Source organism: Pseudorhodoplanes sinuspersici, from assembly GCF_002119765.1.
Classification (GTDB): domain Bacteria; phylum Pseudomonadota; class Alphaproteobacteria; order Rhizobiales; family Xanthobacteraceae; genus Pseudorhodoplanes; species Pseudorhodoplanes sinuspersici.
Genome location: NZ_CP021112.1, coordinates 3,797,366 through 3,854,660 on the forward strand (window position 1 = coordinate 3,797,366; position 57,295 = coordinate 3,854,660).

Annotated in this window: 54 protein-coding genes (1 of these 54 only partly in view); 25 read left to right on the forward strand and 29 right to left on the reverse strand. The window is 60.7% G+C overall.

All coding sequences use genetic code 11. The features are described from left to right. Positions 1-211: 211 nt before the first annotated feature. Together CAK95_RS18425 and CAK95_RS18430 are read left to right on the forward strand one after the other, a co-directional pair. On the forward strand, positions 212-1,150 hold the full coding sequence (locus CAK95_RS18425; RefSeq protein WP_086089235.1) for an alpha/beta fold hydrolase: 939 nt from the start codon (positions 212-214) through the stop codon (positions 1,148-1,150). A gap of 14 nt (positions 1,151-1,164) precedes the next feature. Continuing rightward, positions 1,165-2,139 carry a Bug family tripartite tricarboxylate transporter substrate binding protein gene (locus CAK95_RS18430; protein ID WP_198343737.1) on the forward strand — a complete coding sequence of 325 codons (975 nt, stop codon included), beginning with the start codon at positions 1,165-1,167 and terminating at the stop codon, positions 2,137-2,139. Positions 2,140-2,266: 127 nt separating this feature from the next. Here the strand turns inward: CAK95_RS18430 and CAK95_RS18435 are convergent, their stop codons facing one another. From CAK95_RS18435 to CAK95_RS18465, 7 genes are all read right to left on the reverse strand, one after another. Continuing rightward, on the reverse strand, positions 2,267-3,229 hold the full coding sequence (locus CAK95_RS18435) for a TAXI family TRAP transporter solute-binding subunit (protein WP_086089236.1): 963 nt from the start codon (positions 3,227-3,229) through the stop codon (positions 2,267-2,269). 76 nt (positions 3,230-3,305) lie between these two features. Then, a complete protein-coding gene (locus CAK95_RS18440) occupies positions 3,306-4,481 on the reverse strand; it encodes an ABC transporter substrate-binding protein (RefSeq protein ID WP_086089237.1) in 1,176 nt (391 codons plus the stop codon). A gap of 357 nt (positions 4,482-4,838) precedes the next feature. Beyond that, positions 4,839-6,005 (reverse strand): cobalamin-independent methionine synthase II family protein, encoded by a 1,167-nt coding sequence (locus CAK95_RS18445; RefSeq protein ID WP_086089238.1) that lies wholly within the window; start codon positions 6,003-6,005, stop codon positions 4,839-4,841. Positions 6,006-6,056: 51 nt separating this feature from the next. Beyond that, positions 6,057-6,764, reverse strand: coding sequence for a TetR/AcrR family transcriptional regulator (locus CAK95_RS18450; protein WP_086089239.1), 708 nt, complete (start codon positions 6,762-6,764; stop codon positions 6,057-6,059). A 628-nt stretch (positions 6,765-7,392) separates the two neighbouring features. Then, entirely contained in the window at positions 7,393-8,391 is a 999-nt protein-coding gene (locus CAK95_RS18455) for an ABC transporter substrate-binding protein (protein WP_086089240.1), read from the reverse strand. Positions 8,392-8,656: 265 nt separating this feature from the next. Continuing rightward, positions 8,657-9,736 (reverse strand): LLM class flavin-dependent oxidoreductase, encoded by a 1,080-nt coding sequence (locus CAK95_RS18460; RefSeq protein ID WP_086089241.1) that lies wholly within the window; start codon positions 9,734-9,736, stop codon positions 8,657-8,659. Positions 9,737-9,795: 59 nt separating this feature from the next. Then, positions 9,796-10,314 (reverse strand): flavin reductase family protein, encoded by a 519-nt coding sequence (locus CAK95_RS18465; protein WP_198343738.1) that lies wholly within the window; start codon positions 10,312-10,314, stop codon positions 9,796-9,798. 270 nt (positions 10,315-10,584) lie between these two features. Between CAK95_RS18465 and CAK95_RS18470 the strand changes: the two genes are divergently transcribed. Continuing rightward, positions 10,585-11,085, forward strand: a complete 501-nt coding sequence (locus CAK95_RS18470; protein WP_086089243.1) for a MarR family winged helix-turn-helix transcriptional regulator — start codon at positions 10,585-10,587, stop codon at positions 11,083-11,085. Positions 11,086-11,183: 98 nt separating this feature from the next. Beyond that, the gene (locus tag CAK95_RS18475; RefSeq protein ID WP_086089244.1) at positions 11,184-11,921 is read left to right on the forward strand and encodes a CBS domain-containing protein; all 738 of its coding nucleotides are present in this window, start codon (positions 11,184-11,186) and stop codon (positions 11,919-11,921) included. A 73-nt stretch (positions 11,922-11,994) separates the two neighbouring features. On the opposite strand, the gene CAK95_RS18480 is transcribed toward CAK95_RS18475, so the two are convergent. From CAK95_RS18480 to CAK95_RS18495, 4 genes are all read right to left on the reverse strand, one after another. After that, positions 11,995-12,462: a DoxX family protein gene (locus tag CAK95_RS18480; protein WP_086089245.1), complete on the reverse strand. Its 468-nt coding sequence runs from the start codon at positions 12,460-12,462 to the stop codon at positions 11,995-11,997. After that, on the reverse strand, positions 12,459-13,232 hold the full coding sequence (locus CAK95_RS18485) for an HvfC/BufC N-terminal domain-containing protein (RefSeq protein ID WP_086089246.1): 774 nt from the start codon (positions 13,230-13,232) through the stop codon (positions 12,459-12,461). Before CAK95_RS18485 ends, CAK95_RS18480 begins: the two co-directional genes overlap by 4 nt. Before the next feature lies 1 nt (position 13,233). After that, on the reverse strand, positions 13,234-14,088 hold the full coding sequence (bufB, locus tag CAK95_RS18490; RefSeq protein WP_086089247.1) for an MNIO family bufferin maturase: 855 nt from the start codon (positions 14,086-14,088) through the stop codon (positions 13,234-13,236). Positions 14,089-14,165: 77 nt separating this feature from the next. Continuing rightward, positions 14,166-14,456 (reverse strand): BufA1 family periplasmic bufferin-type metallophore, encoded by a 291-nt coding sequence (locus CAK95_RS18495; RefSeq protein ID WP_086089248.1) that lies wholly within the window; start codon positions 14,454-14,456, stop codon positions 14,166-14,168. 226 nt (positions 14,457-14,682) lie between these two features. On the opposite strand from CAK95_RS18495, the gene CAK95_RS18500 reads away from it, so the two are divergent. Both CAK95_RS18500 and CAK95_RS18505 read left to right on the forward strand, forming a co-directional pair. Continuing rightward, complete coding sequence (locus CAK95_RS18500; RefSeq protein ID WP_183044150.1) at positions 14,683-15,228, forward strand: sigma-70 family RNA polymerase sigma factor; 546 nt, start codon at positions 14,683-14,685, stop codon at positions 15,226-15,228. After that, complete coding sequence (locus tag CAK95_RS18505; RefSeq protein ID WP_086089250.1) at positions 15,225-15,863, forward strand: NrsF family protein; 639 nt, start codon at positions 15,225-15,227, stop codon at positions 15,861-15,863. Before CAK95_RS18500 ends, CAK95_RS18505 begins: the two co-directional genes overlap by 4 nt. 33 nt (positions 15,864-15,896) lie before the next feature. Here the strand turns inward: CAK95_RS18505 and CAK95_RS18510 are convergent, their stop codons facing one another. After that, complete coding sequence (locus tag CAK95_RS18510) at positions 15,897-16,091, reverse strand: hypothetical protein (RefSeq protein WP_086089251.1); 195 nt, start codon at positions 16,089-16,091, stop codon at positions 15,897-15,899. Positions 16,092-16,285: 194 nt separating this feature from the next. On the opposite strand from CAK95_RS18510, the gene CAK95_RS18515 reads away from it, so the two are divergent. Both CAK95_RS18515 and CAK95_RS18520 read left to right on the forward strand, forming a co-directional pair. Then, positions 16,286-17,278 (forward strand): alpha/beta hydrolase, encoded by a 993-nt coding sequence (locus tag CAK95_RS18515; RefSeq protein ID WP_086089252.1) that lies wholly within the window; start codon positions 16,286-16,288, stop codon positions 17,276-17,278. Between the two features lie 148 nt (positions 17,279-17,426). Beyond that, a complete protein-coding gene (locus tag CAK95_RS18520; RefSeq protein WP_086089253.1) occupies positions 17,427-18,383 on the forward strand; it encodes a sensor histidine kinase in 957 nt (318 codons plus the stop codon). 140 nt (positions 18,384-18,523) lie between these two features. Here the strand turns inward: CAK95_RS18520 and CAK95_RS18525 are convergent, their stop codons facing one another. Then, positions 18,524-19,015: a YciE/YciF ferroxidase family protein gene (locus tag CAK95_RS18525; protein ID WP_086089254.1), complete on the reverse strand. Its 492-nt coding sequence runs from the start codon at positions 19,013-19,015 to the stop codon at positions 18,524-18,526. A 301-nt stretch (positions 19,016-19,316) separates the two neighbouring features. Here CAK95_RS18525 and CAK95_RS29640 point away from each other — a divergent pair, with 301 nt between their 5' ends. Further along, entirely contained in the window at positions 19,317-19,484 is a 168-nt protein-coding gene (locus tag CAK95_RS29640; RefSeq protein WP_183044151.1) for a hypothetical protein, read from the forward strand. 62 nt (positions 19,485-19,546) lie between these two features. On the opposite strand, the gene CAK95_RS18530 is transcribed toward CAK95_RS29640, so the two are convergent. The 6 genes from CAK95_RS18530 to CAK95_RS18555 form a co-directional block, all read right to left on the reverse strand. Next, complete coding sequence (locus CAK95_RS18530) at positions 19,547-21,328, reverse strand: SLC13 family permease (RefSeq protein WP_086089255.1); 1,782 nt, start codon at positions 21,326-21,328, stop codon at positions 19,547-19,549. A 210-nt stretch (positions 21,329-21,538) separates the two neighbouring features. Then, positions 21,539-22,855, reverse strand: coding sequence for a TRAP transporter large permease (locus CAK95_RS18535; RefSeq protein WP_198343739.1), 1,317 nt, complete (start codon positions 22,853-22,855; stop codon positions 21,539-21,541). Next, positions 22,852-23,388 (reverse strand): TRAP transporter small permease, encoded by a 537-nt coding sequence (locus CAK95_RS18540; RefSeq protein ID WP_086089256.1) that lies wholly within the window; start codon positions 23,386-23,388, stop codon positions 22,852-22,854. The genes CAK95_RS18535 and CAK95_RS18540 overlap by 4 nt, the downstream gene beginning before the upstream one ends. 181 nt (positions 23,389-23,569) lie before the next feature. Beyond that, positions 23,570-24,700 (reverse strand): C4-dicarboxylate TRAP transporter substrate-binding protein, encoded by a 1,131-nt coding sequence (locus CAK95_RS18545; protein ID WP_157699675.1) that lies wholly within the window; start codon positions 24,698-24,700, stop codon positions 23,570-23,572. Positions 24,701-24,941: 241 nt separating this feature from the next. Beyond that, positions 24,942-26,141, reverse strand: coding sequence for an FAD-dependent oxidoreductase (locus tag CAK95_RS18550; RefSeq protein ID WP_086089258.1), 1,200 nt, complete (start codon positions 26,139-26,141; stop codon positions 24,942-24,944). Next, entirely contained in the window at positions 26,138-27,247 is a 1,110-nt protein-coding gene (locus tag CAK95_RS18555; RefSeq protein WP_086089259.1) for a 5-methyltetrahydropteroyltriglutamate--homocysteine S-methyltransferase, read from the reverse strand. The genes CAK95_RS18550 and CAK95_RS18555 overlap by 4 nt, the downstream gene beginning before the upstream one ends. 147 nt (positions 27,248-27,394) lie before the next feature. Here CAK95_RS18555 and CAK95_RS18560 point away from each other — a divergent pair, with 147 nt between their 5' ends. From CAK95_RS18560 to CAK95_RS18570, 3 genes are all read left to right on the forward strand, one after another. Further along, positions 27,395-28,105, forward strand: coding sequence for an alpha/beta fold hydrolase (locus tag CAK95_RS18560; RefSeq protein WP_280949823.1), 711 nt, complete (start codon positions 27,395-27,397; stop codon positions 28,103-28,105). 113 nt (positions 28,106-28,218) lie between these two features. Further along, on the forward strand, positions 28,219-30,561 hold the full coding sequence (locus CAK95_RS18565; protein WP_086089261.1) for a xanthine dehydrogenase family protein molybdopterin-binding subunit: 2,343 nt from the start codon (positions 28,219-28,221) through the stop codon (positions 30,559-30,561). Then, entirely contained in the window at positions 30,558-30,959 is a 402-nt protein-coding gene (locus tag CAK95_RS18570) for a hypothetical protein (RefSeq protein ID WP_086091507.1), read from the forward strand. Before CAK95_RS18565 ends, CAK95_RS18570 begins: the two co-directional genes overlap by 4 nt. A gap of 85 nt (positions 30,960-31,044) precedes the next feature. Here CAK95_RS18570 and CAK95_RS18575 read toward each other — a convergent pair whose 3' ends face one another. From CAK95_RS18575 to CAK95_RS18605, 7 genes are all read right to left on the reverse strand, one after another. After that, positions 31,045-31,767, reverse strand: a complete 723-nt coding sequence (locus tag CAK95_RS18575; RefSeq protein WP_147413444.1) for a hypothetical protein — start codon at positions 31,765-31,767, stop codon at positions 31,045-31,047. Positions 31,768-32,073: 306 nt separating this feature from the next. Then, positions 32,074-33,303 (reverse strand): pyridoxal-phosphate-dependent aminotransferase family protein, encoded by a 1,230-nt coding sequence (locus CAK95_RS18580; protein ID WP_086089263.1) that lies wholly within the window; start codon positions 33,301-33,303, stop codon positions 32,074-32,076. Between the two features lie 97 nt (positions 33,304-33,400). Continuing rightward, positions 33,401-34,816, reverse strand: a complete 1,416-nt coding sequence (gene hydA, locus CAK95_RS18585; protein WP_086089264.1) for a dihydropyrimidinase — start codon at positions 34,814-34,816, stop codon at positions 33,401-33,403. 124 nt (positions 34,817-34,940) lie between these two features. After that, complete coding sequence (locus CAK95_RS18590) at positions 34,941-35,699, reverse strand: lytic transglycosylase domain-containing protein (protein WP_245303452.1); 759 nt, start codon at positions 35,697-35,699, stop codon at positions 34,941-34,943. Between the two features lie 453 nt (positions 35,700-36,152). Then, positions 36,153-39,245 (reverse strand): bifunctional diguanylate cyclase/phosphodiesterase, encoded by a 3,093-nt coding sequence (locus tag CAK95_RS18595; protein ID WP_183044152.1) that lies wholly within the window; start codon positions 39,243-39,245, stop codon positions 36,153-36,155. 309 nt (positions 39,246-39,554) lie between these two features. Continuing rightward, entirely contained in the window at positions 39,555-40,184 is a 630-nt protein-coding gene (locus tag CAK95_RS18600; RefSeq protein ID WP_086089267.1) for a glutathione S-transferase family protein, read from the reverse strand. A gap of 8 nt (positions 40,185-40,192) precedes the next feature. Continuing rightward, positions 40,193-41,227 (reverse strand): c-type cytochrome, encoded by a 1,035-nt coding sequence (locus CAK95_RS18605; protein WP_086089268.1) that lies wholly within the window; start codon positions 41,225-41,227, stop codon positions 40,193-40,195. Positions 41,228-41,404: 177 nt separating this feature from the next. On the opposite strand from CAK95_RS18605, the gene CAK95_RS18610 reads away from it, so the two are divergent. Further along, entirely contained in the window at positions 41,405-41,767 is a 363-nt protein-coding gene (locus tag CAK95_RS18610) for an SPW repeat protein (RefSeq protein WP_086089269.1), read from the forward strand. 60 nt (positions 41,768-41,827) lie between these two features. On the opposite strand, the gene uraD is transcribed toward CAK95_RS18610, so the two are convergent. Next, the gene (gene uraD, locus CAK95_RS18615; protein ID WP_086089270.1) at positions 41,828-42,712 is read right to left on the reverse strand and encodes a 2-oxo-4-hydroxy-4-carboxy-5-ureidoimidazoline decarboxylase; all 885 of its coding nucleotides are present in this window, start codon (positions 42,710-42,712) and stop codon (positions 41,828-41,830) included. 197 nt (positions 42,713-42,909) lie between these two features. Between uraD and CAK95_RS18620 the strand changes: the two genes are divergently transcribed. From CAK95_RS18620 to CAK95_RS18670, 11 genes are all read left to right on the forward strand, one after another. Continuing rightward, a complete protein-coding gene (locus tag CAK95_RS18620; RefSeq protein WP_086089271.1) occupies positions 42,910-43,470 on the forward strand; it encodes a sigma-70 family RNA polymerase sigma factor in 561 nt (186 codons plus the stop codon). After that, a complete protein-coding gene (locus CAK95_RS18625) occupies positions 43,467-44,138 on the forward strand; it encodes a zf-HC2 domain-containing protein (RefSeq protein WP_086089272.1) in 672 nt (223 codons plus the stop codon). Before CAK95_RS18620 ends, CAK95_RS18625 begins: the two co-directional genes overlap by 4 nt. Before the next feature lie 82 nt (positions 44,139-44,220). Further along, positions 44,221-45,678 (forward strand): S8 family serine peptidase, encoded by a 1,458-nt coding sequence (locus CAK95_RS18630; RefSeq protein WP_086089273.1) that lies wholly within the window; start codon positions 44,221-44,223, stop codon positions 45,676-45,678. Positions 45,679-45,696: 18 nt separating this feature from the next. Beyond that, positions 45,697-46,278 carry a thermonuclease family protein gene (locus CAK95_RS18635; protein ID WP_086089274.1) on the forward strand — a complete coding sequence of 194 codons (582 nt, stop codon included), beginning with the start codon at positions 45,697-45,699 and terminating at the stop codon, positions 46,276-46,278. A gap of 689 nt (positions 46,279-46,967) precedes the next feature. Then, entirely contained in the window at positions 46,968-49,364 is a 2,397-nt protein-coding gene (locus CAK95_RS18640; protein WP_086091508.1) for a DUF4384 domain-containing protein, read from the forward strand. A gap of 175 nt (positions 49,365-49,539) precedes the next feature. Then, on the forward strand, positions 49,540-50,295 hold the full coding sequence (locus CAK95_RS18645) for an ABC transporter ATP-binding protein (RefSeq protein ID WP_086089275.1): 756 nt from the start codon (positions 49,540-49,542) through the stop codon (positions 50,293-50,295). Next, positions 50,288-51,004, forward strand: coding sequence for an ABC transporter ATP-binding protein (locus CAK95_RS18650; RefSeq protein WP_086089276.1), 717 nt, complete (start codon positions 50,288-50,290; stop codon positions 51,002-51,004). Before CAK95_RS18645 ends, CAK95_RS18650 begins: the two co-directional genes overlap by 8 nt. 43 nt (positions 51,005-51,047) lie before the next feature. Beyond that, positions 51,048-52,256, forward strand: a complete 1,209-nt coding sequence (locus tag CAK95_RS18655; RefSeq protein WP_086091509.1) for an ABC transporter substrate-binding protein — start codon at positions 51,048-51,050, stop codon at positions 52,254-52,256. 207 nt (positions 52,257-52,463) lie between these two features. Next, positions 52,464-53,351 carry a branched-chain amino acid ABC transporter permease gene (locus CAK95_RS18660; protein ID WP_086089277.1) on the forward strand — a complete coding sequence of 296 codons (888 nt, stop codon included), beginning with the start codon at positions 52,464-52,466 and terminating at the stop codon, positions 53,349-53,351. Positions 53,352-53,381: 30 nt separating this feature from the next. Beyond that, positions 53,382-54,404: a branched-chain amino acid ABC transporter permease gene (locus CAK95_RS18665; protein WP_245303877.1), complete on the forward strand. Its 1,023-nt coding sequence runs from the start codon at positions 53,382-53,384 to the stop codon at positions 54,402-54,404. A gap of 13 nt (positions 54,405-54,417) precedes the next feature. Next, complete coding sequence (locus CAK95_RS18670) at positions 54,418-55,518, forward strand: NADH:flavin oxidoreductase/NADH oxidase (protein WP_086089279.1); 1,101 nt, start codon at positions 54,418-54,420, stop codon at positions 55,516-55,518. 38 nt (positions 55,519-55,556) lie between these two features. On the opposite strand, the gene CAK95_RS18675 is transcribed toward CAK95_RS18670, so the two are convergent. Beyond that, on the reverse strand, positions 55,557-56,090 hold the full coding sequence (locus CAK95_RS18675; protein ID WP_086089280.1) for a Spy/CpxP family protein refolding chaperone: 534 nt from the start codon (positions 56,088-56,090) through the stop codon (positions 55,557-55,559). A 341-nt stretch (positions 56,091-56,431) separates the two neighbouring features. On the opposite strand from CAK95_RS18675, the gene CAK95_RS18680 reads away from it, so the two are divergent. After that, entirely contained in the window at positions 56,432-57,274 is an 843-nt protein-coding gene (locus tag CAK95_RS18680; RefSeq protein ID WP_086089281.1) for an EamA family transporter, read from the forward strand. Here the strand turns inward: CAK95_RS18680 and CAK95_RS18685 are convergent. Continuing rightward, on the reverse strand, positions 57,234-57,295 hold the 3' end of the coding sequence (locus CAK95_RS18685; RefSeq protein ID WP_086089282.1) for a TIGR04283 family arsenosugar biosynthesis glycosyltransferase. It continues 709 nt past the right edge of the window; the window shows 62 of its 771 coding nt (coding positions 710-771); its start codon lies off the right edge, out of view; it ends in the stop codon at positions 57,234-57,236. The genes CAK95_RS18680 and CAK95_RS18685 overlap by 41 nt on opposite strands.

Here is a 57,295-nt window from a genome sequence, read left to right on the forward strand (position 1 = left end):
TTGGCCTGCGGCGTTCGCGGACATCATTGAACCGGCCGCGGCCGAATGCGCTGGACTCCGCCACAAGCGCAAGGCCCCCCGATAGCCATGCAAGCCCGGTACCTGCCGCCCGCAGATGCGCAGGATTAAAGCTCTGTAGCGCCTGTCCCTGTTCGGTTTATGCTCCCCGGCAGGGCCGGTAAGTGCGCCGGGAATTCCGAAGGAGCCTTTGATGTCCCCTCGACCTGCTTTGGCTGTTCTTGCATTTGCCGCTCTTGCCGCCACACTGGCTGTTTCGCTTGCCACCCCCGCCGCCGCCCAGATGAAATCCGAAATCCCGCCGCTGCCGGATATCCAGTTCGCCGAGATCCCGGCCGCCTCACGCGCCGAATATCAAGGCGACCGCTTCAGCTATATGGAGGCCGGCCGGGCCGATGCGCCGGTGGTGCTGCTGTTGCACGGCGTCGGCGCCAATTCCATGCATTGGCGTTACCAGCTCGCCGGCCTGTCCGACCGCTACCGCGTGATCGCCTGGAACGCGCCAGGCTACATGCTGTCCGACGCTTTCATGAAGGAAACACCGGACTGCAAGGATTACGCGGAAGCCATTGCCGATTTTCTCGCCGCGCTGAAGATCGAGCGCGCCTATGTGGTCGGCAATTCGTTCGGCAGCCGGGTCGCGCAATGCTTTGCGATTTACTATCCGGATCGCGTGCTCCGGCTGGCGATGACCGGCACCGGTGTCGGTCCGAAAGATATGCCGGAGGAGCAGAAGGCGAAGATCATCGCCACGCGCGAGGCGCAGGTCGCCAAGGGCATCTATGGTTTCGGTGCGCGTGTCACCGCCCTGCTGGGTCCCAATCCATCGCCGGAACTGGTGACGGAAGTGCAGCGCGTGCTGCGCGCGACGCAGCCGCGCGGTTTCATGCACGGCGTCAAGCTCGGTATGGCCAACGGCTATAGCCCGGAGGAGGTCGGCGCCAAGGCGACGATGCCGGTGCTGATGATTCAGGGCCGCACCGACAAGGTCAATCCCGGCGACGTGAATGCCGCTGTGCTGATCAAGCATCTGAAGAACGGCAAACTCGAATGGCTGGAGAATTATGGCCATCTGCCGGAAGTCGAAGCGCCGGACACCGTCAACAAGATGCTGCGCGACTTTTTCGGATGAGGATCGTTCGATTGATGTTGGCCCAATGCAGAGCCATTGCCGTCTTCGCAGTCTTGTCGATTGCGGGGCACGCGGCGGCTGCGCAAGACCTTTATCCGTCGCGGCCGATCACCATGATCGTGCCGTTCGCGGCCGGCGGTTCGACCGATGTGATCGCCCGTGTGGTCGCCGAGGCGATGCGCGATGTGCTGGAGCAACCGATCGTCATCGAGAATCGTGGCGGTGCGGGCGGCTCGATCGGCACGGCCGCGATCGCACAGGCCGCGCCCGACGGCTATACCATCGGCATGGGCACGGCATCGACGCTGGCGATCAATCCGGCCGCCTACAAAAGCCTGCCTTATAACATCGTCCGCGATCTCAAACCGGTCGGGCTGATTGCATCGGTGCCGAACGTGATCACGGTCAATCCGTCCGTTCGCGCGAAGTCGGTGGCCGAGCTTGTCGCACTTGCGAAATTGCAACCCGGCAAAATGACGTATGGGTCGGCCGGCAACGGCTCGGTCAGCCATCTGATGGGCGAGCAATTCAAGGTGGCGACCGGCACCGACATTGTGCATGTGCCGTATCGCGGTGTCGGCCCGGCTTTGAACGACGCCGTGGCCGGGCAGATCTTCATCCTGTTCGACAATCTGCCGACCTCGCTGCCGCTCATTCAGGCCGACAAACTGCGGGCGCTGGCGGTGTCGTCTCCGACGCGGCTCGAGGATTTGCCCGACATTCCGACCTTTGCGGAACTGAACCTGGACGGCCTCGACTGGATGGCGTTTTTCGGCATCGTCGCGCCGGCCAGGACACCGCAATCGATCATCGAGCGTCTCAATGCGGCCTTGGCGCAGGCGCTGACCAGCACGCAGGTTGCCGAGATCCTGGCGAAGCAGCATGCCTTTCCGCAGCCGGGGCCACCGGGCGAATTCGCCGCGCTGATCGACCGCGAATTCACGCGCATGAAGCGTGCGGTGACGGCGGCGAAGATCGAGGTGCCGTAGCTTGTCGGGCTTCAACACATTCTCCGCTCATTCCCGCGAATGCGGGAATCCAGCCTTGTGTTCTTGAAGATGAAAGGCTGGGTTCCCGCTTTCGCGGGGACGAACGGTGGATGACTATAGCGCGCTGTTATTGCAGCGCCTTCGCTTCGATCTTCTTGTCGGCGAAATATTTCAGCGCGCCGGGGTGATACGGGATGTCGTATGTCTTGTAGAGGCCGGCGGCCGAGAACTCGCGCAAGGCCGGCTGCACCGAGACGAGATCGGCCTTGTTGGCGTCCATGGCCTCGATCATCTTGTAGACCACGTCATCCTTCACCTTGGCGCTGGTGAACAACATGTTGTCCCAGGTGTAGACGCCCATCGGCTTGTCGACGCCGATGAAGAAGGGCCCGGGCGTGGCCTGGCTGAGATAGCCGGGCGCGAAGATCTTGCGCGCGGCCGGCATCCCTGATTCCGGAATTTCGACGACGCGGATGCCGCCGACCGTCACATCGGTTTCGCGGACCTTCGGCGCGCCGAACGCAAAGAAGAATGTATCGGACGAGCCGGCGGTGAAATCGTCGGCGCCGCGGATCACGTTCGGCACCAGCACGGGATTGATGTCTTTTTCAGTCAGGCCACCGGTGGCGAGCATCGCCCGCGAGATCGGATCGAGCGTGCGCTGCGCCGAAAAGCCCCAGACCACTTTCTTGCCCTTGAGGTCGGCCATCGATTTGACCGGACTGTCCTTGCGCACGAAGAAGGCGGCGCGCAGCGGATGGATCGCGCCGATCAGCCGCAGGTCACCCGGCTTCTTGCCGTCGCCGGTCGCGGCCAGCACCTCGGCGAGATTGGCGATGCCAAGCTCTGCCTCATTGCGGGCCACCAGCGGGATCAGAACCGATTCACCCGCGGTCGGCTGCACCAGCACGTTGAGGCCGGCCTTTTCCTTCAGCACCTTGGCGATGGCAGAGCCGGTCGTGTGGTTGAGTGTGCCGGGCTGCATGGTGGCGAGCCCGAAGGTCTGGGCCGTGGCAGGCGTAATTATGGCAGGCGCCGTCACCAGCGTCGCGGCCAGAAGCGCGGCCGCGACCGTAGAAAGTCGTGTCATTGTCTTCCTCCCTTTTATCGTTACGGAAGACAGAGCAGGACCGGAGCCGCCCGTCAATCACCACTTCATCTTGCACTCACCACTTCATCTTGCATTTGTCGTGATAGCGGTCCTGGTGGTCCTTCAGGGCGAGGGCAGTGGTCTTGAGCGTGAAACCGCCATTGTCATCTTTCACCGCCTCCTGCAGGTAGAAATTCTGGATCGGGAAGTGGTTGTTGCCGTATTTGTAGTCGCCGCGGACCGACTTGTAATTCGCCTTGCGCATGGCCTCGCGCATCACATCCTTCTTGGTGAGATCGCCGCCCGCCGCTTTGACCGCACTGTCGATCAGCATCGCCGCATCATAGGCTTGCGAGGCATAGAAAGCCGGGTTGCGGTGGTACTTCTTCTTGAAATCGGCGACGAACTTCTTGTTGGCGTCGTTCGGCAGATCGATCACCCAATGTTGCGCGCTGGGAATGCCAAGGGCGAGGTCCTTCAGCAGCGGCAGCGAGACCGCATCGATGACGTAACCGGTATAGAGGGGGATCTGTCCACGTAATCCGCTTTGCGCATATTGTGTCAGAAACTGCACGCCAGCCGCACCGGGATAGAACGCAAAGATCGCATCCGGCTTGGCGGATCGCGCCTTGGACAACTCTGTCGAGAAATCAAGTTGATCCGGCCAGCGTGTATAATCTTCGCCGATCACCTGGCCTTTGAAATTGGCTTTGAAGCCGGCGAGCACGTCCTTGCCGGCGGCGTAATTCGGCGCCAGCAGATAGACCGACTTGACGCCCTTCTGGTTCATGTATTCGCCGATCGCCTGCGGCACCTGATCGCCTTGCCATGAGGTGGAGAAAAACCACGGCGAGCACAACTCGCCTGCGATCTGCGAGGGGCCGGCATTGGGACTGATAATAAAGGTTTCGGAATCGACAGCCGACTTCAGCGAGGCGAGGAGAACATTCGATGCGATGTAGCCGGTGAGGATATTGACCTTGTCCGATTGGATCAGCTTCTCGGTTTTCTGCTTGCCGACGTCCGGCTTCAGGCCGTCGTCTTCGTAGATCATTTCGACATTGAGGCCGTTCATCTTGCGGCCGAGATGATCGAGGGCCAGTTCGAAGGCGTCCCGCATGTCGGTGCCGACGGCCGCGAGCGGGCCGGTAAAGCTTGCGACATATCCGATTTTGATGGACTTCTGCTGCGCCGTTGCAGGCCAGGCAGCGCAGACGAAGAGGGCAGTTCCGAGCAGCAATCGCTTGAGCATGTGACTCTCTCCCTAGATGTGTATGCGCCTTTTTGGCTGGCGCTTTATGGTTTGGTATCCTGGGGCTTCTTCTTCACCCTCCCCTGGAGGGGGAGGGTCGGCGAGTATCGAACGTTAGTGAGATACGAGCCGGGGTGGGGTGATTTTGAAAGTAAGTCACCCCACCCCGCTGCTCGCTTCGCTCACAGCGACCCTCCCCCTCCAGGGGAGGGTGAAAGCAGGCCGCAGCACGGAATGAAGTGAAGTGGTGCGCTGCAGAACCGGGATCTTCAGAACGTCGGTGGCCGGAACGGTCCCGGACCAGCGGTGCATCATTTGCGTTTCGCGCTTATGTTGCACGGCGCCCCGGACACGCGCTTAATTCCACAATTTCTTTGTTGCGATATCGGCACCTTCGCGCATCGCCTTGAATTTCTCCCACACGACGCTGTCGTGCACTTCGGTGCGGTAGAGCGCCTGCGAGGAAAAGCCGCAATCGGCGCCGGCCATGACGTTCTCGCGTCCGACCAGCTTTGCGAAGCGCAGGAGGCGTTCGGCAATCAGTTCGGGATGTTCGACGATGTTGCTGGCATGGGTGACGACGCCGGGGCAGAGCACGAGATCTTTCGGCACCTTCACATTCTCGAACAGGTGATATTCGTGCTCATGGCGCGGATTGGCGGCTTCGAACGAGACCGAGCCGGCATTGACCGACAGCACATATCCGATGATTTCCGCCAGCGTCGCCTCATAGAGGCGGGGGCCTTCGTTGATGCCGTAGCATGTATGGAATCGCACTTTCTCGCGCGGAATGCCTTTCAGCGCGGTATTGACCGCCTCGACATAGATCTGCGCCCGGCGCTTCATCTGCGTCTCGTCGAGGCCGGGCTCGACGAAAATGTCCGGCAGGAACGGATCGTCGACCTGAAGAATGATGCCGGCATCGACGATCGCCTTGTATTCCTTGCCGAGTTCGGCCGCGAGCGCGTGGAAATATTCTTCATCCGACTTGTAATACTCGTTGACGCCGACGCCGGACGGCGCGGTGGCCGGCAGGAACACATGATGATCGGGAATGCCGGCGGCCTTGGCCGCGGCTTTCACATTGGCGATGTCGCGCTGCACGGCTTTCTCGCCGCGATATTTCACCGGACCGACACAGACCACCGGCGTGATCGGCACGATGGTGCCGCCCATCATCGCCTGCTTGAAATACTCCTGATAGTATTCCGGAAAGGCTTCGACTTCCTTCTGGAACAGCACCATCTTCTGGCCGGTGCGGGCCTCGAAGCCTTCAAGGCGCTCCTGAATGTAAGTGAAGAAGCCGGGCTTGGAGAACTCGCCGTCGGTGACGATGTCGATGCCGCTGTCCTTCTGTTTCTTCACCGAGTCCTTCACCGACTGGCTGAGGATCTTGTCGAACTCGGCCTCGTCGATTTTTTCGCCGGAATACTTCTTTTTCAGAATGTCGAGCAACTTGTGCGGCCGCGGCAGACTGCCGATATGCGTGGTCTGGATGCGATCGGTGTTCTGCTGGATTGTCATCCGAGGTTTCTCCATTAGTTTTTTGTCGTTGAGGTGTTTGCCAAGCGCGGATCAGCGCACGTCGATGCGCGCGTTTTTGACGCCGCCCGCGCGCACGATCTTCGTCCACTCGCGCAAGAACTTCTTGTAATAGGAGAGATCGCGCTGCCAGATGCTGTTGATGGCCATGCCGCGGACCATGTTGAGCGTCGACATGATCAGGAAGGACGCTTCCTGCCTGCTGTAGCCGGCGCGTATGAAGGCCTCGAGCCAGATCGCATTCATGGTCTTGCGATAGCGCTGCATGAACGCATCGAACGGTGCGTTCATCAGCGGATCGGTGCGCGCCGCGACCATCATTTCCGTGGTCGGGATGAAAGCGGCACCGAGATAGACGTCGACGCAATCGGAGATGAAAGCCGACAATGGATCCTTGCGTGCGGCGGCACTCGCAGCGATGCGGCGGCCATCGGCAATATGCTGGTCGTAGATATGCGCGCCGGCCGCGATCACGAGATCGGCCTTGGTGCTGTAATGATGCATCAGCGCGCCGTTGGAAAATCCGGCGCGCACGGCCACTTCCTTGGTGGTCAGGCCGTTATAGCCGCGCTCGCGCAACACCTCGAGCGTGGCATTCAACAGCTTCTCGCGCGCGGCCTTGCTGCGCGATTCCTGTGTGCGGCGCGCGGGAGGGCGGCGCTTCGGTGTGTCGCCGGTGGCGCGCGATTGCAGCGGCGTGCGGCTCGCTGTCGCGCGTGCGGAAGCGCGTGTGCCTCGCATTCGTTCTCCTCCCGTTCGGTTCTGACGACCGTTTTTGTTTGCGCATGATCGTTTTCGAAAACGGGACAGCCGCTTTTCCGGATCATGCTCCGTCGTGAGGATGCTTGCGCGTCATCGGCGGCAAGTCAAGTTACATTCCGGCTGCTCGGTATGTTTGTCGTGTGGGCAGAGAACCGGAGCAGCCCATTTTCGGAAATGGGCAGAAGGGAAGGAAGCAGACGCGCAAAGGTGGTGGTGCGCGGAAGAGTGCGTTGATGGGGCCAGCCATCTTTGAGCGGCACAACGCACGTCGCGAAGGGGCGCAAGGCCTGGCAAAGGCGCGGTTTGCGGGTGCTTGGCTTGCGGTTGGCGGAACGAGAGGAACGCCGGACGGCTATGCGAGCATTTCCGGAAGCATCGTATCGGGGACGCTCTTCGATCGATGCTCGTGACCTGAGCATCCGATCTTCTTCGAGCATGAACAGTGCGAGAAAAACGATACTATAGGAATTTTTTCATGCGAAACACGTAAAGGCGAAGCCCGGCTTAATTTATGCCTTTGCCGCCGTTTTCTTGAGAATTGGCACGGGTTTAAAGCCCACATCCGAGGTCTGGCGCTGCCTCGGGTGTGGGCGAGCGAGGGTTGCGGCTAATTCTTCTTCGCCTTGTCGTAATAGGAGAGGTCATAATATTTGCCGGGATCGGTGAGCTCTTTTTTCGGCTCGGCATATTGGCTGCGCAGTTGCAGCACGGTCTTCACGCCCTCGGGGTCGAGCACGGCGCCGCGGGTGAAGCCTTTGCTCGGGTGAAGCAGCACGTCATAGGAGCGTGCGGCGAGTGTCTCCGACAGGTTCGGTGCGTTCTTGCGCAGGATGGCGATGGCTTCTGCCTTGTTGGCCGGATCATAGAGCCAGTCGAGCGCCGCGGTGTAGGCGCGGATGTAGCCGATGAGTTCCTTCTCGTTCTCCTTAGCCCATGAGCGGCGGGTGGCGCCGACAAGACCCTGGTAACGGCCAAGCGCTTCATCGGCATTGGCCAGGCGATTGAAGCCTTCGGCTTCGGCATTGACCTCGAACGGCGATATCAGCAGCGTCGCGGCATGCTCCTTTTTCAGGAGTGCTTGATATCGCTGCACGACGCCGCCGGCGCTGACGAACTCAAAGTCGCCCGGCTTCAGCCCACCATTTTCGAGAAGCTTGCGCAGTACGAAGGCGTAACCGGTGGTGAGCGCATCGACGGACACCTGCTTGCCCTTGAGGTCGGAGATCGCCTTGACGTCCGGAACAGCGACCAGCCGCAGAAAACCGTTGTCGCCGCCCATGAAGGCGAAGATGTCAGGTTGCACGTCGGTCTTGGCCGCGCCCTGTCCCTCGCTATAGGCGACGACATTGTCGATCGCCGTCATGGCGATATCGAATTTGCCCTCGATCAGGTTCTTGAGCTGGAATTGCGAATTCGGCGTCGGCGTCACTTTGACGGAAACACCATTCTTTTCAAAATAGCCTTTGTCCTGCGCCACCCAGATCGGCCAGTTGAATCCGCCGGGAAAGACGATGACCTCGATCGGCTTTGCGCTTTGCGCCGAGGCGGCGGTGAGCCCGAAAGCAGCAAGACATGCGATCATCGCCGCATGAATCATTTTTCTCATTCTCTTCTCCCTTGGTTTTTGTTTTCTCCCAATGACATCGTGACACGACACCAGTTGCCGACGCCATGTCCAAATCGCCGCGCATAAAAAAATGCCGCAACCTGAAAGGTTGCGGCATCAAAATCCTTGTCGCTTGGGAGGACAAGGTGAACTGACAAAACGCGGCCAAGCGAAATGGACCCCGGGCCGCGTGAAGAGAACGCGTCGAAACAAAAACTCAGATCCCGGCTTTGATAGTATCAAAGCCGGGGATTTAACGGTCTGCTCAGGCGGCTCGACGCTCCTGATGCTTGCCCTGGAAATTCGGCGCCACTTCGCTCATGAAGCGGTCCATCTCCTCCAGAACCATCTTGTGCGGCTTCATGCCGACATTGAAGTAGAGGATGACTTCGTCGAAGCCGGCGGCCTCGACCTTCTTCAGCGTTTCGGTGATGCGCGCGGAATTGCCGATCAGCACCGAATTCTCGGTCAGGTCTTCCGGCTTCACCTTGTGCAGGCGCTCGACCATGTCGATGAAGTAGCGATAGCTCGGGGGCGCCGTGCGCGGGTCGCCCGGGAAGGAGGGGATCACGCACTCCTTGTAGTAGCGGATCTGGCGGTCGCGCTGGGCCTTCTCGCTCGCCGCGTCATCGGCAAAATGGGTGAAGTAGCTGCACATCAGGCGCTTGGGCGTCGTGCCGTATTTGGCGCAGCTCTCCTTGTAGAGATCGGCGACCTGCTTGAGACCGCCGAAGCTCATGGCGGCGGCGAAGGGCGCAACGATCAGACCGCAATCGAGCCGTGCCGCCAGTTCGATCGAGGGCTTGGAGAACGAGGCCACATAGATCGGCATCGGATTCTGCAGCGGCTGCGGCGTGATCCGCACATCCTCGAACTGGTAATGCTTGCCCTTGTAGTCGATGCGCTCGCCGTTCGAACCCCACAGCTTGCGCAGGATATCGACGCCTTCGTCGAAGATCGACTGGTTGTCGTCGAACGACACGCCGAACGGCAGATATTCGCGACGGTCGTAACCGCGGCCGGCGGCGAAATCGACGCGGCCGCCGGAGAGGAGATCGAGCGTCGACCATTGTTCGGCAACGCGGATCGGGTTGTGCAGCGGCAGCACGGTGACGGCCGGAGCGAGACGGATATGTTCGGTGCGTGCGGCGATATAGGCCAGCACCATTTCCGGAGATGAATTCACGCCGAGCGAATTGAAGTGATGTTCACCGATCCAGGCCGAGTGCATGCCGAGCTTGTCGGCATAGAGCGCTTCGGCGGTGAGGTCCTTCACGAACGTATTGGCGTCGCGCGTGTTGCCCTCATAGTGATTGTCAGACAGTGTGAAGTAACCGAATTCCATTTCAATCTCCCTGGAATGCGTTGTTTTTTGCCGATGTCACTTGCTAACGCCGCATCGCTTCAAGCGATCGGCACGATCCAGTCGACGCCTTCACCGAGGCCGACCGTATATTGTCCATCCTGATACAGCAGCGGCGCGACCTGTCCGCGCACGGCAACCTGACGCACCTTGCCGACGATAATGGAATGGGTGCCATAGCTGGAGATCGCATCCATGTCGCAGAACACGCTGGCCTGCGCCGGAATGAGATAGGGCAGTTCTTCATCGTCGCTCGCCCATTCGCCGCACAGGAAACGGTCGGTGCCCGCCGGCGTGCCGCCACTGAAGGCATTGGCGATCTCGATGTGATGCGCCTGCAGGATATTGACGCAGAACTGGCCGGCGCGGATCATCGGCGTGTGAATGCTGGCGCGCTGATTGATGCAGATCAGCAGCGAGGGCGGGGCCATCGATACCGATGTCACCGAGGTGACGGTGATGCCGTAACGGACGCCGGCATGTGCAGTCGAAATCACGCTGACCGCACTGGTGAGGCGACGCATGGCCTTGCGGAAATCGGTGCCGAGTTCGTCCATCATTTCTCTCCCTGGTCGGCTGGTTTGGGCCTTGTTCTTATCGTTGGAAGAGATCATACTTGCAAATGCAACAGTTGTAAATGCACTATTTGGTCAGAGTCACTGACCTTTTGACAGGACCTGAGGGCCTCTCGTAAGAGCAAATAGAGCGTTTTCGAGCGTAGTGAGTACCGGTTCGCGTGAAGAAAACGCGTCAAAAAAAAGCTAGAGCCCCGGCTTTGATTTCATCAAAGCCGGAAGGGCTTTAATCTGTCGGCAGGAGAGTCTTTCGCCGTGATCGACCGCCCCCATCTCGATCTGTCCGAGTACCTGCCGTACCTGATCAACCGGGTCGGGTCGGCCCTGGTCGAGCGCATGCAGGAAGAATTGTCGCCGCACGGACTGAGCATCGCCATGTGGCGCGTGCTGGCGGTTCTGTCCGATATCGACAAGCAGCGGCAGATCGATATTGCCGAGATGACGGCGATCGATGTTTCGACCATGTCGCGCCTGGTCTCGCGCCTGATCAAGATGGAGCTCGTCAGCCGCGTGCGCTCCGACACCAACAACCGCGAAGTCATTGTCGAACTGACGACCAAAGGCCGCACATTGGTGAACCGGCTGATCCCGACCGCCCGCAAAATGGAGCGAGCGGCGGTGGCTGGCCTGTCTTCGGGCGATCTTGCCATCACCCGCGATTGCCTGCGGCAGATGTATTTCAATATCGCGCCGCAACAGGACAAGGACGCCGAGCCGCAAAAGCCGGTCCCGGCGCAACCGCGCAAGGCTGGCTAAAATTTTAGCCGGAACCCATTTTTCCACCGCGCTTTGATCTACCGCAAGGCGAAAGCCTGTGGCTTGGCCACGCTTTGTTGATGCGAGGAGACTTCATTATGAAAGCGCGCGATGTGATGACCCAGCCTGTCATCTCGGTCGATGCGGATGCGCCGATCAGTCTTGCCATCCGCCTGCTGCTGCAGAAAAGGATCAGCGGTGTGCCGGTGGTCGATGCGACGGGCAATCTGGTCGGTGTGGTGACCGAGGGCGATTTCCTGCGACGGGCCGAGTCCGGGACGCAACACACGCAACCGCGTTGGCTGGAATTTCTGATGGGCCCTGGCCTGCTGGCGGACCAATATGTCAAGGCGCATGGCCGCAAGGTCGGCGAGGTCATGACCCGTGATGTGAAGACGGTCGATGAAGCGACGCAGCTTGAGGACATCGTCGCGCTGATGGAGCGCAACAATATCAAGCGCGTGCCGGTGCTGCGCGGCAAGAAGCTGGTCGGCATCGTGACGCGGGCCAATCTGCTGCGAGCCTTGGCGAGTTACCTGCATCCGGGGGCGCCGGCCTCCACCAGCGATACCGCGATCCGCGAGACAGTGCTCGGCGGGTTGAAGAGCGAGAAATGGGCGCCGTCCGCCACGGTCGATGCGATCGTCCGCAATGGCGTGGTGACGCTGACGGGCTTCGTCCTGGATGAGCGTCAACGCGCAGCGCTGAAGGTGCTCGCGGAGAATGTGCCGGGCGTCAAGCAGGTCCGCGACCATATGGTTTGGGTCGAGCCGATCTCCGGCACAACTCTTGAGCCGGACGATCTGCGCGCGAGCAAAGCATCGCAGCATCATTAACGGCTCCGCGGCCGCCCATGTCGCGGTGCCGGGAGGGCTGCCCCACGGAGGCTGTCGTGGGGCAGCCCGATTTTTATCTGTATTGTCGCGCGATCCAGTGATCGAGCGACAGCTTTCCCGGCCCCTTCGCCATCAGCACGAGGAAGCACGCCGCCCATGTGCCATGCGTCGGCCATGCATCGGGATAGACGAAGATCTCGATCACCAGCGTCATGATCAGCAGTGACAGCGCGGCGAAGCGGGTGGCCAGACCCAGCACCAGCAGGACCGGAAAGAAGTGTTCGGCAAATGTCGCAAGATAGGCGGCGAGTGTCGGATCGATCACCGGCAATCTGTATTCTTCCTTGAACAGTTCGATCGCGCTGCTGGACACTTGCCAGCCCTCGACCTTGGTCTGGCCCGACCGCCAGAAAACCGCGGCAATCGGAATGCGCAGCACGAGGGCAAGGAACCAATAGGGGATTTCGGCCATCAGCGCATTGGCACGCAGGACGAGTGCGGACAGTCCGGACGGCCGTGCAGTCGGAAGCGTCTCGGTCATGATGTGCGATCCTCGGCAAGAGCGAAATGGGTCACGGCGCCGGACGCGATCAGGCCGGCGATATTGGCCGTGAGATCGAAACGATTGTCGCGGTCAGTGGCGTGCGCTGCCGCTTCATCCAGACGCGAGCCGCGCGCCAAGGCGTACAGGAACGCGGCACCACCCGGCGGCAGTGTCCGGACAAGGACATCGAGGCCGGGGCGAATAACCAGCGCATCTTCCGCCTGCATGTCATCGATGGGACCAAGCGGCCATTCGCCCGCATTCATCGACCAGATGGTCACGACGGGATGGTGCGAGCAGACGATCTGCAGCGATGGATGCAAGGTGAAGCGCATCGACCCCACACGGTCCGCGTCGGTGTCCTGAAATGCCGCTGCCGTCAGCGGTTCGGCATCGGCCGCGTGATAGGCCCGCGTGCGCGCAGCCTCGAGACGCGCGACGTCGGCCAGATACGGCAATTCCGCTGCCGGTTCGAAGGCTACGATGAAATCGGCAAAATCGTCGCCGTAGGTGTGCAGGATTTTCGAACGCGGCGGATAGGTCGCAACGAAAATGCGCGCCATCGCCGCGAAGAATTCCTCGCCGACGATGCGTTCGGTCGCCGGGAATTTCGCCTTCAATGTATTGATGAGACCCACCACCACATTGTTGCGGTAGACGGCGAAACGCTTAACCGGCTGTCGCGTGGTGTGAGATGTGACGTTGTCTGGGATTGCGCTTTGCGGATTGAACAGTGCCGTCGCAAATTCGGATTGCTGCGTGATCATGTCAGGCCGCCTTGCTGTGTGCGGCATGCTTCAGAATCGCCGCGGCGGCGCGAGCCTCATCGGCCAGAACTGGCCAGCTTGGGACGTCATTGTCCCATTCGATCAAGGTCGGCAGCGGACCAGCCTTTGCGATGACATCGGCATAGAGTGACCAGACGTCACTGGTGACTGGCGAGCCATGTGCGTCGATCAGAAGCGGCGCGTCCACATCGTCTGTCTGCGCGTCATGACCGCCGAGATGGATTTCCTTCACACGCGCGAGCGGAAAAACCGCGAGATAGTCTTGCGCGTTGGTGCCGTGGTTTTTGGCCTGGACGAAAACGTTGTTGATATCGAGCAGCAATCCGCACCCGGTACGGTGGGCGATTTCGGCGAGGAATTCGGTTTCGGGGATCGTCGTATCCGCGAACTGGATATAGGTCGATGGATTTTCCAGCAGCATTTCTCGATTGAGCGTGTGTTGCACCCGATCGACATGATCGACAATGCGCGCCAGCGTTTCCGGCGTATAGGGCAGGGGCAAGAGATCATTGAGATAGACCTCCCCATGCGACGACCAGGCGAGATGTTCGGAGAAGCTAGCGGGCTCGTAACGGTCGCACAAGATCCTGAGCCGGGACAGGTGTTCGGTATCGAGCGGCGCCATCGAGCCGATCGACAAGCCGACGCCGTGAATGGAGAGCGCATAGGTTTCCTGCAAACGCCTTAGCATGGCGTGCGGTGGTCCACCGGCGCCCATGTAATTCTCGGCATGAACTTCGATGAAGCCGATCGGTTGTTCGGCGGAGACGATGTCGTCGAAATGCTGCGGCTTGAAGCCGATGCCGGGAGCTGCGGGAAGCGATGCGCGGATCATGCTAATTCTCCGAACGGATGAATGAGCGTCGTCCTTATCCCTCTTGGTAGAGGAGGGATAAGGAGAGAGCGATGGGATCAGCTCTTGATCGGCGTGAGCGAGCCCATCCCCTTCGGCGTCTTCATCGTGACGCAGGTGCCCTTATCGACATACTTCCAGGCGTTGCCCTGATAATCGACCTTTGATGTGCCGGCACAGGTCGTCCCGGGGCCTGCGGCGCAGTCATTCTTGCCAGCCAGCGAGATGCCATAGCATTTGTCTTTGCCCGGCTGAGCCGCGACCGGCCCTGCCATGGCGGGAGAAGCGGCGATGGCGAGAGCGGCGGCGAAAGAGCTTGCGAGAGCTGCAGCGGAAAATTTGGTGTTCATCCGGTATCCTCCAAAGGGTAATGACGGCGCACACTCCACCTGGCTAACCATCTGGATTGGCGCAGACCGGGTGTCCCGGCCTTATGCTGAGCTTCGCAAAGGCCGTGGCCAGTGTTACGTGCTCACGGTCTTGTGTTCGCCCCGATCGCGGGGTGGTCAGAAAATCTTGGCGCTGCGTGTAACAACACGGCCCATAAGCCCGAAGACGAAGAAGGATGAGTGCCACTTGAAAGGTGATGCCGAATGGGCCGACCTGATGCGGGCGGCCAAGGCAGGCAATGGGGCGGCTTATGATCGCTGCCTGCGCGAGATGGCGCAGGCGCTGCGGCCGCTTGTGCGTCGCGGCATGTATCGCGCCGGCGCTAATCCGGCCGAAACGGAGGATGTGGTGCAGGACATTCTGATCGCAGTGCATCTCAAGCGTCACACCTGGGACGACACCCGGCCGATCGGCCCGTGGATCGCCGGCATCGCACGCTACAAGATCATCGATTCTCTGCGCAAGCGCGGGTCGCGGATCGAATTGCCGATCGAGGATTTTGTCGAGATCATCCCGGCCGAAACGGAAACCGAGATTGCGAGCGAACGCGATGTCACGCGCTCGTTGGAAGCCTTGCCGGAAGGACAACGCAATGTCGTGCGTGCCATCGCCATCGACGGCATATCGATCGCCAGCACAGCGCAGAAACTGAACATGAGCGAAGGCGCCGTGCGCGTCGCGCTGCATCGAGGATTGGGAGCCTTGGCGAAACGCCATAGTCAGGACACATGAAGACCGACGACCTCATTCGCGCGCTTGCTGCCGACCGTGAGCCGGCCGGTCCGAAGCCGGGTTTCGCGCTGTTCGTCGCAGCCGCATGCGGCTTCGTCGTGTCGGCGGTGTTGTTCATGTGGCAGATCGGGCTGCGTCCGGACCTGCTGTCGGCGATGCTCTCCTTCGATTTCATGCTGAAGCCGGTGGAGATGGGCCTTTTGGCCGTCGCCGCCGCAATTTTGGTGGTGAGGCTGGCGCGGCCCGGCGTGCCGTTCGGCCGCACATGGCTGGTCGTGGCAGCGGTGCCGGCGATCATGGTGGCGGCTTTGGCGGTCGAACTGATGCGCGTGCCGCATGCGGAATGGCTGGTCCGGCTCGCTGGCGCGCATTGGTATCTTTGCGTGATCAACATGGTGCTGCTGGCGATGCCGATACTGGCCGCGGTGCTGTTCGGCCTGCGCTATGGCGCACCGACGCGTCCGGTGCTGGCCGGCGCGATGGCGGGGCTGCTGTCGGGCGCACTATCGGCGACGCTTTATATTTCCCATTGCCCGGATGATTCGCCGATCTTCGTCGCCGCGTGGTTTACGCTGGCCATTGCTATTTCCACAGGCATCGGCGCGCTGGCCGGAGGCCGCTTGCTGCGCTGGTGAGCGATTACCCCGGTTCGTTGGGCAACAACTCTGTCACCGCAGCAGATAGGGCAGGAGCCGAAGAAGCCCGATCGTCATCGCTGCGCCGATGATAGCGAGTACGAAAATCCCAAGCAGCGGTTTCACGTCACGGGTCTTGGAGGCGTGTGAAAGCTTGGGCAATCGTTTGATCGGCTCGTGCACTCTTTGTCTCTGATCCTTGTCCTGATCCTTGGGCTGGCCCTTCACCGATCCACCGGGATCGCGCCTCCATGCCTTAGACCTCTGGCCGCGAGGCGCCGGCCGAACAATCGGAACATGATGCCGCCCCTTCCTGGTCGTTTGAAACCGACTGTATCAAGGCTAAGCCTTTGCACGCAAACGATCTTGTGTGATCATTCGGGGTCGCCGATCGCGACTTGAACGAAAGCCAGGAGATCGTCATGGTGCGCCCGCCACTCTCTTTTGCATTGAGCCGCCGTACCGTCATGACAGGAACTGCCAGCATACTCGCCGCTTCGTCGATCCCCGCTTCCGGCCAGCAGGCCGCGCCGGCCAAAGGGCCGGCCGTATGGCTCGACATGGACCAAGCCCAGCTCGATGACGCCTATAATCAGGCGAAATATGCGCCGAACGTCCGGCAGGTGGTCGGTCGCTATCGTACCAATAGCGATGTCACACGTTCGCGCCTTGGTGCGCCCAAGCGGCTTGCTTATGGCCCGTCACCGGTGGAGGGGATGGATCTTTATCCGACGAAGCAGGCGAATGCGCCGATCCAGGTCTTCCTGCATGGCGGGGCATGGCGGGCGGAGGTTGCCGCCTATTATGGCTTCCCGGCGGACATGTTCGTCGCTGCCGGTGCGCATTACATCTCGGTCGATTTCACCAATGTGGTCGAGACCAAGGGCGATCTGATGCCGATGGCTGAGCAATGCCGTCGGGCGGTGGCCTGGATCTACAAGAACGCAGCCAGCTTTGGCGGCGATGCCAGCCGGATCTATCTGTCCGGTCATTCGTCCGGTGCTCATCTCGGCGGCGTGGTAATGGTGACCGATTGGGAAAAGAATTTCAGCCTGCCCAAGGACACAATCAAAGGCGCGATGCTGGTCTCGGGCATGTATGACCTCAAGCCGGTGCGGCTGTCGTCGCGTTCGTCCTATGTCACCATCACTGACGAGGTGGAGCATGCATTGAGCGCGCAGCGCTATATCGACAAGCTGAATGCGCCGCTCGTGGTCGCTTATGGCTCGCTGGAGACGCCGGAATTCCAGCGGCAAAGCCGTGATTTTGCCGACGCCGTGAAGACAGCGGGCAAGCCCATACAGCTCATGCGCTGCGACGGCTACAACCATTTCGAAGTGATCGAGACATTCGGCAATCCACATGGATTGCTCGGACATGTCGCCTTGCAGCAGATGAAGCTGATCCCGGCCTGATACGCGCCGCTCCTTGCCGCTTTGTGCCGTGCGCCTATGTCTTTTTACATAAAATGTGCGTTGATCTCGCCGTCTTTCGGCAAGATGCGCATTTGTAGAATGTGACTATCGAATCACGGCTGATAATATCTGCCGGGGGGCCCGTCAGATGCTGGCCGAGTGGTGGCGTCGCATTATCGACCGTGCTTTCGCGCCTTACTCGGTGAGCGCGTTTGCATTCGCGATCGGCTGCGTCGCAGTGGCCACCGGCGTGCGCTATGCGCTGGGGTGGATTCACCCCGCCATCGTGCCGCATGCCGCGTATTTCCCGGCGGTGATGCTCGTCGCGCTGGTGGCGGGAACGCCGGCGGCAATTGTTGCAACGCTACTGTCGATCCTCCTTGCCGCGACCCTTTTTGTGCACGAGGGTGGAGAGCTTGGAGTTCTCAATAGCACATTCTTCGCGCTCTCCAGCATCCTGATCATCGTGGTGGCGGAAGCCTACCGGCAATTGCTGCATCGCTATCAGCAACAGGAGCGTCAGAAGAATCTGATGCTGCGGGAGCTGGAGCATCGTGGCAAGAACATGCGTTCGATGGTCGAGGCGATCGTGGCGCAAACATTGCCGGATGACCCGGATGCGGCGCAGACCATCATCGGGCGTATTCGCGCGGTCTCATCGACCAACGACATCATCAGCCATGCGGCCGATCTGCACGCGGATCTGCGCACGCTCATCCGTGCGAAATTCGAGCCGTTCGGCCCTTTTCGGGCCAGCCTCGAGGGTCCGAAAATCACGCTGCCAGCGGACCCCGCCCGCAATCTGTCGCTGGTCTTTCATGAACTGGTGACCAACGCGATCAAGCACGGAGCCTTGTCGCGCGAAGAGGGGCGGGTGGACATTTCTTGGCGGGTGAGTGGCGGCAATCTCATCGTCACGTGGGCCGAGCGCCACGGACCGGAGATATCGCCGCCCGCTGAACGCGGCTTCGGCTCGCGCCTCATTGTCGGCTGCATGAAAAGTCTCGGCGGCAGCGTTGTCGCCGATTTTCCGCCGACGGGTCTTGTCTGTGTGATTTCCATTCCGCTCAAGACAGCCCCAGTCGAGACCGAGGCTGCCCCATAGATCACGGTGATTTTGGATCGTATCGATCCAAAATCATAAACGTGCTCGATTTTATACGTTAGAGCATGATGTCGTCCGAAGACCGCTTCGCACTTTTCGACATCATGCTCTAGTCGCGGGCAAAAAATTTTGCGCCTCAGTCAAGCGGCCATCTGATTAAGCGAACTCTCGGCCAGCCTGGTGAGTGTCAGGTCGGTGTTTTTTTCTTCCTCGAGGGTCTGCTGCAGGAGTTCCGCCGCCTCGGGCATGCCGAGCTGTTCGGCCCAGGCGATCAGCGTGCCGTAGCGCGAAATCTCGTAATGCTCGACCGCCTGCGCGCCGGAGAGAAGGCCGGCGTCATGCGCGTCGGATTTCTTGAAGTCCTTCATGACTTCCTGGCCTTCTTCAACAAGACCGAGAATGGCCGGACAGGTTTTGCCGCGTGCGGGCTTTTCGATCAGTTCGAACACCTGCTCCAGCCGGTCGACGTGTCCTTCGGTTTCCTCGTAGTGCTTCTCGAAGGCAGCGCGCAATTCTTCCGAATGCGCGGCTTTCGCCATCTTCGGCAACGCCACAAGAATTTTCTTCTCGGCGAAATACATGTCTTTCAGCGTTTCGTGGAAGAGGCTCTCAAGATTCTTTTCGTTGGCCATGACGGTTCTCTCCGGGAAGGGGGATTACCGCTCGTGAACGCATGGTGGTGACGAGAGTTCCCAAGCGAGGCGACAAAAGTCATCTGCCACTCCACTGCGCCGAGAGAATTGCGCGGTATCGAACCAGGCCCGTGGCCAATCGTTATTGCATCGGCGATGCCGATGGAGTCCCACCATGCAAATGAACGGTTTACGGCGCTTCGGGTTTCTCTGGGTGACTGGTGGCTTTTTCGTCATCTCGCTACTGGGGCACTGGGTGTTTGGCTAGTTCGCCTATGTGGACGAGCAACTGGCGCTCCGAATGGAAGCAAAGCTCGATGCCATCCTGATCGCGGTCGACAAGGCCGGTGGCGAGCAGGCGGTCAAGGATATCGATGCGACCTATCTGGGCCGCGAAACCGACGAGGGCTATAAGCGGCGGTTGGCGGCAGCGGAAGAAAAGGGGCGGTCGTCAAGCGATCGCGCCTGATACATCCCGCGCAAAATCCTGCCCGGCAGCGCACCGGTAAAGTGGCGGCGTTTGCCGCAGCGTCAGTGCGGTACGAGCGGCCAGAACAATGCAATCAGCGGCACGCCCGCAACCACGACATAGATCGAGAGCGGCAAACCCAGTTTCCAGTAATCTGTGAACTGATAGCCGCCCGCGCCCATGACGAGCGTATTCGATTGATGGCCGATGGGAGTCAGGAAATCGCAGGCCGCGCCGATGGCCACCGCCATCAGAAACGGATCGGGCGACAATCCGAGGGTCTTGGCAAAGGTTGCCGCGATCGGGCCCATCACGAGAACCGTTGCGGCGTTATTGAGGAACGGCGTCACTGCCAGCGCTGCCACCATGATGAGGGTAAGGGTGCCGATCGGCGGCAATTGCGTTGCGACGGCACTGAGCCATCCGGCGATGACATCTGTGCCTCCGGTGGTGCGCAATGCATCCGAAACGGGGATCAGCGTGCCGAGCATGATCAGGATCGGCCATTCCACCGCGTCATAGGCTTCGCGCAACGACAACGATTTCAACAGGATGATGACGGCGGCCGCAGTAAAGAAAGCTACCGCGATCGGCAGCACGCTCACAGCGACCAGCAGCATCGCGACCGCCAGCACCAGCACTGGGATGAGACCGCGTCGTCCGCGTCCGAGCGACAATCTGCGTTCGGCCAGCGGCAGCACGCGCAAGTCGCCAAGCGTTTCCGGCATGGTTTTGATATTCCCCTGCAGCATGATGACGTCGCCCGGCTGGAAGCGAACGGCGCGCAGACGATGGGCGATGCGCCGGCCGGCACGGCTGACGGCGAGGAGATTGATCTGAAAATGATCGTAGAGCCGCACCGTCACCGGCGTGTTGCCGACCAGCGAGGATTCCGGCGTGACGATGCCTTCGATTACGCCGATATCGTCGGATGGCGTATCCTTGTCCTTCGTCACCTCGTTGCGTACAAGCTTCAGCTTTGCAGCGCCGACGATGCGTTCGAGCGCGTCCGGGTCACCCTGCAGGATGATGATATCGCCGGCACGCAATTGCACACCGCCGGTCGGCGAGGAGTTGCGTTGCCGCCGCCGCAGGATCGCAAGGACCTCGACCTCGTTCTCGCTCAGCGTCTCAAGCTCCCTCACGGTCTTGCCGACGAACTCGGAATTTTCCGGCACGCTGACTTCCGTGGTGTAGCCTTCAAGGTTGAAGGCAGCGTCCAGTGAGGCGGCGCCCTTGCGTTCAGGCAACAAACGCCAGCCGAATGCCAGGAACGCGACGCCGCCGATCGCGAGCAGCACGCCGACCGGCGCGAAGTCGAACATCTGGAACGGTTCGCCGAGAATTTCCTGGCGCACACGTGAGACGATGATGTTCGGTGAGGTGCCGACCAGCGTGACAATGCCGCCGAGCAGCGAGCCAAACGCCATCGGCATCAGCATGGCGGAGGCCGGGGTGCCGGTCCGCCGCGCGAGCTGGAAGGCCACCGGCATCATCATCGCCAATGCGCCGATATTCTTCACAAAGCCCGACAAGGCGGCAACGACGGCCGTCAGCACGAAGATCTGGATGGTCGGTGTCGTCAGCCATGGCGCGATCGGCCGCACGGCCGCTTCGATCATGCCTGAACGCGCGACGGCGGCGCTGACGATCAGCGCGCTGGCGACGATGATGACGATGTCGTCGGAAAAGCCGGAGAAGGCCTTGTCATAGGGAACGATGCCGGTGAACAGGCAGGCCAGCAGCGCCAGCACTGCGACTATGTCGTAACGAAGCCGCCCCCAGACGAACAACCCCATCATCGCGGCCAGGATCGCGAAGGCGAAGATTTGCGGTGTCGTCATGAAGCGGTCCGCGCGGCAATGCGCAAGGTAACGCTGGCGGCCAGACGAAGTTCCATCAATGCCGTCATTCCGGGGCGCATGCAAAGCATGCGAGCCCGGAATCCATAATCACAGCTGCGGCGTATGGATTCCAGGCTCGCGACACGCAGGCAAGATAACGCTGGCTGCGTAAACTTGCTAGCGCTGTCGCGCCCCGGAATGACGAATGAACTAATTCATCGTGCTCGGTAGCCAGAGCGAGATCTGCGGGAAGGCGATCAGTAAGGTCATGATCACCACTTCACAGGCCAGGAACCAGTAGCAGCCGCGGAAGATGGTGGTCAGCGGGATCTGATTGTTGAGCGCGCCGGACACCACATAGATGTTGAAGCCGACCGGCGGCGTCAAAAGTCCGATGCCGATATATTTCACCACCAGCACGCCTAGCCAGACGAGATCGAGATCGAGAGCCGCAAACATCGGTACGAAGACCGGGATGGTGAGAAGGATCATGCCCAATGGATCGAGGAACATCCCGAGGATCAGGTAGATGACCGATATGGCGACGACGAGCAGCAACGGATCGAGCGCCCATGTGCCAACCAGTTCGGTAAACAGCGTCGCGCTGCCGGAGAGAGCGAGGAACTTGGTGTAGATCACAGCGCCGATGCCGACGAATAACAATTGCGCAGTGGTGCCGATCGCGTCCTTGAAGCTCTCGATGAGGCCGCGCAGCGACAGCTTGCGTTGCGCGAAACCGATGAGAATCGCGATCAAGGCACCGGCGGCGCCGGACTCGGTCGGCGAGACGACACCCCAATAGAGGCCGCCCATCACCGCAACGATGAGAACGAGTATCGGCCAAATGTCGCGCAACGACGCCCAGCGCTCGCGCCACATGTCATTGCGGTTTGGGAATTCCACTGGCGGCCCAAGCTTCGGATTGAGCCAGCAGCGCACGACGATCATGATCATGTAGACGCCGGCGGTGAGCAAGCCGGGAATGATGCCGGCCAGCAGCAATTTCGAAATCGAGACTTCCGCGAACACGCCGTAGATCACGAACAAGATGCTCGGCGGGATCAGCGCGTCGAGCGTGCCGCCCGATGCGCAGACGCCGGTGGCCAGCGCCTTGTCGTATTTGTTCTTCAGCATTTCCGGCACGGACAGCCGCGCCATGACGGCGGCGGCGGCAATGCTCGAGCCGGACGCGGCGCCAAAGCCCGCGCAGGCCCAGTTGGTCGCGACCGCAAGTCCGCCGGGCAGGCCTCCAAACCACGCATAGGCCGCGCGGAACAGCCCTGCGCCGATGCCGGAATTGGACGCGACCGCGCCCATCAGAAGGAACATCGGAATTGCGGACAGATCCCAATTGGCCGCGAACACGAACGGCGTGTCGCGCAGCACGCTGAGCGCGACGTTGAAATTGCGCAAGTACCACAGACCGAGAAACGCGACACCGCCCATCGCAACGCCGATCGGCACACGCAATCCGATCAGGATCAGCATCATGACGATGCTGGAGCCGGCGACCTGCAGTGTTGTCACGCGATCTCTCCCGCGTTCTGGATCTCGTGCGCGGGGGGCGTCTGTGGGCCCTTGATGATGTCGTCGATGATCTTGAGGACCAGATAGAGCAGCATCAAGCCGCTGGCGACCGGCGGAACCCAGCGGCTCGGCCACACCGGCAGAAACGTGGTGCCAGCCTGCCAGACTTCATGGATGCGGGTTTGTCCGATCGCCTGCGAGCCGGTCTGGTAGACGAACAGAGCGAGATAGGCGACGACGAGGATCTTCACGACGACATCGAGCCAGTGCGCGACCGGTTTCGGCATCAGCCGGGTAAAGATATCGACCGAGATGTGACTGTCGTTCCTGGCGAGATAAGCCCAGGGAAGGTAAGTCACGATCACCATGTAATAGGCCGACACGATTTCGGTGGTCCCTTCGATGGGACGACCGAAAAAGGTGCGGCCAGTCACATCCGCGCTGACCTGCAGCATCATCAGGAAACCGGCGATCAGTGCGATCCAGAGGAAGATCTGGATCGGCCATTCAAGCCATTTGAGCAGGCGGTCCATCACGGTATCGGCCTTGCATTCAAGTGAACGGTCACCCTGAGGAGCCGTGCGGCAGCACGGCGTCTCGAAGGGCGACGGCCCAATTGGTGGCCGTGCATCCTTCGAGGGTCACGCGCTTTGCGCGTTCGCGCCTCAGGATGACAGAGTTAGATCTGGCGGCCCGCTCCACCACGATTTGGGCTTACAACTTGCTCAGATCGACCTTGGAATAAATTTCCTTGTCGAGCAGATCGGCCAGCTTGTCGATGTCGCGGCCAACGGTTCCGGAAAGCTTGCGCCATTTCTCGACGTTCTTCTCATAGGCGTCGATGATCGCGCCGGGGTCTTTCAGCCCGAAATTCTTGCCGACCTCGATATTGCGGGCCCGTTCGCCCTTCTTGTATTCGGATGTCACCTTTTCGAAATCGGCGTCGGGCTTGATCATCTGCACGCCCTTATCCTTGATGACGGTCTGCAGGCCCTGTTCCTCGGAGATGATGAAATTGCCAATCATCATCTTGGCGCTCATCCAGGCGGCCTGTTTCATATGCAGGCGCTTCTGCTCGGGCGTGAACTTGTTCCAGGTGTCGCGGTTCAGGAACATGCCGATAGCGGGGCCGGTGATGCCTAGCGGCGCATCGGTGACATATTTGGCGAAATCGGCATAACCGAAGGTGCGCAGCCAATCCGCGATGCCATGCTGGCAATCGAGACCGCCGCGCTGCAACAGGCTGACCGCTTCAACCAGCGTTGCGCCGACCGGCACCGCGCCTGCGAGCTTGAACATTTCGGCATTGCCGCCGGTTGCGCGCACCCGCTTGCCCTTGAGATCGGCGAGTGACTTCACCGGCTCGCGGCAGGCGAGCACATAGGCGGGTGTGGTCCAGCCGCCGAGCGGCACGGCGTTCAGCTTTCTCACCTCGTCAAGGCAATCCGGACAATTGAAATAGACCGTCTCCATCGCGGCGGCGGAGGTCGCGATCACGTCGTTATGGCCGACGATCACGGTCGAGTAGATTATGAACAAGGCCGGCACCGTATTTGGCACATAGGTCGGTACCGCAAGACCGCCCTGGATCAGCCCATCCTTCACGGCGGTGAAGGTGGTCTTGCCATCGGCCAACTGACCGCCGGGCACCAGCTTCCACTTGATCTGTCCGTTGGTTTCCTTCTCGATCGTCTTGAACAGGTCCGGCATCACTTGCGCGTTCTGGTATTCGCGCGCCGGTGTCCAGCTTCCGAAGATGAGTTCTTGTGCGTTGGCATGCTGCGCTGCCAGAAGGCTGGCAGCCAGAGCCATGCCGCTGAACGATATCGAACGATGTGCGATCATCGTTTTTCTCCTCCCTGTGTGTGCCGACTTTTCGGTTCGGTCTTTTGGTGTCTTGGGGACAAGGCTATCGTTGGATATCCAACAATTCAATCGGCCTTCGCGCATAAAGTGGTGGCAAATCTCACCCGTCATGGCCCGGTTTCGCTCGTCATGGCCGGGCTTGTCCCGGCCATCCACGACTTGGCTTTTGGGAAGAAAGACTTGGATGCCCGGCATAAGGCCGGGCAAGACGGCGGTGGGATTACTGATTTGGAATCCCAATCGGGTTGCCCACCAGCTTGTAGGTCATGGTGAGGGCGGTGCGCTGGAACTGCGTATCATTGTGCAATTGCTGCAGCCGCTCGAAATCGGCCTTTTTCCTGCCGGGATCAGCTTCGGTCATCCGGCGCTTGTTTTCCCTGGCGGTTGGGCCGGTGACCTCGAGGAACACACGGCGCCGCTCGTTCGAATAGCGGTCGAGCAGGTTGTCATCTGCCGTTTCCTTAATGACCGCGGGCAGGGCATCGCCCAACAGGCCGCCATCCAGCAGGCCGGATGTCAGCCCAAGCCCGCCGAACGGATTGCAGACATGGGCGGCGTCGCCTGCCAGCAGCACACGGCCGACGCGAAAGCTCTCCGCACAACGCTCGTGCACGCGGAAGGGCGAGAACGCTTCCAGCTCGTAATGGCCATCATCCGGCAACAGGTGTTTGTAATGTTCGGCGATGCGTGCCGCGATGCTGTCCTCCGGCAGTCCGGCATCCTCGCCATAGGTGACGCGCCACAGGCCATGGCGATCGACCTTCACGATCACCGCCCAATGCACCGGGTCGATGATGAAATTGGCGCGGGCATAGCCGCGCGCCTCGAAATCGTAGACAAGATTGGTCGAGACCAGCCGCTCGGGATGGGTATAGCCATCGAACGATAAGCCGAGCGCGCGGCGCACGGTGCTGCTGCCGCCATCGGCGCCGACCAGCCAGTCGCAGCGAAGCTCATCGCTCCCGCCGTTCGATTCAATGGTGAGGGTCACGCCATCGGCATCCTGCGTCAGGCCGGTGACGCGTGTGTTCCAGCGCACATGCGCGCCAGGGATCGCCAGCAGATTCTTCAGGATGACGCGCGCCAATTCATGCTGCGGCATGTGCAGATTGTATGGATAGGCCGTGTCCTCGGACGTCAGCACCGACATGCTGGGTGCGGCTAGGATTTTTCCGTCAATGGTGCGGAACTGATAATCCTGCTTGAGGATGCCGGCGACCTTCAGCTCATCCAGCAATCCAAGCCGGTCGAGCATCTCCACGGTCGGCGCATGATACACCACCGCGCGCGGCCAGCGGATGATGTCCGGTTCGCTGTCCAGCACCAGAACCGGAATACCGGCCTGGGCGATCTTTAGAGCTGTGACAAGGCCGACGGGCCCGGCACCGGCGACGACAACGCCTCTGAAAGTCTCACTCATGCGTCGCCCCAGACCTCGCGTGCGGTCTCGACGATCAGTTTGAGCTTGGCGAATTGTTCGTCGATTGAGAGAAGGTTACCTTCCGATGTCGAAGCAAAGCCGCATTGCGGCGACAGGCAAAGCTGTTCGAGCGGCGCGAATTTCGCCGCTCTGTCGATGCGGCGCTTGAGATCGTCCTTGCCCTCGATCACGCCCGACTTGGTGGTGACGAGACCGAGCACCACCATCTTGCCTTTCGGCAGGAACCGCAGCGGCTCGAAACCGCCCGAGCGCTCATCATCATATTCGAGGAAGAAGCCGTCGACATTGAGCTGGTTGAACAGCGCGTCGGCGACGTGTTCATAGCTGCCTTCCGCCATCCAGGCGGACTTGTAATTGCCGCGGCACAGATGCGTGCAGATTGCCATGCCGGCAGGTTTTTCAGCGATCGAGTCGTTGAACAGCTTGATGTAGCGCAGATGCTGGCTTTCCGCGCCTTCACCCAGCATGGCGCGGCGGGCCGGATCGTTGAGGAAGGCGAGGCTTGTATCATCGAGTTGCAGATAGGTGCATCCGAGCGCGGCGAGACCGGCAATCTGCTTGCGATAGATTGTCGCCAGATCGTCGAAGAAGACATCCCAGTCCGGATAGACATCGCGGTCGACGCCGCGACCGGCCGGATAATGCATCATGCTGGGCGAGGGGATGGTGAGCTTCGGCGTTGCCTTGGCTACCGACTTCAGGAACTTGAAATCGTCGGCAAAGATGGTGTGATCGAGACGCATGCGCTCGCCGATGCGGTAGGCGACGAATTCGAAATCGATGCCGCCCTTGTCGGAGCGGAACGGGACCTTGACCTTTTCCTTGAGCTGCTCGACGCCGCCAATAGAATATTTGAAATCCATGAACCAGTCGATGCGGCGGAACTCGCCATCGGTCACCGATTGCAAGCCGACATCTTCCTGGCGCCGCACCACCTCGCGAATCGCGTCGTTCTCGATGTCACGCAGTTGTTCGACAGTGATCTTTCCGTTCGCGTGATCGTCACGCGCTTGCAGTAACGATGCGGGCCGTAAAAGGCTGCCGACATGATCGGCACGAAAAGGCGGCGTCGTGCGTGGAGGCATTCCGGTATTTCCTTGTCAGCGTTCCTCGGATTTTTTGTGTTTTCATAGCGCAGCGATGCGAGGGTGCCAATTGGAATGGGGTTCACGCGCTTGCGGCGGGACCGGAATCCTTGCAAAGGTTTGATGGGCAAACACGGAGAAGAGAGAGTGGCAACGATTGTCGTCGCGCACGGTGCGTGGTCATCGGCGTGGGCATGGAAAAAGATGCGTCCGCTGCTTCGGGCGGCGGGACACGATGTCTTTACGCCGAGCTACACGGGCCTTGGCGAACGCGCGCATCTGTCGTCGCCGGATATCGGGCTCGACAACCATATCGCCGATATTCTCGCGGTGTTCGATTACGAGGACCTGCGCGATGTCGTGCTGATCGGCCACAGCTATGGCGGCATGGTCGCAACTGGGGTCGCCGATCGCGCCCAGGGCCGTGTCGCGCAACTGATCTATCTTGATGCCTTCGCCCCGCGCGATGGGCAGAGCCTGTTCGATCTGGTGGGACCGGAAACCGAGGCGAGGATGCGCAAGGGCGCCGAGGAGACCGGCGAGGGCTGGAAGGTGCCGGCCAATCCCATGCCGCCGGACACCGCACCGGAGGATGTGGCCTGGGCGACGCCGAAGCGGCGGCCGCAGCCGGTCAAGACCTTCGAGACCAAGATCCGGCTGTCGTCCCGGTCGATGCCGCCGCGCAGTTACATCTATTGCACGCGCATCGCACCGCAGGATTTTTTCGGACAATTCGCCGCGCGGGCCAAGTCCGAAAGCTGGGGATATGTGGAGATGGACGCCAGCCATAATCCTCATATCACCGTGCCGGAAGAACTTCGGGATGTGCTGCAGGGGATGATCGACGGGAAGGCGTGAGGCTGCTTGTGCATCATGGCGGCATTCCCGCCCTGATGCGCCTGCCCACATGACGAGGCGGCCCGAAGCGGGTAAGACAGGGTTCCTCTTTCGATCCCTTCTCAAGTTCCGGCATGACATACCGCTTCATTGGCAAATCGCTTCCGCGTACCGAAGACCTTCGCCTTGTCCGCGGCCTTGGCCGCTACACTGCTGATCTCGCTCCCGCAAATTCCCTGCGTCTGTTCATGGTGCGATCGCCCCATGCTGCGGCCCGTATCGTCAGCATCGACACGTCGGCCGCCGAGGCGATGCCCGGTGTGCATCTGGTGCTGACCGGCGAGGATCCGGAGGTGGCGGGGCTCGGCAGCATCCAGTCCAAGGTCAAGCGCAAGGCACCGGATGGATCGCCGAATTTCGAACCGCCGTATCTGCCGCTGGCGCGGGACCGGGCCCTGTTCGTCGGCGATGCGGTCGCCGCGGTGTTTGCCGAGACGCTGGATCAGGCCAAGGACGCCGCCGAGCAGATCGCCATCGAATGGGAGCCGCTGCCGGCGATCACCGAGACGCGGACCGCGGCCGATCCCGATGCGCCGCAGCTTTGGCCGCAGGCGCCGAACAACACCTGTTTCCTGTTTGACGCCGGGAATCGCAAGGCGGTGGACGAGGCGCTGGCAAAGGCCAGGCACAAGGTCAGTTTCACCTATGTCATCAACCGCATCACCGCGGTGACGATGGAATCGCGCGCGGCGCTTGCAACCTACGATCCGGCGGCCGAGACCTATACGCTCTATTGCGGCCTGCAGAACCCGCACGGCGTGCGCGAACAGCTTGCGGCCGATATCTTCGACATTTCCGGCAATCGCGTGCGCGTGGTTGCGCCCGATGTCGGCGGTGGCTTTGGCCTCAAGGAAGCGCCATTCCCCGAATATGTGACGGCCATGGTCGGCGCCCGCGTTACCGGCCGGCCCGTGCTGTGGATGGGCGAGCGCGGCGAAAGCTTCCTGTCGGACTTCCATGCGCGCGACAATTATTCGACCACAACGCTCGGCCTCGATGACGGGGGGAATTTCCTGGCGTTGAAAGTCGATACCACGGCCAATATCGGCGCTTACATTTCGCCGATGGGCCTGCATGTTTCGACCAACAATCTCGGCGGGCTCGCCGGCGTCTATCGTACCCCGCACATCCATTCGCGTGTCACTGGCGTTTTCTCCAACACGCCGCCGACCGCGCCCTATCGCGGGGCCGGCCGTCCCGAAGCGATCTACGCGATCGAGCGTGTGATCGATCTGGCCGCGAAGCGCCTCGGCATGGATCATCTGGAATTGCGGCGCAAGAATCTGATCGCGCCCGAGCAGATGCCGTTCGATACGAAATTCGTGTTCACCTACGATTCCGGCGAATTCGAACGCAACATGGACGATGCGCTGGACCTCGCCGATTGGGCCGGCGCCGACAAACGCAAGAAGGACGCCAAGAAGCGCGGGCTGTTGCGCGGCATCGGCATCGCCAATGCGATCGAGATTTCCGGCGGTCCGGCAGCAGCGCCGAACCCCGAAGCCGCGGAAATCAAGTTCGACTCCACCGGCGGCGTGGTCGTGTCGATGGGCACGCATTCGCACGGGCAGGGGCACGAGATCAGCTTCGCGCAGATCGTCGCGGACTTTCTCGGTCTCGAAACCTCCGATGTCAGCGTGCGCTATGGCGACACCGACATGATCGAATTCGGCGTCGGTACTTTCGGCAGCCGCTCGATGATTACCGGCTCGAATTCGCTGCGCATTTCCGCCGACCGCCTGATCGAGCGCGGCAAGAAGATAGCGGCTGCACATTTCGAGGCCGATGCCGGCGATATCGTCTTTGAGGCTGGCCAATTCGCGATTGCGGGCACCGATCGCCGGGTCAGCATCAAGGACGTTGCCAAAATGTCCTATACCTTGCGCGATCCCAGCCTAAACCGCGAATTCGGTTTTTCGGAAAAAGTGATCTCGGCGCCGAAGGCAGCAACCTTTCCCAATGGCTGTCACGTCTGCGAAGTGGAAATCGATCCCGATACCGGCGTTTGCAGGATCGTCAATTACGTGGTGGTCGACGATGTCGGCCGCGTGGTGAATCCGATGCTGGTCAAGGGCCAGGTGCATGGCGGCGTGGCGCAGGGCGTCGGCCAGATCCTGTTCGAGAACATCGCCTATGACGAGGACGGCCAGCTTCTGTCCGGATCGTTCATGGATTACGCGATGCCGCGCGCGGCGCATTTTCCCGAATTCATCTGCAAGGCGAACGAAGTGCTGACGCCGAACAACCCGCTCGGCGTGAAGGGCGCGGGCGAGGCGGGAACAGTCGGCGCGCTGGCGGCGGTCATCAATGCCATCGTTGATGCGCTGTCGCCGTATGGTGTCGAGCATATCGAGATGCCGGCGACGCCGGAGCGGATATGGCGCACGATCCGGGAGGCGGAGGCCGCGCGGCCATGATCGGGCGATGTTACGCGCATGTCATCGCAATACTTGCAGCGATGGTGAGCGCCTGCGCATCGGCGCCGCCGTCGGTAATGAGCGGTGAGCCGAATGTCGCGCCGGTCAATTACAAGACCGAGATTCTCGCTTATCTGCGGACCTATCTGAACAACCCGACTGGCGTGCGCGAGGCTTTCATCACCGAACCGTCATTGATCACGGTCGGCGGTACGCAGCGCTATGTGTCGTGTCTGCGCTTCAATGCCAAGAATTCGATCGGCAAGTATGAAGGCAGCAAGACCAGGGTGGTGGCGTTTCTGTCCGGCCGGTTCGACACGCTCGCGTTGGCGCGTGGTGAGCAATGCAAGGATGCCAACTGGCAGCCATTCCCGGAGCTTGAGAAGCTGCAGCGGTAAACCACTCTCCGTTCATTCCCGCGCAAGCGGGAATCCAGAAAAGACTGGGTCCCCGCTTTCGCGGGAACGAACGGAGACAAACTTATCACGCCCGCATGAAGACCCGTGCGGCGGCAAAGGCGGCGACCGCACCGCCGATGACGAACAGGATCGAATCGAACCATGGCGCCTGCGGGAGTGCTTTGACGCTGTCCGCAAAAGCGGCAAAGCGGTTGGCTGGCGTGGTGCTGTCGCCGTTGTCTCGCCGCGTGGCACGCCCATCCGTGCCTGCGAAGGCGACCGCTTGCGCGCGCGCTTGTCCTTCGGCCGGCTGCAGCGGTGCGGCAGCGCGATCGAGCTCACTCAGCTCGTCGGCCTCAACGATCTCTTCTTCACGACCTGAAGTCGGGAGCAGACGATCGGCTTTCCCGGCGACGCGCATGAAATCATGCGATGGCAATTGCGTCATCGCTTCGGGGACTTCGCTCCTGGCCGTATGGGCCTGGGGCCAGATCTGGATGAAGGGCGTGAGCGGCGCCAGCACCTGTGACGATTGTTCAGGCGATGTTTCGCTTGCGTCCTCTGTCTTCGTTTCTTGCACCCGTGTGCTTTTCGTCCGTTGGCGTTTCCGTGTTGCCGCAGCGGCGGCGCTCGGCTGCAGCCAGCGCGCGAAAGTTTCGGCGGCGCTCGGCGCATTCACAATGAGATTGTCCGGACTGGGCTGCGTCGGAGCGTTGCTTCCAGGCGTCCCGGGCAAGGCGGCAAAGAGGACGGCGAAGACGGCAACGATGCGGGCGATATTCCTGCGGAAGAATGATGCAATGAACAACGGCGAAGTGTCCCCAAATATCCTGTTGAGCCAAACCATCCCGCGTCCCTCCCGGTTGTTGGCCGACGGGAATTGACACTCCGGGAGGTGACCGGAGAGGGGCGGTTTCAAGGAATTTTCGGTTCAAAAGCGGCTGGAGGCGGGCAAGTTATCCACAGGGCCGGTAACGTCATGCTGCTGTTACGTCGCCGCTCTAAACAGACCGCGCGCCGAACCGGAATCTTGGATCGGCCCCGTTCGTCAAGTTCCCTTCACGGTCCTGTTCGCATCGCGGCAGGACCGTTTTTTATGGTGGCGTCTAAAGGATTATTGTCCGGCGCCGCGATAGACCGACAATGCGGCATCGACGCCGGGTTTTGCGCGGAATCCGGCTTGACGCAGGCAGGTTTCGAGTGCGGCAAGGCCGATCAGCACATTTTCCTTCCGGCACACGTAACCCATGGTGCCAATGCGCCATATTTTACCATGCAGCGGCCCAAAGGACGTGCCGATCTCGATGCCGAAATCGTTCAGCATCATGCCGCGCACGGCATCGCCATTGACGCCGTCGGGGATATAGACGCCGGTCACATTCGGCATTTTGTGGCGCTGGTCGCCGAACAGCATCAACCCCATTTCGGTGAGGCCGGTGGTGAGCGCATCGCTGGCGAGACGATGCCGCGCGAAACACGCATCAAGCCCTTCAGCCAGGACAATGCGCACCGCTTCGCGGGCCGCATACAGCATTGACGTCGCTTCCGTGTGATGGTTGAGGCGGCTTTCGCCCCAGTAATCCATCAGCATGCCGAGATCGAAATAGTTCGACGAGATGATTGGGCCATCGCCTTCGATAAAGTCCGGCGGCCTGATGCCTTCCTCGACATGGCGGCGGCGCTTCACCACCTCGACGATGCGATCGTTGATGGTGATCGGCGATGAGCCGGGCGGACCGGACAAACATTTCTGCAAGCCGGACGATGCCGCGTCCACCTTCCAGTCATCGATAGCGACATTCATGCCGCCGAGAGACGCTGTGGCATCGGTATAAAGCAGGACATCATGCTTGCGGCAGAGCGCGCCGATTTCGTCCAGCGGCTGTGCCTGCGTGGTCGACGTGTCGCCATGCACGACCGCAAGGATACGCGGGTGGTGCTGTTTGATCGCGGCTTCGATCTCTTCCGGCGTGAACACCGTGCCCCATTCGCGATCGATGGTGACGACATCGCCACCGCAGCGCCTGCAGATTTCCGCCAGCAGATGGCCGAAGCGGCCGAACACCGGCACCAGAACCTTGTCGCCGGGGGATACGATCGAAACAAGGATCGCTTCCACGCCCGCGCGCGCGGTGCCGTCGACCAGGAACGACCATTTGTTTTTCGTCCGATAAAGCTGCCGCAACAGCTCCATCGTCTCGTTCATATAGGCGGTGAAGGCCGGATCGAATTGTCCGAGCATCGGCATTGCCATCGCCCGCAAGACGCGCGGATCGACGCCGACCGGGCCGGGGCCCATGAGAATGCGCGGCGGCGGATTGAGGTCGGCGAAGAGGGTGGTCATTTAACTTCCTGATCTAGTTCCGCCCTCATCCTGACGAGCCCGCGAAGCGGGCGTCTCGAAGGATGAGGTCGAATAAAGACGTGGCTCGTATCAAAGATTATGCCCCGCCGGGCTTGGCATAGTCCGACTTCGCCCGCGGCACATATTCCCCTGCACCCAGCGTGCCAGCCAGCTCACCGTCGCGCACCACGAACTTACCGCGCACCATGGTCGAGACCGGCCAGCCTTGCACCGCGATGCCTTCATAGGGCGTGTAATCCGAACCGCCATGCATCCGCGACTGCGAGATGGTGACTTCGCGGTTGGGATCCCAGATCGCGAGATCGGCATCGGCACCGACGGCAATGGTGCCCTTCTTCGGATAAAGGCCGTAGGTCTTCGCATGGTTGGTGGAGGTGAGCGCCACAAATTCGTTCAGCGAAATGCGGCCCTTGCCGACGCCCTCCGAGAACAAGATCGGCAGCCGCGTTTCCACACCGGGAATGCCGTTCGGCACCCAGCGGAATGACGTGCGTCCCTTTGGCGTGAGCTTGCCTTTCGGATCGTCGTAGCGGAACGGGCAATGGTCCGACGAGAACAGCGAGAAGACGCCTTGCTGCATGCCTTGCCAGCAGGCCTGCTGGCTCGCCTTGTCGCGTGGCGGCGGCGAGCAGACGTATTTCGTGCCTTCCATATTGAGGCCTTCGAGGTCCTTCTCGGTCAGCACCAGATATTGCGGGCAGGTCTCGCCATAGACTTTCAGGCCGCGCTGTTGTGCTCTGCGAATTTCCTCCATCGCTTCGCCATTTGAGACATGCACGATCATGATCGGCACATCGACGAGTTCGGCGAGCGAGATGGCGCGATGCGTGGCTTCGCGCTCGACCGGGATCGGCCGCGACGTCGCGTGATGATGCGGCTCGGTCTTGCCGGCGCGCTCCAGCCGGTCGGTCAGGAAGCGGATCGCGTCGTAATTCTCGGCATGGATCATGACCAGCGCGCCGGTTTCGCGCGCGACCGACATGACATTCAGCATCTCGATGTCGGAGAGGGCGAGGCCCTCATAGGTCATGAACACCTTGAACGAGGTGTAGCCATCGTGCACGAGCGCCGGCAACTCTTGGCCGAGCACGGCGTCGGTCGCATCGGCGATGATCAGATGGAACGAGACGTCGATATAGCACTGGCCATCGGCCTTCCTGTGATAGTCGGCGACAACCTCACGCAGCGACTGTCCCTTCTGCTGCATGGCAAAGGGCAGCACCATCGTGTTGCCGCCGAAGGCCGCGGAGCGTGTCGCCGAGGCGAAATCGTCGGCCATGACGATGTCGGGGCCGGAAGGCTGCGAAATATGCACGTGGCTGTCGATGCCGCCCGGCAGGACTAGCTTGCCGGATGCATCGACGATCTCGCCGGCCGTGCCGAGATTGTCGCCCAAAGCGGCGATGCGGCCGTTCCTGATTCCGATATCGCAGGCAAATGTATCGGAGGCCGTCGCAATGGTGCCGCCGCGGATGATGGTGTCGAAGGTCATGGCATAATCCTGTTGCCCTGTTTCTACGGGCCGGACAGGATTATGCAACCGCCAGAAACGGCAAAGCGCTCCCCATCGATACGTTTCTTTGGGGAGCGCTTGCCTTAAAACTGGTCTTGCGGGATCAGCGTTTTCTGGCGCTGGTTTCCGCAAGCCTGTAGCCGCGCTTGCCGGACTTGCCAGTGACGCGGTCGGTGATCTTGGAGAGTTTTGCCGTCTTGCCGGACTTGTCACGGACGACGACAACTTTCGTTTTGCCGCCCTTGCCCTTGGCCAGCAATTTCCCGCGCTTCGACCTTTTGGCGGCTAGGGCCGCAGCGAGCCGTTGTTTCGCTTCCTCCGCAGCCTTGGCGGCAGCAATGCGTGCGTTCTCGACCAGTTTTGCAACCGGTGGCTCGAGTTGCGCTGCAACTGTCGTGACACTTGCCTCGCGCGAGAGATCGGCAACACCATCGCAAGGGGCGTTGCGCGGCAGATTGACGGCGAGCGCTACTTCCTTGTTGTCGACCCACTTTTCCGGATCGTGGCCGGTGATGCTCTTCACGTAATTGCGTGTTTCATCCGGCAGTCTGCCGCGACGGGCAAGCCATTCGGTGACGCGGCGCGCCCCGCCATTATAGGCGGCGGCGGCAAGACCGAGGTTTCCGAAATACTCAACATGCTCCTTGAGAAACGCCGCTGATTCCGGCAGCGCCGCAAGCGGATCGAACGGATTGTTCAGACCACGCTCCGCAGCAACGGCGGGCATGAACTGGGCAACACCTTGTGCGCCTGCGGGGCTCACCACACGCTGCTTGAACTTGCTTTCCTGCCAGATCAGGCGCGCAAAGAAGCCGGTCGGCAAACCGTTGGCTTGCGCTGCCGCGGCGAGTGTGTCGCACACGGCTTCAATCGGAACGTCTCCAGGCGGAGGTGGCGGACCCTCGGGCTCGCGCAGATCTGCGAGTTGTTTCTCGATCTCGGCCTCAGGGACAGGGTCGAGTTTGATGCCTAAGGTCTTTGCAGCCCGATCTTCCGCGAGACTCGTGAAGTGAATCTTGGACGGGTTGGAATCCCGACGTTCTACTTTGACAGCCTCGGAACCGAATTGCGTGGACGAGGCAATAAGCAAAACACCAATTGTTGAAACTGCCAGTCTCATGCCGACAACATCTCCCACCGCGCAGGCGGGCGGGGGCCAGCCGGCGGTTGTCAGAGTGATTTTGCGAGGATCTCCCCCTCGGCGATGTTTGGGCTGATGCTGGCGAAACCGGACAACTTTATGAAAAACATGGGACCGCCGGAAGGTATTATCGGGGAGGGTGGAACCAATCCCAAGTTCCGGTTTGGCCGCATTTCATCCGGCGACGACGATACGGGCGTTTTTCCCAGTAGAACGGCCCACAATTGCAGCATATTCCTCGATCGGCTGCGGGCGTCCGATCAGATAGCCTTGGATCTCGTTGCACCCGTCATTTCGCAATATGGTTAACTGCTCAGGGGTTTCGACCCCCTCTGCGACGGTGATCAGGTCGAGATTGTGTCCCAACGCGAGAACCGCGCGGACGATCGCGGCGCTTTGGGCGTTACGGTCGAGGTTGGAGATGAAGGTCTGGTCGATTTTGATTTTGTCGAACGGGAACGATTGCAGATAGGACAGCGACGAGTAACCGGTGCCGAAATCATCCATGGCAATGCGGACGCCGAGCGCCTTGACCCGGCGCAGAATGGAAACGGCGCGAGAGTAATCATCCATCAAGGCGCCTTCGGTGATCTCGAGCACCAACCGGTCCGGTGCCAAGTTGTTTTCAAGCAGCACCGAGTGCACGAGCGACACGAAATCGCCTTGCCGCAACTGGAGCGGCGAAAGATTGATCGCGATCTGTAACGGCTTGCGCCAGGATGCAGCCTCGCGGCAGGCCTCTCGCAACACCCATTCGCCGATCTCGTTGATAAGGCCGGTTTCTTCCGCCAGCGGAATGAACGTATTCGGTGGCACGAAACCACGGCGCAGATGGTCCCACCGCAGCAGCGCTTCGAAGCCGATAATCTCGCCGGAGATCCGCGATTGCGGCTGATAGAAGAGCTGCAATTCGTTGCGCGATACCGAGAGAGCAAGATCGGCCTGCAATGCGCGGCGATCATGCAGCATACGGTCCATCTCGGCTTCGAAGAAGCGGATCTCGCCGCGGCCTTCCGCTTTGGCGCGGTAAAGCGCGGCATCGGCGTTGCGAATGAGCGTCACGCTGTCGGTTCCGTCTGACGGAAACATGGCGATGCCAACGCTCATGCCGATATTGACCTTGCGTCCTTCGCAGTCGATATCGCCGGACACGGCGGCAATGAGAGATTGCGCGAGCGCCGTCGCCGCGGCCGGCATGACGCCATCGACACAGATCGCCATGAACTCGTCACCGCCAAGACGGGCGAGGAACGCGCCGCCACAGGCTTTCTTCATCAACCGCGTGATTTCAAGCAATACGCTGTCGCCGGCGGCATGACCGTAGAGATCGTTGACCTCCTTGAACCGGTCGAGATCGACACAGAGCACCGCAAACTTGTCGCCTGTTTCCAAAGCGCCTTCGAGCGTCTTGGTCAGATGCAACTTCAGTGCCGCGCGGTTCGGCAAGTCGGTGAGGGAATCGTGATGAGCGAGATGCTCAATCCGCGATTCATTGCGCCGCCGCTCCGTGACGTCTTCGACGACGTTCAACAGATATTCCGGTTCGCCGTCGCGACCTCGGATCGCCACTCGTTTTGATATGACCTCGCGAAACTGGTCGGTTGCCGTCTGGAATGACAGGGTGTCGACAGTGAGATGACCTGATTGCAGGGCCGCACGATCACGGGCAATGATGATGTTGGCGCGCTCAGGCGGATGAAGCTCTGCTGTTGTTTTGCCGATGACTTCATCCTTGGGGGCGCCAAGAAACGACTCGCCGGCGCGATTGAGGAAGATGTAGCGGCCGCTCTTCGCGTCCTTGACGATCAGCATCTCCGGGATGTTTTCGACGACAGCGCCCAGCATGTTGCGGGCGCGGACCAATTCCCTCTCGGCTGTTCGCCGCTCGGTGATATCCTCGTGGGTCGCCACCCAGCCGCCATCGCCGCTCGGCCTGTTGGTGATGCAGAATGTTCGGCCGTCGGGAAAATCAACGATCTGCGTGCGCGTCTGGCCCGCCTCCATGCTTTTTCGCACCAGAGCGACATGGGTATCGATGTCGGCCGGCATCGATCCCGTTTTCTTTCGCAACTCCATGACCTGCCGCAGCGTCAAGCCAGGCCTCATGGCGCCCGCGGGAAGGTTATAGAGTTCGATAAAGCGCTTGTTGCAAACGACGAGCTTGCCATCTGCATCGAACATGACCAAGCCCTGAAGCATGTTATCGATCGCGGTGTCGATACGCGTATTGGCCTGTTCCAGCTCATGCGACTTTTCGGCAAGACGCGCTTCGCGTTCCAGCAAGGACGACCGAGACGCTGCCAGTTGCGCGAATTGGTGGTTGAGTGCGTAGAGCAGCAATAGTGAGCACAACAGCGCGAGACCGGTGCCGATTGCGATCAAAATGGCGCGATGCCGCCAGCTCGCCAGGATTGCCCGTTCGGAAACGCTGACATTCACCACCAGGTGATAGCCTTGCAGTGGGCGCACCGCGACGAGAAGAGGTTCGTCGCTAAAAAGACCGGGAGAGCGGAAGCTGCCGCCGCCCTGCGCCACAAGCGCATACCATTCGGATTCTTCCGGAATCTTCTGTCGGGCAAATTCCTCGTCGTCTGGATGGCGGACTAGAACGGTGCCGTCCGTGCGCGAGAATACGAAGGACTGATTGCGGAGCGATGTAATGGAATTGTAGACGTGCTGGAAATAGGAAAGCTTGATGCCGGTCAGAACGAGGCCCAAAAATTCTCCGTTCGGGCCGCTGATCCGCTTGGAGAAAAAGATGTTGCGTTCGTTGGTAATCCGGTTGCGCACCAGATCGCTGATGAAGAGCTGTCGGCCCGTGTTGTCCCTCGCGTGAATGTAATAATCGCGCCGCGACACATCGTTGTAAGGCATCGGCCATGTTCGCGATGAATTGGCGATATGCCCGTCCCGGTCGATCAGGGCGACGAAGTCCGTCTGAGGAAGATGGCCGAGGCGCTCGACCAACTGGTCATGAGTAATGCGGCTGCGCAACAAGGCCAGAAAGGAATCTGGTGCCATGCCGCCGCCGAGATTGCCGAAGCGGTCGACGATATCGGATGTAATGATATCGATCGCCTGGACGGAACGCTCGGTCTGTTCGGCGAGGACCGTCGCGATGTTGGCTGTATCGTTCGTGGCGTCCCGTAATGCATCCTCACGCAACGCCATTATGGTTGCGCCGACCGCAAGTACGGCGAGGCCGATCAGCCCCAAGGTGATGCCGATCAGTCCGCGAAATGAGATTCGATGGAGGAAGGACAGCAAGGCGTGCCTGCTCCCGCTATTTTTCTTGGCTTCTCGATGTTTTCTTGGCTTCTCGATAATGGATCGGGATGTGGGAAACGATAAAAGCGCTGTGGTTTCGATGTTCTGAATGAACAATTGCTTTTTGTTTGTTCCGTATCCTGCAGTGTTGCGCAGCTTTTGGTTAACCACGGCGGGAGGCATTCGACCCTGCCTGGTTCCAAATGACCAGCATTTGAATCATTCGCGCCGCGGTTCCTTAAGGATGACCGCGGCGCATGACAGATCGGCGATGGTGCAGGCCTTCTTTTCAGCCAGCCGCTCTTGATCTCACGGCATTGGAATGTCGCCGACGTCCTTGGGTTGCTTGTAGCCGCGCTGAACCGCCGGACGACTGGCGATCGTCGTATACCAGCGCTTCACGTTCGGAAATTTGGACAGATCGATTTCCTGCCATTCAAAGCGCGAGATCCAGGGCCAGGTCGCGATGTCGGCGATTGAGTATTCGTCGGCCAAAAACTCCCGGCCTTCGAGACGGCGGTCGAGCACGCCGTAAAGCCGTTGCGCCTCTTTCGAGTAGCGCTCCTCGGCGTAGGGTGCTTTGCCCTTGTTGTATTTCACGAAGTGGTGCACCTGACCGAGCATCGGGCCGACACCGCCCATCTGCCACATCAGCCATTCCATGACGCGATAGCGCTTCTCGCCATCCCTCGGCATCAACTTGCCGGTCTTGTCAGCGAGATAGATCAGAATCGCGCCGGATTCGAACAGCGACAGGCCGGTGTCGTTGTCGATGATCGCGGGGATGCGATTGTTCGGGGAGATTTTCAAAAAGGCGGGCGCGAATTGTTCATCCTTTGAAATATCGATGGGGTGCGCCCTGTAAGGAAGACCCAGTTCTTCAAGCGCAATGGAGGCCTTGCGGCCATTTGGCGTGGTCCAGGTGTACAGATCGATCATGCATTTCCTCAGTTCTTCTTTTCGGACTCGAGCTTTTTGGCTTTCAGGCGAGCAATCGCCGCCTTGATCGGACCGAACGGTCCGAATTGATGCTGCCTCTGGCTGAAGCCGTCGGCATAAGGGCCATACGGCGTATCGATTGGTTTTAGCAAGAGATCGGGAAAGTCCTTGTTCAGATCCGCCATTTTGGGGCGCGGCCGCGAAATCACATAGGCGGCGACATCCCATGCGTCTCGTTGCGATAGGCGCGGCTCGTCATAACTCGTGCCGTTCGGCATGTTGAAATGAATGAAGTTCGCCGCATTGGTGAGCCGCCCCATGCCCGCGCCATCGTTGAAACTGTCCGGGCCCCAAAGCGGCGGCGCGAGGTAACCCATGGAGGGCACCCGGCGATTGCGCAGCAGTCCTTGTCCATCCGGCATGTGGCACTTGGCACAGGCACGGGCATAGATCGCGCGTCCACGCACCGGATCGGCCGCGCGTTTCAGTTCGGGCATCTTTCCGGCGCCGAGGCCGGATAGCTTTTCGCCGGGTTGGACGTCCGTGGAGAGGAATTTGATGTAGGCGGCAAAGGCCTGCATTTCCGGTGAATCGACCGGCAACGGCTTGCCGTTCATGCTCCTAGACATGCAGGAATTGATGCGATCCTCGATCGAAATATCGGTGCCAGAACGTTTGGAATATTGCGGAAACTCATCCCACAATCCCCAGAGCGGAATACCGAATTTCTTCGTCCCGGCATTCAGATGGCAATTGGTGCAGGCGAGATTGTTGCCGGCATAGCGCTTGGCCTCATCCGCGACATCGGGGCCGATATGGGCATAAGTCGCGGTAATGAGATCGCGGCCGTGGCGGATCAGGCGGTTCTGCGGGGTATCGGGCAGGGCGCCGATTTCCGGCACCGACCAGGCGGGATCGGCGGGCGCATTCAGATGCTGCGCAAAGACAGGACCCAGTGAGGCAAGCACAATGGCGGCGGCCACCGCAGTCACTGCGGTGACGCGTCGTAGAAGAAAAGACAAGAGCTGGGCGCTGGTCGTCATGGTTGTACTACTCATCCACGTTGTGAGGGGCAGAGCGGGATTGAGGGGCAGGCTCGATTGCGTCGGAATGACACAGGGCATGATTGGAAATCGGTTCGGCTGCTGTTTATCTAAATTGAGTGTGCCGATGGCCTCCAGGGCCTTCGCGACGGCCATCGGTCGATGATGGAGGTCGCAATGGAATGGAAGAATGAACGGATTTGCGACGTTTTGAATCTCCTGCTGGGGGCGTTTCTGCTGATTTCGCCGTGGCTGCTCGGGTTTGCGGCCGGGGCGGAAACCCAGAACGCCGTCATTTGCGGGATCATCATCGTCGCGCTTTCACTGGCGGCGCTTGCCGCGTTCGCCGAGTGGGAGGAATGGCTCAATCTCATTGTCGGTGTTTGGGTGTTCGTAGCCCCTTGGGCTCTCGGCTTTACCGGGTCGAACACATGGGCCATGGGCGTTCATGTCGTGATCGGCCTGTTGGTCGCGGTGATTGCAGCCATCGAGGTTTGGATGCTGCATCGCACGCCGCCTCGTTTGACCGCCGGAGGCTAGTTCGAGGTGCAAGAAGCCTCGCCCGGCTCAACGCTCCGGCGGGGCTTTTTGCGATCACGATCAGCTCCCGCGATAGGTTGAATAGCTCCAGGGCGTGACCAGCAGCGGCACGTGATAATGCCCTTCCGCCTCGGCGACGGAGAAACGGATCGGCACGATCCCAAGAAAGGCCGGGTCGGCCTGCACCGTCTTGTTCGCCGCGAAATAAGCCGCGACCTCGAACTGCAATTCGTAGGTGCCGATCCGCAACGGCTCACCGGCAACGAAGGGCTGATCGGTGCGGCCGTCGGAATTGGTGACGGCCTTCGCTAACAAGCTGCGGGCGCTCGCGCCCACTTCATAAAGCGAGATCGTCACGCCCTGTGCTGGCTGGCCGCTGACATTATCGAGCACATGGGTCGAGATGCGACCAGTCGTTTTCGGCTTGCCGGGGCCATCGACCTTGTCGACAAGCCGCAGCCGCGTGATCAGCGCGATTTCGTCGAGCGCGGCTTTGCGTTCTGCATCGGCATCGTTCGCGAGCCGCCGCTCGAATTGCCGCAGGATCGAATCGCGCGTGTGCCGCCGCACGCAGATGATGAAGGGGAAGCCGAACTTCTCGCGATAGGCCTTGTTCAAGTCTGAGAATTTCGTGAATTCGGCGTCGCTCAGGCGGTCGAGCCCGAGGCTGCCCTGTTCGGACTGCGATTCAGTGGTCCAATCGAGCCGCTTCACCTTGGAGCCGAGCTCCGGATGCGCCCGGATGAAAGCGAGCTGGCGCTCAGCCGGGCTCTCCCGCACCACCGCGACCATGGCGTCATGCAGGGCGGTGACGGTCGGGAAGGGACGCCGCCCGGCCGCGCCTTCGGCGACCCAGGGGGCATGCTCGAAAATGTCTCCGACAGCGCCGACAAAGGCGGTCTCGGAAAGGGAGTTCAGCGAATCTAAAGTGAACGTGGCGGCCATGAATCACGACGATACCTGATAAGCCCTGAAAAACCATTGATAACAATCGCGAAATTGCCCGCTTGGGAATATTCGCCCGTTGCATTAGGAAGGGCTGGGGCGAATTTTCTCTTCCTGACGCCCCGCCGAACTTTCGCTCACATCCATTTGAACCGGACCCGCGTTAACCGCGACCAAACCATGAGCCGGCCGTCACGATGCAGCAGACATCAGACGAAGTCCTGATCCAGCGGATCGCAGGTGGTGACAGGCTCGCCATGCAGGTGCTGTTCGCGCGGCACCATGTACGGGTCTACCGGTTCATCCTTCGCATGGTGCGTAATGAAGCCACTGCGGAGGATTTGATCAGCGAGGTCTTCCTCGATGTCTGGCGTCAAGCCGGGCGCTTCGAGGGACGGAGTGCCGTCTCGACCTGGCTGCTCGCGATCGCGAGGTTCAAGGCTCTTTCGGCCCTTCGGGGACGCAAGGAGGCTGAACTGGACGATGACTTTGCAGAGGCGATCGAGGATATTTCCGACACCCCCGAAGCGTCGATGCAAAAGAAGGATACGAGCGAGATCCTGCGCAAGTGCATTGAAACACTGACGCCGGATCATCGGGAGATTATCGATCTCGTCTACTACCACGAGAAGTCCGTGGAAGAAGTCGCCGAGATCGTCGGTATCCCGGAGAATACCGTCAAAACGCGCATGTTTTATGCGCGGAAAAAATTGGCGGAATCCTTGAAGGCGGCGGGAATCGAGAGAGGTTGGCCATGAACGCAACAGTGAACAAAGCGCCAGAGAATAGCGAAGAGATCGAGTTGCTGCTGCCGTGGTATGCTGCCGGCACGCTGAGCCGTCGCGATGCTGCGCGGGTGGAAAGCGCGCTGGCCAAGGATGCGGAGCTTGCCCGCCGTTTCGAGATGGTGCGCGAGGAACTCGGCGAAACCATTCGCGGCAATGAATCGCTGGGTGCGCCGTCGGCGCGGGCGATGAAGAATCTGTTTGAAAAGATCGATGCCGAACCGGCCCGGCGCGTGGCGCCGTCCGTGAGCTTCATGACCCGGGTTTCGGAATTCATGGCGAGCTTCTCGCCCCGGACCCTCGCTTATGCCGGCGGCATCGCGGCGCTGGCGATCGTGCTGCAGGCCGGCGTCATCGGCAGCCTGATCGGGGAGCGGACCGGAACTTCGCCGCAGCTGGCCTCGACCGAGAAGGTGGCGCCGCTCAGCGGAGGCGTCGAAGCCCTGGTACAGTTTGCACCGCAGGCGAGCGCCGCGGATATCGCAGCCTTCCTGGAGGCCAACAAGGCGACCATCGTCGGCGGCCCGGCGGCTGGCAATTTCCGCATCCGGGTTGCGTCTGCGACCAAGGAGCAGACTGCCGAAATCGTGAAAAAGCTGCAGGGCAGCAAGGTGATAAGCTTCGCCGCGCCTGCCAATTAATGGGCGAACCAGCGCAAGCCGAGCGCGCCTGATTGGGTGCGCTCCAAGGCGGGACCACGATTTCCCTTTAAGGCACACCATCATGCGTTATCGTTCCGGACATCCGATCGGCCTTGCAATCTCGGTTCTTGCCGCCGCCGGCTTGATCGCCTCTGTTGCGCCATCGGCTTTCGCCCAAGGTTACGGATATGGTGGCGGCTATGGCGGTGGAGATTACCGCGGCGGCGGTTACCGGACGCAAAGCGCACCGAGCAATCCGGCACCGGTGCGCAAACCTGTTCGCACGGTGAAGCCGATCGAGGATACGCGTGCGCAACCGGCAAGGCCCGGGCCCGCAACACGCAGCCTTTCCAAATCCACGAAGTCCGATGCGCCGCGGGCGGCGCGGCGTGAAAGCGGCGAGGCGCCGGCCGGCGAACGCCGCTTCACCGACAATGAAGTCGTAATCGAAGTCGCCGGTACACCGACGCCGCAGCAGGTCGATGCGCTGGCGCGCCGCCATGGTCTCAATCGCGAAGAGTCACAGAGTTTCGATCTGAGCGGTACCACGATGTTCCGCTGGACCATCCCGGACGGCCGCAACGTCAATACCGTGATCCGCCGCCTGGAGACCGATTCCAGCATTCTTTCTGTGCAGCCGAACTATCGCTATACGCTGCAGCAATCAAAAACCGGCGATGGCATTCAATATGCGGTCGAGAAATTGCGGCTGCCGCGTGCGCATGAACTGGCGCAAGGCGAGCGTGTTCTGGTCGCGGTGATCGATTCCGGCATCGATGCGAAGCATCCCGAGATCGTCGGCACCGTCGCCGACAGTTTCGACCCTGCCGGCGGCAGCGGCGATGCGCATTCACACGGCACCGGCATTGCCGGAGCGATCGTCGCGCATGCGCGCCTGACCGGCGTTGCGCCGCGCGCGCGCATCCTGGCGGTCCGCGCCTTCGATCCCAACGGGGCGAGCGCGGAAGGCACGACCTTCAACATTCTGAAGGGGCTCGAATGGGCCACGAAGAGAGGCGCCCGCGTCATCAATATGAGCTTTGCCGGTCCGCGCGATCCGGTGATCGGCCGCGCGCTCGCCGCCGCCAACAAGAAGGGCATCGTGCTGATCGCGGCAGCGGGAAATTCAGGTCCGAAATCGCCGCCGCTTTATCCTGCGGCCGACCTTAACGTCATCGCCGTCACAGCGACGGATACGCAGGATCATCTTTTCCCGATGTCGAACCGCGGCAATCATGTTGCTATTGCGGCGCCAGGCGTCGATGTGCTGCTGCCGACGTCCGGCGGCAGCTATCAGATGGCGACCGGTACGTCCTTCGCGTCGGCTTATATCAGCGGTATTGCCGCGCTGCTGCTTGAACGTGAACCGGGATTGTCGCCGGACGCTGTGCGCGGCGTTCTGCTTCGGACCGCACGCGATCTCGGACCAAAGGGCCGCGACAAGGATTTCGGCGCGGGTCTTGCCGATGCTTTCGAGGCCGTAACATCGCTCGGCGGCAAGCCGGCCGATGGATTGTCGGCCAGCTCCAACCGGCAATAACGGGAAGCGCGCGCGACGATGCGTTGGCTGATTTCGCTTTCAATCGTTGGCGGTCTCTTGTTTCCGGTTCAGGTCCACGCCAGCGGCGTCTCTCTCGCCGATGGCGATTCGTTCCGGATCGGTGAGTATCGCTATCGGCTTCACGGCATCGACGCGCCGGAGCTGCATCAGGAATGCAAGGACATTGACGGGCGAGTATGGCCCTGCGGCACACGGGCCCGCACCGAACTGCGGCGCATCATCGCCACCGATCCGCTCGAATGCCGTTCCGTTACAACCGATCGCTTTGGCCGGATCGTCGCAACGTGCCTTGCGGGCAGCCGGGATATCGCCGAAGAGATGGTGCGTGCCGGTTATGCCATTGCGTCAGGGCGTCACGGCGCTCCCAGTCCTTATGAAGACGCACAGAGGCAGGCCCGCGACGCCAAGCGCGGAATATGGGCCGGGACATTCGAGACGCCGCGCGAGTGGCGGCGCGGCAATCCGCGAAGTGATGAGCCAGAACGATCGGTGATCACCCCGCGCGCCTGGCTCGATCGAAAGATCGCCGAGATTCGCAAGACCCTGGCGGAATGGTTTCCTTCGATCTTCGGCCGGTGAACCACTTCAGGATCACGATGACGGCCGAGAGCACGTTGGCCAAGAACATGTTGGCGAGAGCATGATGGCCAAGAACATGCCGGCCAAGTGCATGATGCCGAAAAGCGCCACGCGGGCTTGAACCCGCAGCCGCTATCCCGCGACCAATTCCTGCAGACAGACTTGCGGTGCGCCATTTCGCAACGGCCAGGCCTTCGCAACGGCCAGGCCTTCGCAACGGCCAGGCCATTCGCAATGGCCAAGCCTTCACAAAGGCCTGCCGCCCCGCGTGTGATCGGCGTCGCGCCCCTTCCACCCAGCGCCGGTCTCACTTGGCCCGTCCGGCATGTCCCCGCCGGGCGGGTCTTTTCTTGGGCGGGAGCACGGCTTTAGCCGGTACCCATTTCGCTCGAAAACGCCGTTGCCGGTAACGCGCAATTTCATCGACCTTTCATCGCCGGCAGGATACCGGTCGGACGGGCTTGCCTGGTTTTCGCATTCGAGGGGATAGCGGACGTACGGTATGCTGAGACGAGAGGGGATGCTGACCGGACAACGGCCAGACAATGGGTTTCACCTTGGATTTTACCTTGGGCCTGACCTTGGAATTTGCATTGCGACGATTGAACGCGACCCGCCGGCGCGCACACCAACAAACGACACGGCGCAATGACGCCGCGCGTCGCAACGACTTGTCATGGGAGACCACAATGAACGGTCGTCAACGAGTGAATAGCCCGGTTCAGGGTTTGGCGGTGGCGGCCGTTTTCGGCCTCGCGCTGACTTTGGCAGGCTCCGCCTTCGCGCAATCGAACGAGCCGGCGCCTGCCGACGAGCCGCCCGCAGCGGCTGCCCCCCTCGATCCGCCACCGCCCATTGCACCGCCTCCGGCATTGCCCGTCAAAGCTCCGGCCGGTGCTGTGGACGTGCCGAGCGACCCGGTGGCAAAAGCAGCTTTCGAAGTTCTGGAAAAACATTGCGCGCGCTGCCATCAGGAAGGCGCGCTTTCCGCGCGCGAACGGCCGGCGAAAAATTTCGGCAACGTGCTGAAGCTGGATGAGATCGCGGCCAACCCGCATTACGTCCTGCCGGGCAATCCGTTCGGCTCGAAAGTGTTCAAGCAGATCGTCGACAAGGAGATGCCTTACGACGTCGAGTATGAAGGCGAGACCAAATATCCGAGCGTGACGCCGGACGAACTCAAGGCGCTGGAGACCTGGATCGCCCAGCTCGGCACCCAAACGGCCGCCGCCTGCGACGCGCGCAAATTCGTCAGCAACGAAGACATGCTGAACCTCGTCGTCGGCGATCTCTCCAAGCTGCCGAACGCGCGCAAGAAGGGGACGCGCTATCTGACGCTGACACACTTGAAGAATGCCTGCCTGGATGAACAGGCCATGAAGGTGTTCCGTCAGGGTGCCGTGAAGCTGATCAACAGCCTCAGCCGTTCGTCGGATGTCGTGCGTCTCGAGACCATCGATCCGGATGAATCGATCATCCGCATCAACCTCGACGATATCGGCTGGGAGGCGAAGGATTGGGACGAGGTTCTCGCTGTCTATCCGTATAACCTGCAGCCCGAGAGCGATCTCAAGGCGGTGCTGACCAACGCATCCGGCACGCAATTGCCGTATGTGCGCGCCGACTGGTTCGCCTTCACCGCCTCGCAGCCGCCGCTCTATGACAAGCTGCTGAAGCTGCCGAACACCTTCCAGGAAGTTGCCAAACAGGAAGGCGTCGATGTCGAGGGCAACATCAAGCGGTTCATCGCGCAGCGTTCCGGCTTCCAGCGCTCGGGCGTCAGCCAGAACAACCGCATGATCGAACGTCACCCCTCGCGCGCCGGTTATTTCTGGACCTCGTATGATTTCGCCGGCAATCGCGGCAAGCAGAGCTTCTTCGAGCATCCGCTGGGTCCGAAGGGCGAGAATGGCTTCGAGCATGACGGTGGTGAGACCATCTGGTCGCTGCCGAACGGCTTCCAGGCCTATTACCTGAACACGGCCGACGGCAAGCGGCTCGACAAGGGCCCGACCCAGATCGTGCGCGACCTGTCGCGCAAGGACCTGACGGTGACCAACGGCATCTCCTGCATGGGCTGTCACGATCAGGGTATCCGCAAGGCCAAGGACGAAGTGCGGCAGGTTGTGCTGTCGGGCAGGTCCTTCAACAAGCAGACCCGCGAAGCGGTCGAGGCGCTCTATATTCCGACCGAGAAGATGGATGCGATCCTGGAAAGCGATACCAAGAAATTCCAGGATGCGATGTACCGTGCGGGCCTCGAGCCGAGCCTCAAGCTCAATGGCGTGGAGATGATCAATGCTCTGGCCAAGCGCTATGAGGACGATCTCGATCTGACGCTTGCGGCAGCCGAGTTCGGGTTCAGCAAGAAGGAGTTTGAGGATGCGGCCGACGATGCCGACCGCAAATTCCGGCCGCTGATCCGCCGCCTGCAGCAAGGCTCGATCCCGCGCGACCAGTTCGAGAACAACTACCGCGAACTGGCAATCGCCATCACCGATCAGGAAGCTGTACCGGGAACCGGCGGCAGCGCTCCAGGTGGTGCCCCGGGAGCGGTTGCTGTCGCAACGCCGGTGAGCAACGAGGCGTTGTCGCTGACCTCGGACAAGAATGCCTATAAGGTTGGCGATACGCCGGTGTTCACGGTACTGGCGAAGAAGTCGTGCTTCCTGACCCTGGTGAATCTGGACGACAAGGGCACGGCGACCGTGCTCCTGCCGAACAAATTCCAGCAGGACAACCGGGTGAAGGCGGGCCAGGAAATCCAGTTCCCCGGACAGAAGGCTCCGTTCCAGTTCCGGATGCAGGACAAGGGCTTCGAGCAGGTGATCGCCACCTGCAGCGAAAGCGCCGAAGTCGACGGCATCAAGAACAACTTCGCCAAGAATGCCCTGACCACCGTGCCGAACTTTACCCGGACTGTTGCCGGTGCGGTTCAGGCTGATGCGAAGAAAAAGGGCACACGGGCGATCGCTGTCGAGGGCACCAAGGCTGCCGGCGCCCCGACCACACCACAGAACGCCAAGGCGGTTCCGGCCGACAAGCGTGACGTGGCCCGTGCCGCGATCAAGGTCGAGGTCAAATAAGGCGGGCCGATCGTCGCCCCCCTGCCTAAAGACTCATCTAAGCTCGCCCACGTTTTTGCGTGGGCGGGCTTTATTATTTCCGGCGGTGCGTGCAGACTTTGCCGAAAGATTAAAGAACGGACGTGCGTGAACGCGTGATCCGGTCATTGATACGCTTGGGAGGGCGTGCCGGTTGATGGGTGCCGAGATCATTCTCGAAACGCGGGATCTCACAAAGGAATTTGCCGGCTTTGTTGCGGTCAATGGCGTTAACCTGCAGGTTGAACGTGGAACCATTCACGCACTGATCGGTCCGAACGGGGCTGGCAAGACCACCTGTTTCAATCTCCTCACCAAGTTCCTGAACCCGACGCGGGGGAAAATCTTCTACAAGGGACAGGATATTACAGCGATGCAGCCGGCCGATGTGGCGCGGCTGGGTGTCGTGCGTTCGTTCCAGATATCGGCGGTGTTTCCGCACCTTACGGTTCTGGAAAATGTGCGCGTCGGCCTGCAACGCAAACGCGGCGGCTCGTTCGATTTCTGGCGCTCGCGCGCGGTGCTCGATCAGTTCAATGCCCGCGCAATGTCGCTGATCGAGGATGTCGGTCTGACCGGCTTCGCCAATATACCGGCGGTGGAATTGCCGTATGGCCGCAAGCGCGCTTTGGAAATCGCGACCACGCTCGCACTCGACCCGGACATGCTGCTGCTCGATGAGCCGACCGCCGGCATGGGCCATGAGGACATCGACCGCATCGCGGAGTTGATCAAGACCGTTTCCGCCGACCGCACCGTCCTGATGGTCGAGCATAATCTGTCGGTGGTCTCGAACCTGTCACACAAGATCACGGTGCTGACGCGCGGCCGCGTGCTGGCCGAGGGCGATTACGAGACGGTGTCGAATAATCCGCAGGTGCGCGAAGCCTATATGGGGACCGGCCATGCTTGATCTGCGCAAGGCCTTGCTGGCCGTCGAAGATCTTCAGGCCTGGTATGGTGAATCGCACATTCTCCATGGCGTGAATTTTGAAGTCTATCCGGGCGAGGTGGTGACGCTGCTCGGGCGCAATGGCGCCGGCAAGACGACGACGCTGAAATCGATCATGGGCATTGTCGGCAAGCGCACGGGATCCGTGCGGTTCGAAGGGCAGGAATTGATCAGTCTTGCCTCGAACCAGATCGCGCGGGCCGGTATTGCGTTGTGCCCTGAAGAGCGCGGCATTTTCGCGAGCCTTAGTGTCGAGGAAAACTTGATGTTGCCGCCGGTCATAAAGCCGGGTGGATTGCCGCTCGATCGGATCTTCACCCTGTTTCCGAACCTGAAGGAACGGCTCGGCTCCAGCCAGGGCACGAAATTGTCCGGCGGCGAACAGCAGATGCTGGCGATTGCCCGGATTTTACGCACCGGTGCACGGCTGCTTCTGCTCGATGAACCGACCGAAGGGCTTGCGCCTGTCATCATTCAGCAGATCGGCAACACCATTCGCGCTTTGAAACAGGAGGGCTTCACCATCCTGCTGGTGGAGCAGAACTTCCGTTTCGCGGCGACCGTGGCGGACCGCTATTATGTGATGGAACACGGGCGGGTCGTCGAGAGGCTGCACAGTTCGGAACTCGAGGCGAATCTCGGGAAGCTGCACGATTATCTTGGTGTTTGAGGAATCGAAGAGCCGCAAAGGCTTCGACAAAGGAGGAATGGGAATGAAACGCCTTATGATCACTACGGCGCTTGCGCTTGTCGTCAGCGCCGGTACAGCGGCCGCACAGACGACCGTGAAGATCGGTGTGCTGACGGACATGTCGAGCCTTTATGCCGATCTGGCCGGGCCGGGTTCGGTCACCGCGGCGCGCATGGCTGCCAACGAGTTCATGGCCAATAACAAGGATTTCAAGGTCGAGATCATCAGCGGCGATCATCAGAACAAGCCGGACATCGGCTCCAACATCGCCAACCAATGGTACGATGTCGAAAAGGTCGATCTGATTGTCGACACACCGAATTCCGGCGTTGCGCTTGCGGTGAACGAGATTACCCGCAACAAGAACAAGGTGTTCATCAATTCAGGCGCGGCCTCATCCGATCTCACCGGACCGAAATGCTCACCGAACACCGTGCACTGGACCTACGATACCTGGATGCTGGCGAACGGCACTGGCAAGGCGATCGTCAAGACTGGCGGTGATAGCTGGTTCTTCCTCACGGCCGATTATGCGTTCGGTCATGCGTTGGAGCGCGATACGGCGGCAGTAGTGGAGAAGAATGGCGGCAAGGTAGTCGGCAAGGTGCGTCACCCGCTGAATGTGCAGGACTTCTCGTCATTCCTGCTGCAGGCGCAGAGCTCGAAGGCCAAGGTGATCGGCCTTGCCAATGCCGGCGGTGATACCATCAACTCGGTCAAGCAGGCCGCCGAATTCGGCATTACCAAGGGTGGTCAGAATCTTGCGGGCCTCTTGGTGTTTGCGAGCGACGTGAACTCTCTTGGCCTGAAGAACGCACAGGGCCTGATTCTGACCGAGACCTGGTATTGGGACCTGAACGATGGTTCGCGCGAATGGACCAAGCGCTGGCAGAAGGAACGCAACGCCGCCGGCAAAATCCCGAGCATGGTGCAGGCTGGCGTGTACGCCGGCGTGACGCATTACCTGAAGGCGGTCGCGGCGTTGAAGAGCGCCGCCGATGGCAAGGCCGTGGTCGCGAAGATGAAGGAAATTCCGACCGACGATCCGCTGTTCGGCAAGGGCACCGTGCGGGCCGACGGCCGCAAGATCCACGACGCATATCTGTTTGAGGTGAAGTCGGAGAAGGAATCGAAATATCCGGGCGACTTCTACAAGACCCGCGCCACCATTCCGGCGGCTGAAGCTTTCCGCCCGCTGAAGGATGGCAGTTGCCCGCTGGTGAGTGGGTGATCTTTCTTATCCCTCTCCCTGAAAGGGGGAGGGTGGCGGTGGCGATCCCTCTCCCTGAAAGGGGGAGGGTGGCGAGCGAATGCGAGCCGGGTGCGGGTCATCACGGCATCCGAAAAACTGACCCCCACCCGATTTGCTTCGCGGCGCTTGCAAATCGACCTCCCCCTTTCAGGGGGAGCTAGGACCCACCGCGGGATTGCAAACTTCATGTTCGAAATCTTCGGCATTCCATCGCAAGCCTTGTTCGGTCAGCTCCTGATCGGGCTGATCAACGGTTCGTTCTATGCCGTGCTCAGTCTCGGCCTTGCCGTCATCTTCGGCATGCTCAACATCATCAATTTCTCGCACGGCGCCCAATACATGATGGGTGCGTTCTGCGCGTTCTTCCTGTTGCACTATGCCGGACTGAATTACTGGGCCGCTCTGGTCCTCGCGCCCATTGCAGTTGGCTTTACCGGTATTCTGGTCGAGCGCGCCTTTCTGCAATGGCTCTACAAGCTCGATCATCTCTACGGGCTGCTGCTCACCTTTGGCCTGGCGCTGATCATCGAAGGCGTGTTCCGGAATTATTTCGGCGCTTCGGGCCTGCCTTACGCCGTGCCGGAATCGTTGCAGGGCGGCATCAATCTCGGTTTCATGTTTCTGCCGATCTATCGCGCCTGGGTGATCGGCTTTTCGCTCGTGGTCTGCCTGGCCACCTGGTTCATCATCGAACGCACGCGGCTTGGCGGCTATCTGCGCGCCGCAACCGAAAACCCGACACTGGTTCGCTCTTTCGGCATCAACGTTCCGCGCATGATCACGCTGACCTATGGTTTCGGCGTCGGCCTCGCTGCCTTGGCGGGCGTGATGGCGGCGCCGATCTACAACGTGTCGCCGCAGATGGGCGCGGACCTGATCATCGTGGTCTTCGCCGTCGTTGTGATCGGCGGCATGGGCTCGATCATGGGCGCGATCGTTACCGGGTTCGGTCTCGGCATCATCGAAGGATTGACCAAGGTGTTCTTCCCCGAAGCGTCCAACACGGTGATCTTCGTCATCATGGCGATTGTTCTGTTGATCCGGCCCGCGGGCCTGTTTGGCAGGGCAGCATGAGATTGGGAGCGTGAGATGACGAGCGTGAATATGGACAGCGTCGATCCCAAGCTCGCTGTCGGCGAACAGCCACGCAGTTATGCCGTGCCGATCGCCTTCGTGATCATGCTCGCCTTGCTGCTGCTTGCGCCGTTCGTCACCTATCCGCTGATCGTGATGCAGGCCTTGTGCTTTGCGCTGTTCGCCTGCGCCTTCAATCTGCTGATCGGCTATGTCGGCCTTCTGTCGTTCGGCCACGCGTTGTATTTCGGTTGGGCCAGCTATGTTTGCGCGCATCTCGCCAAGGTCGGCACGATCGCGCTGCCGTATTGGGCGGGAAGCTGGCAATGGCTGACGATTCCGCTGCCGCCGTTGCCGCCTGAATTGGCGATCCTCGGTGGCACGGCGGTCGCTGCGATCTTCGGGCTGATCGCCGGCTCGCTCGCCATCCGCCGGCAGGGCATCTACTTCGCCATGATCACGCTGGCGCTGGCGCAGATGATGTATTTCTTCGCGCTGCAGGCGCCGTTTACCCACGGCGAAGACGGCATCCAGGCGGTGCCGCGCGGCCGGCTGTTCGGGGTGTTCGATCTCTCGAATCCGAGCGTGCTCTATGTCGCGGTGCTCGGTATCTTCCTCCTCGGATTTCTCCTGATCTACCGCATCATCCATTCGCCATTCGGTGAGGTGCTGAAAGCGATCCGCGAGAACGAGGCCCGCGCGATTTCGCTGGGTTACAAGACCGACCGCTACAAGCTCGTCGCCTTCGTGCTGTCGGCGGCGCTGGCCGGGCTCGCTGGATCGACCAAGGCGATCGTGTTCCAGCTGGCCTCGCTGACCGATGTCCATTGGGCAATGTCCGGCGAGGTCATACTGATGACGCTGGTCGGTGGGCTCGGTACGATCTTCGGCCCGGTCGCCGGTGCCTTCGTCATCATCGCCATGCAGAATTATTTCAGCGCGCTCGATCAGTGGGTGACGGTGATCCAGGGCATCATCTTTGTCGCTTGCGTGCTGCTCTTCCGGCGCGGCCTCGTCGGCGAACTCGCGGCTCTGCTGCGGATCAAACTTTAGCGGCGAGGGGTATGTGAACTCTGCGTTATTCGAGCCGATCCGGCTTGCCGGCCTTGATCTGGCAAACCGCATCGTCGTCTCGCCGATGTGCCAGTATTCCGCCGACGATGGCTGCGCCAGCGACTGGCATATGACGCATCTCGGCATGCTGGCCAATTCCGGCGCCGGTCTTGTCGTGGTCGAGGCGACCGGTGTCGAGCGCCATGGCCGCATCACCCATGGTTGCACCGGGCTTTATTCCGATCACAACGAAGCGGCGATGAGTCGTGTGATCGATCATGGCCGCCGCATCGGTACCGCGAAATTCGCCATCCAGATCGCCCATGCCGGCCGCAAAGGATCGGCGCTGCGGCCATGGCAGGGTGGGGGACCGCTGCCGGCAATGGACGATCCCTGGCAGACGCTTGCGCCATCGGCATTGCCATTCGGGCCGAACTGGCATGTGCCGCGCGAGATCGCGATCGATGAGATTGCACGTGTGCGGGATTCATTCGTCAGTGCGGCGGAGCGCGCGGTGCGGGTCGGCTTTGACGCGATCGAGATGCATTTCGCGCACGGTTATCTGCTGCACGAATTCTTTTCGCCGGTATCGAACAAGCGCAACGATGCCTATGGCGGTTCGCTGGAGAACCGCATGCGCTTTCTGCGCGAGACGGCGCAGGCCGTGCGCGCTGCCGTGCCGGGCCACATCGCGCTGGGCGCGCGCATCACCGCCAGCGACTGGCTCGATGGTGGCGTCACGATCGAGGATGCCGTTGTTCTCGCCAAAGCGCTGAAGGCCGACGGCCTCGATTATCTGTGCGTGTCATCCGGCGGCCTGACGGCGGAGGCGCGCAATCCGAATGCACCCGGCTACAACGCCGATCTGGCCGCGCGCATTCGTGCCGAAGCGGATATCCCGGTGCGGGTCGTCGGCCTGATCGTCGATCCAAAACAGGCGAATGAAATCATCGCGCAAGGCAAGGCCGATATGGTCGCATTGGCGCGGGCGATGCTCGACAATCCGCATTGGGGCTGGCTTGCAGCCGATGTGCTGGGCGCTGAGGTCGCCCGCCCGCCGCAATACCAGCGCGCTGGACCCAAGCTCTGGGCGGGCAGGGCGTTACAATTGTAACAACAACATCCGCTTGCGATCATTTCTGCAAAAGTCAGCTACCAGTTGTCACGCCAGCGCCAGAAGTGGCGACTTCCTGGCGCATTCGCATTCAGCTTCGCTTTCTGCTCATCGTTGAGAGAATTGTAGAAGGCATCGAATGCCGGCCGCACCAGCTTCACGGCCTGCAATGACGCTTCCATCCGCTTTTCCATGATCTCCAATCGCGCCGTCGGCGTTGCCGGAAATTCCGTTGGACAGGCATCGCGGATCATCTCTGCCGCCTTTGCCGATGCGGCTTCGAGTTCGCTCAATTTCGTACGCTGCGTATCGTCCGGCTTGAGCGCCTGTTCGATGGCCTTGATCCGCCATGCCGAAAAGCCAAGTCCACCGGGACCTCCACACATGCGACCGTGCATGCCGCGACCGCGCATCATGCCTGGTCCCATCATCATGCCGGGACCAAAGCCGCCATCGAAACCTTGACCGCCGGGCCCACCGGGGCCGCGCATCGGCTGTGCAGCGACGGGCGCCAAGTTCAAAAGTACGGTCGAAACAAAGATTCCAAGACAGATACGAAAGCGATTTGTCATCGGACGCTCTCCTTCAGATGCCGTCTGAAGAATTCTGGCGCGTCGTGGCAGATCCAGCTTTGCGATTTGTCAACGGTTGATCGCGATTGCGGCTCACAGATGCGGGCCGCATGCCAGCCCACGTCGCAACAGCGCTCCGCGTGAGCCAGTCTGTGTTTTGCGCGGCCGGTCCGGGCCATAACACTTCAGGATCTCGGCCGGCTTCATGCTCATGCGATAGCGAAACCGCATCAGCCACATCATCCGCAATGTGGGGATTGGGTGACCCCTAAGTTGTCTATAGTACTAGACAACTTTGGGGCTTTCCGTCATGAAGGGCAGGTTCTGCCGGAAGCCCGCCCGTGGACCTCACCGTCTTCCTTGCTGTCCTGTTTGCCGCCGTCTGTCACGCCGGCTGGAACGCGGCGATCAAGACCGGTCTCGATCCGCTGTCATCGACCGTATTGATCACGAGCGGTGCGGGTATCGTGTCCTTTGCACTGATGCCGTTTGCGGGGCTGCCACCAGCCGCCGCTTGGCCCTGGGTAGCCGCATCAATCGTCATTCATCTGTTCTATTTCGCAGGACTTGCCGAAGCCTATCAGACCGGCGATCTCGGCCAGGTCTATCCGCTGGCGCGCGGTGCAGCGCCGCTGATGACGGCAACGGCAACGACGCTGTTGCTCGGAGAGCATCTGGGACCCGCTGGCTGGCTGGGCATTGTAACACTTGCGTTAGGTGTGCTGCTGCTGTCGCTGCGCGGCGGAAGCGGACTTACCGTCGATCGACGCGCGGTCGGCTTTGCCTTGTTCACGGCGCTGACGATTTGCCTTTATTCCATCGTCGACGGCATCGGTGGTCGCACGGCAATAGACCCGCATCCGTATACATTGGCGTGGTTCGCCGGCAATGGCGTGGTGATGGCGGTCTATTTCCTTATCCGTCGCGGCACGATGCCGATCGTGCCGATGTTGCGCAACTGGCCGGTCGGTCTGTTCGGCGGCAGCCTGCAGCTTCTCTCCTACGGCATCGCCATCTGGGCGATGACGCTGGCGCCGATCGCGCTGGTCGCGGCCTTGCGCGAGACCAGTGTGCTGTTCGGGGCTGCCATCGCGATCGTGTTTCTGAAAGAGCCGTTGCGTCCAGCGCGTATTTTGGCCGCTTTCATGATCGTTTGCGGGCTGGTGCTGATCCGCGTGAGCTAGCCTTTTTCTTGCGTGGCCGAT

Bases quoted from the DNA above. Each gene is read 5' to 3' on its own strand.
- CAK95_RS18455 (WP_086089240.1), bottom strand. From the start codon at position 8,391: ATGAGAAAAATGATTCATGCGGCGATGATCGCATGTCTTGCTGCTTTC.
- CAK95_RS18440 (WP_086089237.1), bottom strand. From the start codon at position 4,481: ATGCTCAAGCGATTGCTGCTCGGAACTGCCCTCTTCGTCTGCGCTGCC.
- CAK95_RS18580 (WP_086089263.1), bottom strand. From the start codon at position 33,303: ATGACCACCCTCTTCGCCGACCTCAATCCGCCGCCGCGCATTCTCATG.
- CAK95_RS18635 (WP_086089274.1), top strand. From the start codon at position 45,697: ATGCGTTGGCTGATTTCGCTTTCAATCGTTGGCGGTCTCTTGTTTCCG.
- hydA (WP_086089264.1), bottom strand. From the start codon at position 34,816: ATGACCTTCGACACCATCATCCGCGGCGGCACCATTGCGACGGCCTCC.
- bufB (WP_086089247.1), bottom strand. From the start codon at position 14,088: ATGATCCGCGCATCGCTTCCCGCAGCTCCCGGCATCGGCTTCAAGCCG.
- CAK95_RS18450 (WP_086089239.1), bottom strand. From the start codon at position 6,764: ATGCGAGGCACACGCGCTTCCGCACGCGCGACAGCGAGCCGCACGCCG.
- CAK95_RS18570 (WP_086091507.1), top strand. From the start codon at position 30,558: ATGATCGGGCGATGTTACGCGCATGTCATCGCAATACTTGCAGCGATG.
- CAK95_RS29640 (WP_183044151.1), top strand. From the start codon at position 19,317: ATGGAAGCAAAGCTCGATGCCATCCTGATCGCGGTCGACAAGGCCGGT.
- CAK95_RS18430 (WP_198343737.1), top strand. From the start codon at position 1,165: ATGTTGGCCCAATGCAGAGCCATTGCCGTCTTCGCAGTCTTGTCGATT.
- CAK95_RS18645 (WP_086089275.1), top strand. From the start codon at position 49,540: ATGGGTGCCGAGATCATTCTCGAAACGCGGGATCTCACAAAGGAATTT.
- CAK95_RS18650 (WP_086089276.1), top strand. From the start codon at position 50,288: ATGCTTGATCTGCGCAAGGCCTTGCTGGCCGTCGAAGATCTTCAGGCC.
- CAK95_RS18600 (WP_086089267.1), bottom strand. From the start codon at position 40,184: ATGATCGATCTGTACACCTGGACCACGCCAAATGGCCGCAAGGCCTCC.
- CAK95_RS18565 (WP_086089261.1), top strand. From the start codon at position 28,219: ATGACATACCGCTTCATTGGCAAATCGCTTCCGCGTACCGAAGACCTT.
- CAK95_RS18545 (WP_157699675.1), bottom strand. From the start codon at position 24,700: ATGATCGCACATCGTTCGATATCGTTCAGCGGCATGGCTCTGGCTGCC.
- CAK95_RS18630 (WP_086089273.1), top strand. From the start codon at position 44,221: ATGCGTTATCGTTCCGGACATCCGATCGGCCTTGCAATCTCGGTTCTT.
- CAK95_RS18515 (WP_086089252.1), top strand. From the start codon at position 16,286: ATGGTGCGCCCGCCACTCTCTTTTGCATTGAGCCGCCGTACCGTCATG.
- CAK95_RS18540 (WP_086089256.1), bottom strand. From the start codon at position 23,388: ATGGACCGCCTGCTCAAATGGCTTGAATGGCCGATCCAGATCTTCCTC.
- CAK95_RS18435 (WP_086089236.1), bottom strand. From the start codon at position 3,229: ATGACACGACTTTCTACGGTCGCGGCCGCGCTTCTGGCCGCGACGCTG.
- CAK95_RS18505 (WP_086089250.1), top strand. From the start codon at position 15,225: ATGAAGACCGACGACCTCATTCGCGCGCTTGCTGCCGACCGTGAGCCG.
- CAK95_RS18480 (WP_086089245.1), bottom strand. From the start codon at position 12,462: ATGACCGAGACGCTTCCGACTGCACGGCCGTCCGGACTGTCCGCACTC.
- CAK95_RS18475 (WP_086089244.1), top strand. From the start codon at position 11,184: ATGAAAGCGCGCGATGTGATGACCCAGCCTGTCATCTCGGTCGATGCG.
- CAK95_RS18520 (WP_086089253.1), top strand. From the start codon at position 17,427: ATGCTGGCCGAGTGGTGGCGTCGCATTATCGACCGTGCTTTCGCGCCT.
- CAK95_RS18655 (WP_086091509.1), top strand. From the start codon at position 51,048: ATGAAACGCCTTATGATCACTACGGCGCTTGCGCTTGTCGTCAGCGCC.
- CAK95_RS18620 (WP_086089271.1), top strand. From the start codon at position 42,910: ATGCAGCAGACATCAGACGAAGTCCTGATCCAGCGGATCGCAGGTGGT.
- CAK95_RS18660 (WP_086089277.1), top strand. From the start codon at position 52,464: ATGTTCGAAATCTTCGGCATTCCATCGCAAGCCTTGTTCGGTCAGCTC.
- CAK95_RS18665 (WP_245303877.1), top strand. From the start codon at position 53,382: ATGGACAGCGTCGATCCCAAGCTCGCTGTCGGCGAACAGCCACGCAGT.
- CAK95_RS18675 (WP_086089280.1), bottom strand. From the start codon at position 56,090: ATGACAAATCGCTTTCGTATCTGTCTTGGAATCTTTGTTTCGACCGTA.
- CAK95_RS18555 (WP_086089259.1), bottom strand. From the start codon at position 27,247: ATGCCTCCACGCACGACGCCGCCTTTTCGTGCCGATCATGTCGGCAGC.
- CAK95_RS18460 (WP_086089241.1), bottom strand. From the start codon at position 9,736: ATGGAATTCGGTTACTTCACACTGTCTGACAATCACTATGAGGGCAAC.
- CAK95_RS18465 (WP_198343738.1), bottom strand. From the start codon at position 10,314: ATGATGGACGAACTCGGCACCGATTTCCGCAAGGCCATGCGTCGCCTC.
- CAK95_RS18445 (WP_086089238.1), bottom strand. From the start codon at position 6,005: ATGACAATCCAGCAGAACACCGATCGCATCCAGACCACGCATATCGGC.
- CAK95_RS18485 (WP_086089246.1), bottom strand. From the start codon at position 13,232: ATGATCACGCAGCAATCCGAATTTGCGACGGCACTGTTCAATCCGCAA.
- CAK95_RS18525 (WP_086089254.1), bottom strand. From the start codon at position 19,015: ATGGCCAACGAAAAGAATCTTGAGAGCCTCTTCCACGAAACGCTGAAA.
- CAK95_RS18550 (WP_086089258.1), bottom strand. From the start codon at position 26,141: ATGAGTGAGACTTTCAGAGGCGTTGTCGTCGCCGGTGCCGGGCCCGTC.
- CAK95_RS18610 (WP_086089269.1), top strand. From the start codon at position 41,405: ATGGAATGGAAGAATGAACGGATTTGCGACGTTTTGAATCTCCTGCTG.
- uraD (WP_086089270.1), bottom strand. From the start codon at position 42,712: ATGGCCGCCACGTTCACTTTAGATTCGCTGAACTCCCTTTCCGAGACC.
- CAK95_RS18425 (WP_086089235.1), top strand. From the start codon at position 212: ATGTCCCCTCGACCTGCTTTGGCTGTTCTTGCATTTGCCGCTCTTGCC.
- CAK95_RS18605 (WP_086089268.1), bottom strand. From the start codon at position 41,227: ATGACGACCAGCGCCCAGCTCTTGTCTTTTCTTCTACGACGCGTCACC.
- CAK95_RS18530 (WP_086089255.1), bottom strand. From the start codon at position 21,328: ATGACGACACCGCAAATCTTCGCCTTCGCGATCCTGGCCGCGATGATG.
- CAK95_RS18495 (WP_086089248.1), bottom strand. From the start codon at position 14,456: ATGAACACCAAATTTTCCGCTGCAGCTCTCGCAAGCTCTTTCGCCGCC.
- CAK95_RS18625 (WP_086089272.1), top strand. From the start codon at position 43,467: ATGAACGCAACAGTGAACAAAGCGCCAGAGAATAGCGAAGAGATCGAG.
- CAK95_RS18640 (WP_086091508.1), top strand. From the start codon at position 46,968: ATGAACGGTCGTCAACGAGTGAATAGCCCGGTTCAGGGTTTGGCGGTG.